Annotated in this window: 55 protein-coding genes (1 of these 55 running past the window's edge); 21 read left to right on the top strand and 34 right to left on the bottom strand. The window is 52.8% G+C overall.

Features of this window, described 5'->3' with window-relative positions:
- On the top strand, positions 1-2222 hold a 2222-nt coding region (locus CMN55_RS15830; RefSeq protein WP_293951063.1), incomplete at its 5' end, for an efflux RND transporter permease subunit.
- A 47-nt stretch (positions 2223-2269) separates the two neighbouring features.
- Here the strand turns inward: CMN55_RS15830 and CMN55_RS15835 are convergent.
- The 7 genes from CMN55_RS15835 to CMN55_RS15865 all read right to left on the bottom strand — a co-directional run bounded on the left by CMN55_RS15835 (position 2270) and on the right by CMN55_RS15865 (position 8974).
- Entirely contained in the window at positions 2270-3106 is an 837-nt protein-coding gene (locus tag CMN55_RS15835; RefSeq protein WP_293951065.1) for a CDP-alcohol phosphatidyltransferase family protein, read from the bottom strand.
- Complete coding sequence (locus tag CMN55_RS15840; RefSeq protein ID WP_366932098.1) at positions 3107-3811, bottom strand: phosphatidylserine decarboxylase; 705 nt, start codon at positions 3809-3811, stop codon at positions 3107-3109.
- Positions 3812-3913: 102 nt separating this feature from the next.
- The gene (locus tag CMN55_RS15845) at positions 3914-5746 is read right to left on the bottom strand and encodes an ABCB family ABC transporter ATP-binding protein/permease (RefSeq protein WP_293951069.1); all 1833 of its coding nucleotides are present in this window, start codon (positions 5744-5746) and stop codon (positions 3914-3916) included.
- 119 nt (positions 5747-5865) lie between these two features.
- The gene (locus CMN55_RS15850) at positions 5866-6999 is read right to left on the bottom strand and encodes an Ig-like domain-containing protein (protein ID WP_293951070.1); all 1134 of its coding nucleotides are present in this window, start codon (positions 6997-6999) and stop codon (positions 5866-5868) included.
- Positions 7000-7108: 109 nt separating this feature from the next.
- Complete coding sequence (locus CMN55_RS15855; RefSeq protein WP_293951072.1) at positions 7109-8050, bottom strand: c-type cytochrome; 942 nt, start codon at positions 8048-8050, stop codon at positions 7109-7111.
- 5 nt (positions 8051-8055) lie between these two features.
- Entirely contained in the window at positions 8056-8529 is a 474-nt protein-coding gene (locus CMN55_RS15860) for a c-type cytochrome (RefSeq protein WP_293951074.1), read from the bottom strand.
- A gap of 76 nt (positions 8530-8605) precedes the next feature.
- Positions 8606-8974, bottom strand: a complete 369-nt coding sequence (locus CMN55_RS15865) for a hypothetical protein (RefSeq protein ID WP_293951076.1) — start codon at positions 8972-8974, stop codon at positions 8606-8608.
- A gap of 30 nt (positions 8975-9004) precedes the next feature.
- Here CMN55_RS15865 and CMN55_RS15870 point away from each other — a divergent pair, with 30 nt between their 5' ends.
- Both CMN55_RS15870 and CMN55_RS15875 read left to right on the top strand, forming a co-directional pair.
- Complete coding sequence (locus CMN55_RS15870; protein ID WP_293951078.1) at positions 9005-9589, top strand: LOG family protein; 585 nt, start codon at positions 9005-9007, stop codon at positions 9587-9589.
- 102 nt (positions 9590-9691) lie between these two features.
- A complete protein-coding gene (locus CMN55_RS15875; RefSeq protein ID WP_293951080.1) occupies positions 9692-10906 on the top strand; it encodes an NADP-dependent isocitrate dehydrogenase in 1215 nt (404 codons plus the stop codon).
- A gap of 295 nt (positions 10907-11201) precedes the next feature.
- Here the strand turns inward: CMN55_RS15875 and recA are convergent, their stop codons facing one another.
- Both recA and CMN55_RS15885 read right to left on the bottom strand, forming a co-directional pair.
- Positions 11202-12287 (bottom strand): recombinase RecA, encoded by a 1086-nt coding sequence (gene recA, locus CMN55_RS15880; RefSeq protein ID WP_293951082.1) that lies wholly within the window; start codon positions 12285-12287, stop codon positions 11202-11204.
- Positions 12288-12664: 377 nt separating this feature from the next.
- Positions 12665-13210: a helix-turn-helix domain-containing protein gene (locus CMN55_RS15885; protein WP_293951084.1), complete on the bottom strand. Its 546-nt coding sequence runs from the start codon at positions 13208-13210 to the stop codon at positions 12665-12667.
- 105 nt (positions 13211-13315) lie between these two features.
- Here CMN55_RS15885 and CMN55_RS15890 point away from each other — a divergent pair, with 105 nt between their 5' ends.
- The 9 genes from CMN55_RS15890 (at position 13316) to CMN55_RS15930 (ending at position 20869) form a co-directional block, all read left to right on the top strand.
- Entirely contained in the window at positions 13316-15568 is a 2253-nt protein-coding gene (locus CMN55_RS15890; RefSeq protein ID WP_293951086.1) for a Mu transposase C-terminal domain-containing protein, read from the top strand.
- A 32-nt stretch (positions 15569-15600) separates the two neighbouring features.
- A complete protein-coding gene (locus CMN55_RS15895; RefSeq protein WP_293951088.1) occupies positions 15601-16344 on the top strand; it encodes an AAA family ATPase in 744 nt (247 codons plus the stop codon).
- Positions 16341-16709 (top strand): hypothetical protein, encoded by a 369-nt coding sequence (locus CMN55_RS15900; RefSeq protein ID WP_293951090.1) that lies wholly within the window; start codon positions 16341-16343, stop codon positions 16707-16709. Before CMN55_RS15895 ends, CMN55_RS15900 begins: the two co-directional genes overlap by 4 nt.
- Positions 16699-17118 (top strand): regulatory protein GemA, encoded by a 420-nt coding sequence (locus tag CMN55_RS15905; protein WP_293951092.1) that lies wholly within the window; start codon positions 16699-16701, stop codon positions 17116-17118. The genes CMN55_RS15900 and CMN55_RS15905 overlap by 11 nt, the downstream gene beginning before the upstream one ends.
- A gap of 259 nt (positions 17119-17377) precedes the next feature.
- Positions 17378-17572, top strand: a complete 195-nt coding sequence (locus tag CMN55_RS15910; RefSeq protein WP_293951094.1) for a hypothetical protein — start codon at positions 17378-17380, stop codon at positions 17570-17572.
- Between the two features lie 78 nt (positions 17573-17650).
- Positions 17651-18136, top strand: coding sequence for a hypothetical protein (locus tag CMN55_RS15915; RefSeq protein ID WP_293951096.1), 486 nt, complete (start codon positions 17651-17653; stop codon positions 18134-18136).
- Between the two features lie 2 nt (positions 18137-18138).
- Positions 18139-19932 carry a phage major capsid protein gene (locus CMN55_RS15920; RefSeq protein ID WP_293951098.1) on the top strand — a complete coding sequence of 598 codons (1794 nt, stop codon included), beginning with the start codon at positions 18139-18141 and terminating at the stop codon, positions 19930-19932.
- Positions 19933-19975: 43 nt separating this feature from the next.
- A complete protein-coding gene (locus CMN55_RS15925) occupies positions 19976-20350 on the top strand; it encodes a hypothetical protein (RefSeq protein WP_293951100.1) in 375 nt (124 codons plus the stop codon).
- A 75-nt stretch (positions 20351-20425) separates the two neighbouring features.
- Positions 20426-20869, top strand: a complete 444-nt coding sequence (locus CMN55_RS15930; RefSeq protein WP_293951102.1) for a trypco2 family protein — start codon at positions 20426-20428, stop codon at positions 20867-20869.
- 95 nt (positions 20870-20964) lie between these two features.
- Here CMN55_RS15930 and CMN55_RS15935 read toward each other — a convergent pair whose 3' ends face one another.
- The 5 genes from CMN55_RS15935 to ehuA all read right to left on the bottom strand — a co-directional run bounded on the left by CMN55_RS15935 (position 20965) and on the right by ehuA (position 24833).
- Positions 20965-21477: a carboxymuconolactone decarboxylase family protein gene (locus CMN55_RS15935; RefSeq protein WP_293951103.1), complete on the bottom strand. Its 513-nt coding sequence runs from the start codon at positions 21475-21477 to the stop codon at positions 20965-20967.
- A 174-nt stretch (positions 21478-21651) separates the two neighbouring features.
- Positions 21652-22308 (bottom strand): ectoine/hydroxyectoine ABC transporter permease subunit EhuD, encoded by a 657-nt coding sequence (gene ehuD, locus CMN55_RS15940; protein WP_293951105.1) that lies wholly within the window; start codon positions 22306-22308, stop codon positions 21652-21654.
- Between the two features lie 6 nt (positions 22309-22314).
- Positions 22315-22986, bottom strand: coding sequence for an ectoine/hydroxyectoine ABC transporter permease subunit EhuC (gene ehuC, locus CMN55_RS15945; protein WP_293951107.1), 672 nt, complete (start codon positions 22984-22986; stop codon positions 22315-22317).
- A gap of 96 nt (positions 22987-23082) precedes the next feature.
- A complete protein-coding gene (ehuB, locus tag CMN55_RS15950) occupies positions 23083-23961 on the bottom strand; it encodes an ectoine/hydroxyectoine ABC transporter substrate-binding protein EhuB (protein ID WP_293951109.1) in 879 nt (292 codons plus the stop codon).
- 35 nt (positions 23962-23996) lie between these two features.
- Entirely contained in the window at positions 23997-24833 is an 837-nt protein-coding gene (gene ehuA, locus CMN55_RS15955) for an ectoine/hydroxyectoine ABC transporter ATP-binding protein EhuA (RefSeq protein WP_293951111.1), read from the bottom strand.
- Positions 24834-25404: 571 nt separating this feature from the next.
- Here ehuA and CMN55_RS15960 point away from each other — a divergent pair.
- Positions 25405-26091, top strand: a complete 687-nt coding sequence (locus CMN55_RS15960) for a TetR/AcrR family transcriptional regulator (protein ID WP_293951113.1) — start codon at positions 25405-25407, stop codon at positions 26089-26091.
- Positions 26092-26282: 191 nt separating this feature from the next.
- Here the strand turns inward: CMN55_RS15960 and glxR are convergent, their stop codons facing one another.
- From glxR to glnT, 4 genes are all read right to left on the bottom strand, one after another.
- Positions 26283-27173 (bottom strand): 2-hydroxy-3-oxopropionate reductase, encoded by an 891-nt coding sequence (glxR, locus tag CMN55_RS15965; protein ID WP_293951115.1) that lies wholly within the window; start codon positions 27171-27173, stop codon positions 26283-26285.
- 52 nt (positions 27174-27225) lie between these two features.
- Positions 27226-28236, bottom strand: coding sequence for a D-2-hydroxyacid dehydrogenase (locus CMN55_RS15970; protein ID WP_293951117.1), 1011 nt, complete (start codon positions 28234-28236; stop codon positions 27226-27228).
- Positions 28237-28406: 170 nt separating this feature from the next.
- Positions 28407-29564, bottom strand: coding sequence for an aromatic ring-hydroxylating oxygenase subunit alpha (locus tag CMN55_RS15975; protein WP_293951119.1), 1158 nt, complete (start codon positions 29562-29564; stop codon positions 28407-28409).
- A gap of 80 nt (positions 29565-29644) precedes the next feature.
- Positions 29645-31072, bottom strand: a complete 1428-nt coding sequence (gene glnT / locus CMN55_RS15980; RefSeq protein WP_293951121.1) for a type III glutamate--ammonia ligase — start codon at positions 31070-31072, stop codon at positions 29645-29647.
- A 520-nt stretch (positions 31073-31592) separates the two neighbouring features.
- Between glnT and CMN55_RS15985 the strand changes: the two genes are divergently transcribed.
- From CMN55_RS15985 to CMN55_RS16000, 4 genes are all read left to right on the top strand, one after another.
- Complete coding sequence (locus tag CMN55_RS15985) at positions 31593-32777, top strand: YlbE family protein (RefSeq protein WP_293951123.1); 1185 nt, start codon at positions 31593-31595, stop codon at positions 32775-32777.
- 166 nt (positions 32778-32943) lie between these two features.
- The gene (locus CMN55_RS15990; RefSeq protein WP_366932099.1) at positions 32944-33897 is read left to right on the top strand and encodes a PDR/VanB family oxidoreductase; all 954 of its coding nucleotides are present in this window, start codon (positions 32944-32946) and stop codon (positions 33895-33897) included.
- Between the two features lie 84 nt (positions 33898-33981).
- Positions 33982-35247: a glycerate kinase type-2 family protein gene (locus tag CMN55_RS15995; RefSeq protein WP_293951275.1), complete on the top strand. Its 1266-nt coding sequence runs from the start codon at positions 33982-33984 to the stop codon at positions 35245-35247.
- A gap of 64 nt (positions 35248-35311) precedes the next feature.
- Positions 35312-36229: a glutaminase gene (locus CMN55_RS16000; protein ID WP_293951127.1), complete on the top strand. Its 918-nt coding sequence runs from the start codon at positions 35312-35314 to the stop codon at positions 36227-36229.
- A 37-nt stretch (positions 36230-36266) separates the two neighbouring features.
- Here CMN55_RS16000 and CMN55_RS16005 read toward each other — a convergent pair whose 3' ends face one another.
- From CMN55_RS16005 to CMN55_RS16015, 3 genes are read right to left on the bottom strand one after another with little or no spacing between them, the layout of a single operon-like run.
- Positions 36267-37259 (bottom strand): PhnD/SsuA/transferrin family substrate-binding protein, encoded by a 993-nt coding sequence (locus CMN55_RS16005; RefSeq protein ID WP_293951128.1) that lies wholly within the window; start codon positions 37257-37259, stop codon positions 36267-36269.
- A gap of 15 nt (positions 37260-37274) precedes the next feature.
- On the bottom strand, positions 37275-38492 hold the full coding sequence (locus tag CMN55_RS16010) for a Gfo/Idh/MocA family protein (protein WP_293951130.1): 1218 nt from the start codon (positions 38490-38492) through the stop codon (positions 37275-37277).
- Positions 38482-39435: a PDR/VanB family oxidoreductase gene (locus CMN55_RS16015; protein ID WP_293951132.1), complete on the bottom strand. Its 954-nt coding sequence runs from the start codon at positions 39433-39435 to the stop codon at positions 38482-38484. The genes CMN55_RS16010 and CMN55_RS16015 overlap by 11 nt, the downstream gene beginning before the upstream one ends.
- A gap of 129 nt (positions 39436-39564) precedes the next feature.
- Here CMN55_RS16015 and CMN55_RS16020 point away from each other — a divergent pair, with 129 nt between their 5' ends.
- Complete coding sequence (locus tag CMN55_RS16020; protein ID WP_293951134.1) at positions 39565-40869, top strand: Rieske 2Fe-2S domain-containing protein; 1305 nt, start codon at positions 39565-39567, stop codon at positions 40867-40869.
- A gap of 30 nt (positions 40870-40899) precedes the next feature.
- On the opposite strand, the gene CMN55_RS16025 is transcribed toward CMN55_RS16020, so the two are convergent.
- From CMN55_RS16025 to CMN55_RS16085, 13 genes are all read right to left on the bottom strand, one after another.
- Complete coding sequence (locus CMN55_RS16025; RefSeq protein ID WP_293951136.1) at positions 40900-41463, bottom strand: MarR family winged helix-turn-helix transcriptional regulator; 564 nt, start codon at positions 41461-41463, stop codon at positions 40900-40902.
- A gap of 186 nt (positions 41464-41649) precedes the next feature.
- Positions 41650-42990, bottom strand: coding sequence for a TRAP transporter large permease (locus CMN55_RS16030; RefSeq protein WP_293951138.1), 1341 nt, complete (start codon positions 42988-42990; stop codon positions 41650-41652).
- A 3-nt stretch (positions 42991-42993) separates the two neighbouring features.
- The gene (locus CMN55_RS16035; protein ID WP_293951140.1) at positions 42994-43551 is read right to left on the bottom strand and encodes a TRAP transporter small permease; all 558 of its coding nucleotides are present in this window, start codon (positions 43549-43551) and stop codon (positions 42994-42996) included.
- Positions 43536-44609 (bottom strand): C4-dicarboxylate TRAP transporter substrate-binding protein, encoded by a 1074-nt coding sequence (locus CMN55_RS16040; RefSeq protein ID WP_293951142.1) that lies wholly within the window; start codon positions 44607-44609, stop codon positions 43536-43538. The genes CMN55_RS16035 and CMN55_RS16040 overlap by 16 nt, the downstream gene beginning before the upstream one ends.
- A 176-nt stretch (positions 44610-44785) precedes the next feature.
- Positions 44786-45952, bottom strand: a complete 1167-nt coding sequence (locus CMN55_RS16045) for an acyl-CoA dehydrogenase family protein (RefSeq protein ID WP_366932100.1) — start codon at positions 45950-45952, stop codon at positions 44786-44788.
- 37 nt (positions 45953-45989) lie between these two features.
- A complete protein-coding gene (locus CMN55_RS16050; protein ID WP_293951146.1) occupies positions 45990-47246 on the bottom strand; it encodes a CaiB/BaiF CoA transferase family protein in 1257 nt (418 codons plus the stop codon).
- Between the two features lies 1 nt (position 47247).
- Complete coding sequence (locus tag CMN55_RS16055) at positions 47248-48021, bottom strand: enoyl-CoA hydratase/isomerase family protein (protein WP_293951148.1); 774 nt, start codon at positions 48019-48021, stop codon at positions 47248-47250.
- Positions 48022-48256: 235 nt separating this feature from the next.
- On the bottom strand, positions 48257-49042 hold the full coding sequence (locus CMN55_RS16060; RefSeq protein WP_293951150.1) for an SDR family NAD(P)-dependent oxidoreductase: 786 nt from the start codon (positions 49040-49042) through the stop codon (positions 48257-48259).
- A gap of 11 nt (positions 49043-49053) precedes the next feature.
- Complete coding sequence (locus tag CMN55_RS16065; protein WP_293951152.1) at positions 49054-50334, bottom strand: alpha/beta hydrolase; 1281 nt, start codon at positions 50332-50334, stop codon at positions 49054-49056.
- Between the two features lie 32 nt (positions 50335-50366).
- On the bottom strand, positions 50367-51710 hold the full coding sequence (locus CMN55_RS16070) for a TRAP transporter large permease (RefSeq protein WP_293951154.1): 1344 nt from the start codon (positions 51708-51710) through the stop codon (positions 50367-50369).
- A complete protein-coding gene (locus tag CMN55_RS16075; protein WP_293951156.1) occupies positions 51710-52279 on the bottom strand; it encodes a TRAP transporter small permease in 570 nt (189 codons plus the stop codon). Before CMN55_RS16075 ends, CMN55_RS16070 begins: the two co-directional genes overlap by 1 nt.
- Entirely contained in the window at positions 52264-53337 is a 1074-nt protein-coding gene (locus CMN55_RS16080) for a C4-dicarboxylate TRAP transporter substrate-binding protein (protein ID WP_293951158.1), read from the bottom strand. The genes CMN55_RS16075 and CMN55_RS16080 overlap by 16 nt, the downstream gene beginning before the upstream one ends.
- A 705-nt stretch (positions 53338-54042) precedes the next feature.
- Positions 54043-54663 (bottom strand): TetR/AcrR family transcriptional regulator, encoded by a 621-nt coding sequence (locus tag CMN55_RS16085; RefSeq protein ID WP_293951160.1) that lies wholly within the window; start codon positions 54661-54663, stop codon positions 54043-54045.
- A 278-nt stretch (positions 54664-54941) separates the two neighbouring features.
- Between CMN55_RS16085 and CMN55_RS16090 the strand changes: the two genes are divergently transcribed.
- From CMN55_RS16090 to CMN55_RS16100, 3 genes are all read left to right on the top strand, one after another.
- Entirely contained in the window at positions 54942-55967 is a 1026-nt protein-coding gene (locus CMN55_RS16090) for a TRAP transporter substrate-binding protein (protein WP_293951162.1), read from the top strand.
- Between the two features lie 96 nt (positions 55968-56063).
- Positions 56064-56585: a TRAP transporter small permease gene (locus tag CMN55_RS16095; RefSeq protein WP_293951164.1), complete on the top strand. Its 522-nt coding sequence runs from the start codon at positions 56064-56066 to the stop codon at positions 56583-56585.
- An 11-nt stretch (positions 56586-56596) separates the two neighbouring features.
- Positions 56597-57671: the 5' portion of a TRAP transporter large permease gene (locus tag CMN55_RS16100; protein ID WP_293951166.1), read on the top strand. It continues 206 nt past the right edge of the window; only the first 1075 of its 1281 coding nucleotides appear in the window; it begins with the start codon at positions 56597-56599; its stop codon lies beyond the right edge, outside the window.

Raw genomic sequence — 57671 nt, forward strand, 5'->3', positions numbered from 1 at the left:
AGGATCGGTCCGGCGATATCCGGACCATGCTCAGCGACCTGCAAAACAATATCATCAGCGCCATCATCCTTGTGATGATTGTCGTGATCAGCGCGCTTGGTATGCGGACAGCGGGGCTGGTGGGCCTCGCTATTCCGGGGTCATTCCTGATCGGCATTCTGTATATGTATCTGTTCGGGCTGACCATCAATATTGTCGTGCTATTCGGCCTCATCCTTGCTGTTGGCATGCTGGTGGACGGCGCCATTGTGGTAACCGAATTCGCGGACCGGAAACTGGCAGAGGGTCTTAACAAGAGGGATGCCTACGCTCTTGCGGCCAAACGCATGGCCTGGCCGATTATCGCGTCTACCGCGACAACGCTGGCGGTCTTCATGCCACTGATGTTCTGGCCCGGAACAGTCGGTGAATTCATGCGTTTCCTGCCCCTCACACTCATTACGACACTGACCGGCTCGCTCCTGATGGCGCTGATTTTCGTCCCCACTCTCGGCTCCGTTTTCGGCAAGGCGGGATCGACCAATTCAAAAACCCTGGCCGCGCTGGCGGCGGCGGAAGGCGGCGACATACGGCAAATCGGCGGGCTGACCGGTCGCTATGTCCGCCTTTTGGAAGTCTGCGTCAAGCATCCGGGCAAAATTGTCCTGCTGGGCCTCGCGACCCTTATCGGTGTGCAGGCCTATTACGCGACCCATGGCAACGGGATTGAGTTCTTTCCTGATGTCGAGCCGGAAATGGCGCTCGTTTATGTTCATGCCCGCGGCAATATGTCGATGGACGAAAAAGACCAGCTTGTCCGAGAGGTGGAGCATGAAATCCTCAAACTCGATGATTTCAAATCCATCTATACACGCGTCAGCGCCAATGTCCGGGGCCAGCGCGATGTTTCCGAAGACGTCATCGGGACGATCCAGATGGAATTCAGGGACTGGCAGGATCGCCGCCCCGCCGAAACCGTGTTTGAGGATATTCGCAAGCGGACAGCACATCTGGGCGGTATTTTGGTTGAAACGCGCGAGCCTGACGCCGGACCGCCAACCGGCAAGAATATCCAGATTGAATTGTCTTCCCGCAATCCGGAGCTGCTGCCCATCGAGGTAGCAAAAATCCGCAGCCATCTGGAAACGGGCGTCCAGGATTTGATTGATCTGGAGGATAGCCGCCCGATTCCCGGCATTGAATGGCAGATTACCGTCGATCGGGCTAAGGCCGGACGCTTTGGCGCCGATATCCAGACGGTCGGAAAAACGATCCAGCTCGTCACCAACGGCATCAAGGTCGATGAGTATCGCCCCAATGATGCCGATGACGAAGTTGATATTCGCCTACGCTTTCCGGATGACAAACGCAGCCTTGATCAACTCGACAATCTGCGGGTCATGACGAATATGGGCATGATCCCGATCTCGAATTTTGTAACCCGATCAGCGCAACAAAAGGTCGGCAGCATCAATCGGTCAAACTCTGAGCGCATCATGACAGTGAAGGCCAATGTTGTCCCGGGCGTGTTGGTGGATGACAAGGTGCGGGAAATTCAGGCCTGGATGGCAAATGAGGCCAATCTCGACCCGGAAGTCTCCTACCGTTTCAAGGGCGAGGATGAAGAACAGAAAAAGGCTCAGGATTTCCTTGGCAAAGCCTTTCTTGTCGCCCTCTTCATCATGGCGATTATTCTGGTGACGCAGTTCAACAGCTTTTATCACGCCTTTTTGATCCTGACGGCGGTGATCATGTCGACAATCGGCGTCTTTGTCGGGCTGATTGTGACGGGACAGCCTTTCGGCATTGTTATGACCGGTGTCGGCGTTATTGCTCTGGCCGGGATTGTCGTGAATAACAATATTGTTCTGATCGATACCTATGCGCATTTACGAAAGCAGGGAATGCCAGCATTGGAAGCCGTGCTCAGGACCGGCGCGCAGCGCTTACGGCCGGTGATGCTAACGACTGTCACAACAATCTTCGGCCTGTTGCCGATGACGCTACAGCTCAACATCAATTTTATCTCACGGGTGGTGGAATTCGGCGCCCCTTCCTCGCAATGGTGGGTGCAGCTTTCAACGGCCGTCGCCTTCGGCCTTACCTTCGCAACCCTGCTCACACTGTTGATGACACCAGCCCTTCTGATGTTGGGCGCCAATGTCAGCGCAGCATTGGAGCGACGCCGGGAACGCAAGGCGGAAAAGCAGCAGGCCGGAAGCCAGACAACCCCCGCCGAATAAGAATGATGGTCTAAGAACGAATTCCCCGGTGGGTCGGAACGGCGATATCAGTTTCTGTTATCGCCGTTTTCATTCTGTGCATCCTGCGCGTCGTCGTCATCATCGCAGTAGGCATCCTCAACGGTATGAGAGGCATCCTGCGCCATCAGACGGCGGTAGCTCATAATGGAAAAAGGGATTGTTCCCATATAGACAAGGGCTATCAGTGAAAGCAATTGCCAGGGATAGCTGAGTAAAATTGCCGCAAAAACGCCAACCAGCAGCAAGAGTGGCATGATAAAGCGCCGGGCAATGCGCAACCGTTTGATGGAAAAGGTGGGAATACGGCTCGCCATCAAAAAGGCGATAAACATCATCCAGGCCGCATTCAGGATAGGGTTGCGGAAAAAATCATTGTCCGAATAAAAGCTGATCACCATGAAAAGAAGCGAGATTGACGCGCCCGCCGGGGCCGCAATCCCGGTGAAATAGCGGCTCGCCCAGGCTGGCTGTTTGCGGTCCAGCATGGAATTAAACCGTGCGAGACGAAGCCCGCAGGAAACTGTGAATACCAGTGCAATAATCCAGCCGATCCCGCCAAGACCGCTGTCCAGCGTCCAGAGGAACAGCACCAGCCCCGGTGCCACGCCAAAGCTGACGAAATCAGAGAGGGAATCAAGTTCCGCACCGAATTTTGACGCGCTGTTGAGCAACCGCGCCATCCGCCCATCCAGCCCGTCAAGTACACCGGCGGCCAGTATCGCGACAACCGCCATCTGCCAGCGTTCATCCAGTGCAAAACGCACCGATGTCAGCCCGGCGCACAGCGCCAGTGTCGTCAGCATGTTGGGGATAAGCGAATTAAGCGAGGTAAAACGCAAACGACGACGCTGTTCGGAGCTCATCTAGCGGACCTCCACCACCATCGGCGCGTCATTTTTCGCCTGCAAATCCGCAATAATTGTCTCCCCGCCGCTCATATTTTGACCGACCCCGACAAGCGGCTCTACCCCATCAGGGAGATAGATATCCGTCCGGCTGCCGAAACGGATCAGGCCGAAGCGTTCCCCGGTGCGGATTTCCTGATTATCTGTGAGATAGCAGACAATGCGCCGCGCCACCAGGCCAGCAATCTGTACAAAAACGATATCATTGCCCGCCTTGTCCTTCAGATGGACGGCGTGGCGTTCATTTTCCTCCGATGCCTTGTCGAGGGAGGCGTTGAGGAATTTGCCGGGGCGATAAACCTGGCGGATTACTGTCCCGCCAATGGGCGCCCGGTTCACATGCACATTGAACACATTTAGGAAGATGCTGATACGAAGCCGCGCATCGGAGCCAAGACCCAGCTCTTCCGGCGGTACCGCGCGCTCAATGAGCTGAACAACACCATCGGCCGGGCTGACGATCAGTCCCTCCCGTGTCGGGACATGCCGCTCGGGATCGCGGAAAAAATATACGCACCAGAGCGTCAGAATGACCCCGATCCAGCCGAGCAAGGGCCAGGTGAACAGGAATAGCAGGAGTGTTATCCCGGCAAAGATGGCGATGAATCGATGACCTTCACGATTGATCGGCACCAGAACTGACTTCAGCATATCCATATAAATGACCTCCGGCCTGCGGAATTTTTGGAACACAGGTCATACCTTATGTGTCCTGCAAAAAGAACAAAAAGATGACGCAGATGATTCTGATGACGATTGTAACGTCTAATCCATGACCTGCTCAAGCTTCTCCTGATAGCTCGCCGCCTCTTGCTGGCGGGACCACATGGCGGCATATTGCCCCTCCATGGCCAACAGTTCCTGATGTCGGCCCCGCTCGACAATCCGGCCAGCCTCCAACACAATGATCTCATCCGCCTCCACGACTGTCGAAAGCCGATGGGCGATAATCAGCGTTGTCCGGTTGCGCGAAACCTCCGCAAGGCTTGTCTGTATCTCCTTCTCGGTTCGGGAATCAAGCGCCGAGGTCGCCTCGTCAAACAGCAGAATAAGCGGCTGTTTCAGGATGGTACGGGCAATGGCAACGCGCTGCTTCTCCCCACCGGACAACTTCAGTCCCCGCTCCCCAACCAAGGTATTATAACCCTCCGGCAGTTCACTGATAAATTTATCAATACTGGCGAGACGGGCCGCTTCCTCGATTTCCGCATCACTCGCTCCGGGTCGACCATATCCAATGTTATAGCGAATCGTATCATTGAACAGAACGGTATCCTGCGGGACTATTCCGATGGCGGCGCGCAAGGAATCCTGCGTCACTTCGTTAATCTTCTGCCCGTCGATGGTGACATAGCCCCCATCCACATCATAGAAACGGAACAGGATTCGCGAAATGGTTGACTTCCCCGCGCCCGACGGCCCGACGATGGCGGTTGTCTTCCCCGGTGGCACGGCGAAGCTCACATCATGCAGGATCTGGCGATTGCTCTCATACCCGAAATTTACATGATGGAAGACAACCTCTCCACCCTGCGGTTCAAGTGGCCGGGCACCCGGCATATCAGCGACTTCACGGCTTATCGTGAGAAGTTCAAACATTTTCTCCATATCCACAAGGCTCTGCTTAACCTCGCGATAGACGAAGCCGAGAAAATTAAGCGGCATCATCAACAGCATAATGAAGGAATGTATCGCGACAAAATCACCAACGGTATATTTTCCCTCAACAACACCATTCGCTGTGATGAGCATAACGGCCACCAGCCCCGCACTGATCACCAGACCCTGACCGATATTGAGCATGGCAAGCGTTGTATTGCTTTTGACGGCTGCGGTTTCATAAGAGGCAAGGGCGGAATCAAAACGCCTTGCCTCATGTCCTTCATTGCCGAAATATTTCACAGTTTCGAAATTGATCAGGCTGTCGATGGCTTTAGTGTTCGCCTCGCTGTCCTTCTCATTCATGGTCCGGCGAAAACGCAGTCGCCATTCCGTCACTGAAAAGGTGAAGCTGATAAAAATAATGAGAGTGCCAAGAGTAATGAGCGATAGTTGCCAGCCATATTCAACGAGCAGAATACCAGAGACGAACAGGATTTTCAAAAGCGTCGGCACGATGTTGAACAGCATAAAACGCAGCAGAAAATCAATGCTCTTCGTTCCCCGCTCGATCACCCGGTTGAGGCCGCCAGTCTGCCGTTCCAGATGAAACCGAAGGGAAAGCTGATGCAGATGGCGGAAGGTTTTCAGAGCAACCTGGCGGATGGCATTCTGTCCAACCTTGGCGAAGACCGCATCCCGCAATTCCGAAAAGGACTGGGTCAGCACACGCGCCGCGCCAAAAGCTATGATCAGTCCGACCGGCATCACAATTACCGGATTGACATCCCCCGTCATGGAATCGACGATATATTTCATAATATACGGGGAATAGACCGATGCGACCTCAGCGCAGATGATCAGCAGGGCGGCCGCAACCACCCGGACCTTTAAATCACTCCGCCCCTCCATCCAGAGATATTGCCCCAGAGTCAACAGGGTTTGCATATGACCACGCCGGTCAGACTGGTTGTGACTGTCGAATTTGGGGCTGCTCATAATCTGACTGTAGCTATTTTCAAAAGAAGAGGCTGACCCCCATAGGGGGTCCATAGTAGTAAGAATGATAATCAATGGCGGATCGGGTGATTATGACATACCGGTCCGGACGAAGAGTTTCAATTCTTTTTCGGCAGATTGAAAATCTGACCCGGAAAAATCAGGTCCGGATCGCGGATCTGATCCTGATTGGCCTGATAAATAACCGTATATTCCATGCCTTCGCCATAGACACGGCGGGCAATTCGCCACAGACTGTTGCCCGGCTGTACGATAGCGCTTAACCCATTACTGGCCTGCGCCAGCACAACATCGCTCGGTTCCGCCTTCTGAAAGGGCAGCTCGATACGGGAAATCACCTTGTTATCCTCATCAAGCTGATCAATGCGCAATGTATGGTTCCCCGGTGGCAAGGATTGATCGGGGATCAGAGTCCAGGAACCATCGGCATCGACGGTCGCTGTTCCCACCACTTTGTTGTTCATATAAACGATCACCTTGCTCCCCGGGCGGCCATGGCCGGAAAGTTCCAGCTCTCCCTTGTCATCATAATTGACAGCCCCGAGAGACAATCCCATAGCGGCCGACACGTCCCCCTTCGCTTCCGGCATTTGAAGGAGTTTTGCCGCCCCTGAACTCCCCTCTTTCCCATCCTTTGGCACCAGCATGGCAATGGCCGGTGCGCGCTGATCGAGCGGAGCCGTGCAGTCCGGGACATTCATGATAACCAGGGAGCCGGATTCCAGCTCCGTTCCGTCGGGGTTTGTGGCCATCAGATTAATCGTCTGCGATCCCGATGGCAGCGGTTTGTCCGTCGTGAAGACCCATTCGCCGGAGGCGGAGGCTGTTACCTCTCCCACACGGGTATCCCCAACCAGCAGGGCGACTACCGCGCCCGCAACGGCCCGGCCCGCCGCGACAAGGTCACAATTGGCGTCTATACGGATGATATCAAACCCGGGGCGGAGAGCGGCCAGCCGTTTGCCTTCTTCATCCGCCGGGTCATCGAGTTTCTTGTCAATTACTGCGGGCTGCGACGGCGTGGTTGCTGTTGTGCCGTTTGCCTGTGAGGACACAGGGCTGCCATTCCCGGCCTGAGTCTGACCGGCAGATCCCGCCCCTTTCTCACCGGCAGGCGCTGCCGCTCCAACCGTCGCCTGTTCCGGAGCCCCAAAAAACAGATCGCTGCGATGGTAAAGAAACACACCGGCCACCAAAAGCAGCAAGATTGCCAGAATAACAAAGACGCGCACCGGAGCCTCACTCGATTAACCATAATCCGGCGTCATTATGAACGCCCAGACCCGATCACGCAATCCTTAGTGAAATAGGGCCTTAGTGAAATACGGGGTGCCAGGCCTGCTAAGAGCCCCCAGTCGCAATCGCCGGGATAGATTTGAGATAGGCGGCAATGGCGGCCAGATCCTCGTCAGTCAGATGCGACAGACCATGTTCGATCGCCTCCGCCATACTGCCCTGCACATTGTCAAAATCCGGTTTCATCCCGTCACGGAGCAAGGTTACGATATCGCCTTCGCTCCAATCGCCAATTCCGCTCGCAGAATCGGGCGTAATATTCGGAACCCGTTCCCCATCAGGTCCGTTCGGCGTCCCGGCAAGATACCGGCCTGAATCCGGGCCCCCAAGCGCATTTCGCGGCGTATGACATTCCCCGCAATGGGTCAAGGCGTCCACAAGGTATCCACCTCGCGCGACCGCTTCGCTGGCGCCCGATGGGGGCTGATAGGGTTCTTCCTCAAAAAACAATATCCGCCAGCCCCATTGCAGCCAGCGCCAGGAGAAGGGAGCCGCAATTTCATGCGGTTTATTTTCGGCCGCAACCGGTTCAAGTGACAGCAGATAGGATTTGATGGCGAGGGCATCCTCATCCTTCATCTTCGTATAGCTGGGATAAGGAAAGGCTGGAAAGTAATAATGTCCTGAGGGGCTTATTCCCCGCTTCAATGCGCGCAGGAAGTCGTTGTCCGTCCAACTACCAATCCCGTTGATGCGGTCCGCCGTTATATTCGGCGTATAAAACGTCCCGAAAGGAGTTTCCAGCGCCCGCCCGCCCGCATAGGGCTTCCCGTCGTTTTTGATATCCGTATGACAGCCGTAGCAGCCACCGGCCGCCGTCAGATAAGCGCCCCGTTCCGTGCCTTGGTCATTATCCGTATCCGCCCGAACCTCTTGCGTCAGGCCGCCCGCCACGCAGAGGGAAAACGCCAGGAGGAAAAAGGCTCTCTCCCCTCCTGCCCGTTTCAGAATACGTCCTATAAAACCGGTCTGCCCGGAAATGCGCATATATATCAGTCCTTGGGTTTGCGGAACTGTTTGTGGCAGGCCCCACAACTGGCGCCGGTCTCTTTCAGCGCCGCGCCGATAGTCGCCGCATCTCCTCCTTCAACGGCAACGACAAGTTTATCGCTCGCGGCCTTGAACTCGGCGATATCCTTGTCAAAGGCATCTTTATATTCCGCATTCCAGATTTCCGGCTTGGCGCGGGATTCCTCAACGCCCGACCCTTCCGGGAAAAGAGTGTCCATATTTGCCGCGATTGCCGCAATCTCCTTGGCATTGCCAACAAGCGCGTCGCTATAGGCCACCTCGCCTTTTGCAAACTTGCTAATTGCGCCCATATTCGCGCCCAGCTTCTTCATTTCGGCTATCCGCAGATCCGCCTCGGCATTACCGGTACTATGGTTATCGGCCATTGCCGCCCCGGTAAAAAGCACCACCCCCATTGCGATCACGGCCAGCGACCGCGAGAACTTCTTATCCATATCAACCTCCATATAATGAATAAGTGTTACAAACATATACGGCAAAAAAATGCCGACCTTTAAAATTGTTTCCCCATCACTCCGGCAATGCCACCTCCATCTCTGCGCCGCCGTATCCATGAGCTGTGTCATGAGCGCGAATGCGTACTTTCTCCACATGTAACGGTAAGGACAGGGTCATCGAGCGGGTAAAAGGCTGTTCATTGTCATGCGGATGCATAATCGTTCTGCTGCCCAGCATATTACCCTGCATATCGAGAATATCCCAACGGTCCACATAATGCTCCCACCCCTCGTCCTTATGCTGCACGGTGACTGAGAAGCGGTAAACATCAGCATCGACTTTCACCACCTTGACGTCGATGACATCCGCCTCTCCCGCCGATAAAGGGGTTGACGTCAAGGTCAGGGAGACGCACATAAAGCAGGCTAAGAGAAGTTTCATATCTTTCCTTTTGCCAGTATAGTTTGCATCATGATCAAGACTAAATCCCTTTGCGTTTACTGCGGCTCCCGGATGCCGAGAGATCCCGCTCATGTCGACGCGGCAAAAACCCTTGGTACGGCACTCGCAACGCACGGGATTCGTCTCGTCTACGGCGGCGGGCATGTTGGCCTGATGGGTATTATCGCCGATGCGACACTGGATGCCGGAGGACAGGTTATCGGGATTATTCCCGCTCATCTACATGATATTGAAGTCGGTCACAAGAAATTGACGGAATTGCATGTGGTTGACAGCATGCATACACGCAAGGCGAAGATGTTTGAAATGTCTGATGCCTTTGCTGTTTTGCCAGGTGGTCTCGGAACACTCGATGAAACATTCGAAATGATAACATGGCGGCAGATCGGCCTGCATGACAAGCCGGTTCTGCTCGTCAATCATCACGATTACTGGCGGCCCCTCCTCGACCTGGTGGAGCATATGATCGGCGCCGGATTCGCTGAGCCGGAGGCGCGGGAGTATTTTACCGTTGTCAGCAATCTGGCGGATATCATCCCGGCCCTGACAAGAGAGCCGGAAGCTGAAATTAACCCCGATATCTCAAAATTTTAGCGGAAAAGCGCGTTTTTTTGACGGTTCGGCTTGCACTGTTGGCGGGCAATGATATTTTGCTGCCGCAGAGAATAAAATTCACAGGCTGAGAAGGACGTCGATATGCCAAAAATTCAAGTCAAAAATCCGGTTGTTGAACTGGATGGAGACGAAATGACCCGGATCATCTGGGCCTTTATCAAAGACAAGCTCATTCTTCCCTATTTGGATATCGATCTGAAATATTACGATCTCGGGATTGAAGCGCGCGATGCCACGGATGATCAGATCACCATTGATGCCGCCAATGCCATCCGGCAATATGGAGTCGGCGTGAAATGCGCCACCATTACACCGGATGAGGCCCGGGTTGAAGAATTCGGCCTGAAGAAAATGTATCGCTCCCCCAATGGAACGATCCGCAATATCCTGGGCGGCACGGTGTTCCGCGAACCTATTATCTGTTCCAATGTTCCGCGGCTCGTTCCGGGCTGGACAGATCCGATTGTCATCGGCCGTCATGCCTTCGGCGATCAGTATCGCGCCACCGACATGGTCGTGAAGGGCCCCGGCAAGCTGACCATGAAATTCGAACCCGCCGATGGCAGCCCGGCCCAGGAATTTGAAGTTTTTGACTTCCCCTCCGGCGGTGTCGCCATGAGCATGTATAACCTGGACGACTCCATTCGCGGTTTTGCCCAGGCCTGTATGAATTACGGCCTAAATCGGGGCTGGCCTGTTTATCTGTCCACCAAGAACACCATCATGAAAGCTTATGATGGCCGCTTCAAAGACTTGTTTGAAGAGGTGTTCAACACCGAATTCAAGGACAAGTTCGACAAGGCCGGGCTCACTTATGAACATCGCCTGATTGACGACATGGTCGCCTGCGCCATGAAATGGTCCGGCAAGTATGTCTGGGCCTGCAAAAACTATGATGGCGACGTGCAGTCCGACACGGTTGCGCAGGGTTTCGGTTCGCTTGGTCTCATGACATCCGTCCTGATGACACCCGATGGCGACACGGTCGAGGCAGAAGCCGCCCACGGCACGGTGACACGTCACTATCGGATGCACCAGCGCGGAGAAGAAACATCGACCAATCCGATTGCATCCATCTTCGCCTGGACGCGCGGGTTGATGCACCGCGCCAAGCTCGATAACAATCCGGAATTGCACAAATTCGCAGAATCTCTTGAAAAGGTCTGCGTTGCCACGGTTGAAGGCGGAGAGATGACGAAAGATCTCGCGTTGCTGGTCGGTCCCGATCAGCCCTGGCTGACCACCAACCAGTTCCTTGATGCGCTGGATGCCAATCTGAAAAAAGCGATGGCCTGATCGCCAGTCATACAGCAATCACTAAATGAAAAGTCGACCCTCGCGTCGGCTTTTCTTATGCCCTTTCATTGCCCGCGACCGGCAGGCAACATGCCACTACCATGGATCTCATAATGTACCTGGAGCGATGTGGCAGGACATCCATTTCCCTCTCCCGTCACGAAAAACGAACCCGGCTTTCCCGCGCCCTGCAAATTTCACTACAGACATCTCTCTTTTTCTGGTCTTTCACCCATCAGACCTCAGGGCAAGAAAGGGGATCACAAAAAAACCCCGGCTTTCGCCGGGGCATTTGTCAATCATCCGTGGTCACATCATCACGATCGCTATCTGTCTCGGGCATGCCTTGCAAAGCTTCTGAAAGAACGCCCGCATTGGCCCGAATTTTCTGTTCGATGTCGGCGGCAACCTCGGGATTTTCCTTAAGAAACAGCTTCGCCTGCTCCCGCCCCTGCCCAATCCGCTGACTGTCGTAGGAATACCAGGAGCCGGATTTTTCAATAATCTCCGCCTTCACCCCGAGATCGAGAATTTCACCTGTTTTGGAAATCCCCTCCCCATACATGATGTCAAATTCAATCACCTTGAAAGGCGGCGCTACCTTGTTCTTGACCACCTTCACCCGGGTCTGGTTGCCGATGATGTCATCTTTTGCCTTGATCTGTCCGATCCGCCGGATATCAAGCCGGACGGAGGCATAGAATTTGAGAGCATTGCCGCCCGTCGTGGTTTCCGGATTGCCGAACATCACACCGATCTTCATACGGATCTGGTTAATGAAAATTACCATGCAGTTCGAGCGGGAAATCGAGCCCGTCAGCTTACGCAGCGCCTGGCTCATCAGCCGCGCCTGCAACCCGACATGCGTATCCCCCATTTCTCCTTCCAGCTCGGCCTGCGGAACCAGCGCCGCGACGCTATCCACGACCAGCACATCAACCGCGCCGGAGCGCACCAGCGTATCGGTAATTTCCAGCGACTGCTCACCTGTATCCGGTTGCGAGATGAGCAATTCATCCACATTCACGCCGAGCTTGCGGGCATAGACGGGATCAAGCGCATGCTCCACGTCGATAAAGGCGCAGGTGCCGCCCTGTCGCTGCGCCTCCGCGAGAACATGCAGCGCCAAGGTCGTCTTGCCCGAACTTTCCGGACCATAAATTTCAATCACCCGCCCTTTTGGCAAGCCGCCAATCCCAAGGCCGATATCAAGACCAAGCGAACCGGTCGGGATCGCGGCAACATCCAGCGTCTCCCGCTGACCAAGGCGCATCACTGACCCTTTTCCAAACGCCCGATCAATCTGGCTCAGGGCCGCTTCCAATGCTTTTTTCTTGTCCATGCCACCTGCTTCAACGAGTTTCAAAGCTGAATTTACCATCGATATCCCCTTATTCCATAGGCCAGTAGCGGATGCAACTGTCTTTAATGTACATGTTTTGTTCTTATTTGCAAGAAAATTTTAAATATCTGATATTATTATGTAAATTATAGTATGTTTGGCTTTTGTTCGCAATTTAAGGGCAGAACAGAAAAAAGCCAGCAACGGCCAAGAAAGAACATCTGCTGACCCGGATTCTTTTATTTTTCCATATAGCGCTGTTGCGGATGGAGCTATTTTTCCATGAAATAGAGTTAAGTTATTGATTTTTATGAATATTGAAGGGTCCCCAATATGAAATTCATATATTTCAATGGGTTATAGCTATTTTTCCTTATTGAGGACCCTATTGAGGACCCCCGCACCCACACAATGATTTATAATTCACCCTGTAAAATTTTACCTTCCAACTCCAACTCATATTCTTCCGTTATGCCGGTCGTAAGTAAATCAATTATCAATTGGTCATCGAAATCCATCTTTTTCAGTTCTTCTAATTCTTTGCTCATTTTAGAGGCGATGAATAGAACTCTAACAATATAATTCGATAAGATTTTAAGCTGTTTACTAATGGGCAAAAGTGTCCCATTTTTTTTAAAAAATCGTTCTGTGAAAGCATCGGCTTTTTCAGTCAGTACATTCCCAACTTTTTCTACAAATATTAAATCAGCAAAAAGAACGCTATTTCCCTGAATTTCGGAAGATAAAAAGCTGCCGATCCCTACCTTTTTCTCACCAGTAAGCAACCACGTAATATCCACACCTTTTTGCGCCAGCCGTATTAAATGCTCGCTTCCAGGGCTTCTTTTTCCGCTCAGGTAATCCTGAAGGGTTCGATAGGGAATATCAACGTGCGCAGAAAATTCCTTAATACTCTTATTTTGAATGGCAATATAGCTTCTAAGTCGATTTGATATCGTCATTTTTGCATTATCATATTTACATTACACGCATTTGCGTTCATATTGTTCCTATTGAACGTAAGAATGACATAAATATGAGCAACAAGCACCAAAATCTTTACCAGCGTGATTACAACAACATTCGTGCTGGGTTTATTAAGCAAGGTAAAAGCCTGGCTCAATGGTGCCGTGAAAACAAAGTACAAAGGCAAAACGCACGAGATTGTATTTTACGAATTTGGACCGGTCCAAGAGCAGAAATTCTCTTACATAAAATTAGGAAGGCGTCGGGAGTCATACGTAATGGCTGACTCGTTTATTCCAACTTGCGATTTCGCAACTTTATGTTCAATTAGCCTTCGAAAAGCAAATGCGGCACTTTCTCATTGTTATCAAGGCAAAACATGGCGTGGTCACAGTCTTATCGTTCGCCGCGTACGCGGGCGCGGCGGAAATGGCGGCTGGTGTTATGAAGTTCGGCTGGACAGCCTTCCCGCCGAATTGCAGTTGCAATATGTTCCCTTAACGCCCTTTGAAACAGGTTTTAAAAGCCCCTCAAAAGGCTCTTCAAACTGGCGTTACGCGATCACTGAAGAAGCCTTAAAATGCCCTCCGGGAAGCCGGGAGCGCGCCGCTGCGATAAAAGCGGCCGCCGCGAAATCCCATTTCAAGCCGGACGGCTCCCGCAAGCAGTTGTCAGAGCGCACTTTACGCAGCTGGATCAAAGAATATGAAAGCAAGGGATATGAGGGGCTTAGCAGGGCGTCCAGGGCTGACAGAAACCAGCGCAAGGTTCTGATCACGCGGCAATGGGACCGGGCGATCAAGCTTCCCGACGATATCAAGGAACAGGTAGCCGGAAAGATTGAGCGATATATCCGCTCGCTATGGGCTGGATTGCAGCCGGGGAGCGGCTGGAAGGAAGTGCAGCGGGAAGCCTCTCGCAAGTTATTGCGCCTGACCCTCGATGCGAATCCGGATATGCCGGAGGGAAAAATCAGGAACCATTGCCAGATTTCCCGCCCGGCAATCGAACGCTGGCGGCAGTATTCGGCAATTGCCGTTCATGACATGGACGCAAAGGCCTATTTCGACAAGCAACCGCGTATCCAGCGCGGGATTATAACACTCCTCCCCATGCAGGTTGTGTTGGGAGACGTGCACCCGATCGACATCCTCTATCAGCGGGATGACGGCAGCGTTGCCACGGCCAAGGGCATATTCTGGATGGATGTTGCCACAGGCCGCATTACAGGAACGGTTGAGTTTTTCCCCAAAGGAAAAGGCGTCCGGCAGGAGCATGTTATTGAATCCTTTGCTCAAATGGCGCGTGATCCGCGTTGGGGTGTTCCTGGGGAATTATATCTCGATAACGGCGGGGAATATAACTGGTCTAAGGTCGTTGAGGATGCGCTGAAACTGACCAGCGTACCCATATGGTGGGCTGACAACGGCAAGTTTACGCAAGTCTCTGATCAGGCCGTGACGAAAGCCCAGCCCTACAATGCACCCGCAAAAGGACAGCTTGAAGGGGCTTTTGGCATAATCGAGCAAAAGCACTTCTCGAAAATTCCGGGCTGGATCGGCGGCGACCGAATGCGCAAGAAAACCGCGAATGTCGGCAAAGCACCTGTGCCGTTCCAGGGCAACCGCCAGGAACTGATTAAACTGATTGAGCATGCCGTGGCCGTCTATAATGATACGCCTCAAGGCGGGCGGCTAAAGGGGCTCTCCCCCAATCAGAGATTTACGGAACTGGTGAACGCGGGCTGGCAATCAACACGATTTGCAGACGGCGTCCTTGAAAGCATTTTCTGCAAGACAGAACGGCGGAAAATTCATCAGGGTAGGATCAAATACAAGGGTGAGCCTTATTATCATGATGCGCTGACCAACCCTGCACTGGGTGAGAACGTTGAAATCCGCATACCCCTGTTTGGACACCAAAAACGGATCGCCGTTTTCGACCTTCACGGGAACTTCGTTTGTATTGCACTCCCTGATCATTCCTATGATCACGGTGACAGATCGGGGGCCATCGAATCCGGCCGTCGCAAGACAGCAATGCGCAAGCAAATCCGGCAAATGCGCCGGAATATAGACAAGCTCAACACTGCGGAAATCCTGCGCGAACAGGCGGAAAGCATCGATCCCACGCCCCTGCCGGAACTTGGCGGCGTGATCAAGCTCAGCGATCAGGACGAGTACGCCGGCCGGGAGCTTGCAAAACCCTTATCAGCAATCGAACAGGAAAAGAAAGACGAAGAGGAGGAGTATTTCAGAATATACGACAGACTTATGAGCAATAAAGGGCCATCGGTTGCAGCCGATGACCCTCTTGAGCCGGAACTCCGGCAGATTTCGTTGAACCAGAAATAACACAACTTCAAAGATCAACTACGAGGAAACTTATGACAAATACCGTGGATTTGGTCAACCGAACCAGTCAACTCCAATATGTCGAGACGCCGACCGCCAAGAGAATTATGGAGCTTTTGGATTACTGCAAGGTGGAAAATGATATCGGCGTCATTGTCGGCAAACCGGGCGTTGGCAAGACAACGGCCCTGAAACGATACGCGATGACGGGGAAAGCCGTGAGATTCTGCCCGATGACCCCGGCGCTCAACTCAATGGGTGCAATGCTCAAGTTTTTAGTTGAACAGCTAACAGCTTATCGTCCAGAGACGCAACTGCATGCCAACCATGAACATCTTATGAATGTCGTCGAGCACTCAGTTATTGGCATGCTGATCATTGATGAAGCACAGCTCTTGAGCGATCCAATTATCGACGAACTGCGCTGCCTCTATGATCATAACAATTTCCCGCTGGTCTTCTGCGGTAATGCGGAATTTCGATCCCGTTTCAACAACACGAAGGCCGCCTCTTTCACACAGTTTACATCAAGAGTGGGCATCCGCTTCGACATTGATGAACCGCGCGATGGCGATATCGAAGCCATCTGTGACAGCCTGCGCATTGACCGTTCTGTCACCGCCAGAAAATACATGACCGAAATTGCAAAATCTTCGGGCGGATTGCGCATTATCGGCAAGATCGCGGGCCTTGCGGGCCGAGGGATCGGAAAAGATGAAACCATCGGGCTGGATCGATTGAAAGCCGCCGCCAAACTTTTAGGAGCGAAAGCATGACGAGCGAAAACATGAGAGAAGTGGAATTTATCCTTAGAGAAGCAAAATACACAGCGACCTTCTTATCGTCTTTTGCGTTTGGATTTTCCTGCCTTAATAACGATTATGACCTTTCCGCAGATGACTGGCAGGGCCTCTATGAACTTTTAAAAAATCACTCGAAAAACCTGAAAAAAGCAGAGGAAATGTGCGAGGCTTATAATGCTACTCTTTTCCGAAAACAAGCGATTGAGGAATATGCCGAAGCTCGCAAACAGAGGATTGAGGAAAGCGTGAAAGAAGCGCTCCTATCGGCAGAAAAAGCCATCCAGGCCGATCCAATTTCGAGAAAATCCGACATGGGAGAAACACCTTATGGCTCTTAGCAGAAAACAGGTTTCTCTTATCCACATCGCCAAAGACCAGCTCGAACTTCCTGATGCGGAATATCGCAAAATTCTCAAGATTGGCGGCTCTCATACATCGAGTGAACTGGATCAACTCGGCTTCGAGCTCGTTATGCAGATACTGATTTCCCTGGGCTTCAAGAGTGATTTTAACAAATCATTCTTCGGTCATCGCAAAGGCATGGCCAGCCCTGCCCAGCTTCACCTTATCCGAAATATGTGGGAAGAATATACGGACGGTTCAGGAACAGAAATGAGTTTGGCGAAGTGGCTGGAAGGGTCGTTTAAAATTTCATCACTGCGGTTTCTGACCATCGGCCAAGCCCGCAAGGCGATCACCGCACTCAAAAAGATGAAAAGCCGAAAGCTTGAAACTCTTGCAGGGTGACCGCAGCAATACGCCGTAAAGCCAGAATAAGACTCGCTGGCGGCCTTTGGAGATAATCAGGAGGTTGGGGACTCAAAAACAGAGGGCCGCCCCTCCTGAAACATTTGCGGGCGATTATGAGCACATTCGCATTTGTCTTTAACCGTTTTGTGCAAATCTATTGAACAGTTCTCAACCTAAACTTATATTCAGCCTTATGAAAAACTCTTCTGAAATCATGTTTAGCGCCTTAGGCACTACGGCCCTCGGGACTGCGCTGATGGTTTGGTGGCTTGATCTGGATTGGGGCGGCGGGTTACTTGTTGCCGTCATCTACTTTCCATGTTTTTATTGGCTGATAAGACGAAAGCATCAGAAAGAACGCCTCAAAAAGCTTGATAAAATCGAAAAGGCCGCTGAAATCAAAAAAAGATTAAGAAAGCTGGACCGTATCGAACGGGCGCAATCACGTTAGAGCCCTGTTAAATCTGCCTTTTCGCCCGGAAGCCTTTCCGGGCAGCTAATTTTTTTCACCCGGAGCAATCTCCGGGCTATGAAAACACCAGATTCGACCAAAACGCCTATCGCATCAACCGCAGAGATACGGGAACTTACTGATATCTGCGAACAGTATCGTGATCTCGTTCTGACCTATTTGAGCTTTTCTGCCGCTGAAATAGCCGATACCACCTCTTTCAAGGCGATGTGGAAGCTCCTGAACCGGTATGGAGATGACCGGTTTTATATCCCGCATGAAGGAAATCGCTTTGCCAAGATCATACATCTGATCGGCAAAGAACATGCCGAAGCCCTATCCCTTAAATTTGGCGGTGATTGGTTCAATCTGTCCAGTTTTAAAGGCGCTGTCAGCGCCGTGAACAGGATGAAGAGAGATATCAATATCCTTGAACTTCATCAGGCCGGATACAGCATCCGCCAAATAACCAAAGTGATTGCCGCGACCGCCCCCACTGTTCGGGCTTCTCTTAAACGCCTGAAATGCGATTGCCCCAACTGCCGTGAAAATGGAGCTCCATAATTATGGAAACGCAAAATGACTTTATTCTGGGCGAAACCAAAAGCGGCTCCCGCTGGCTGATCCGTATTATCAAATCTGGATTATCAGGAAATCACAACTACTACAGCGACGAAGTGTTGAGGAAGAGCGCGCCCCTGTTTGAAAGAGCCCGCGTCTTTGTCAAATCCGATCATGAACACCTCAAAGGTCAAGGAAAAGATGTTCGAAACATCATTGGCCAAATCAGGGAAATATCCTTCGTTCAAGGAATGTCACCTGACGAAGGTGAGCTCCAAGGCACTCTGGAACTGATTTCTCCAAACGGCGAAATTGCGAGCAAAATCAAAGAGGCATGGGATAAAAACATGAGCAATCTGTTTGGTTTTTCCATAGATGCTCAAGGAAAAACATCAACGCGGCGCATCGGCCGGCATATGGCGCGCGTATGCAATGAAATAACAACGGTCGCCTCCGTCGATCTTATCGTCGAACCCGGTGCGGGCGGTCAAATCCTGAATATTTTGGAAAGTCTGGAAGGTCAGAAAATGGAACATCTCAATGCAACTGAAATGAAGTCAATTATCTCCGCATCCTCATTACCGCAGCCAGCCAAGGATAAGCTGTATTCGGAGTTCAAACCCCTTCAAAACATCACGGGAACCGAACTTAAAGAAGCCATTTCCAGAGAAAAGGAATATCTCGCCAAAATGTCAGAAAGCGGACATGTGACGGGCTTGGGAAGCAATGATTTTGATCGGCGTTCGACAGTACGGATTATTGAAGGACAGGATGAAAAATCCGAAAAAATGCTTGATGCTTTCTTTGATCCTCAAGATCACAGCGTTGTATCTATCCGGGAGTGCTACTTGCATATGACCGGCGACCGGAATTTCACCGGCCTGAAACGGTCCTGCGATCCGGTCCGGCTTGCGGAATCCCTGAATAGCACTGATTTTCCAAGTGTTCTTGGGGATGCCATTTCCCGCCGCCTGATTAAAGAGTATCAGAATGACAGCATTTATGATGTCTGGCGGAATTTGGTGAATGTCGTTCCTGTAAATGATTTCCGGACGCAAGAGCGCACAAGATTTGGCGGCTATGGGAACCTGCCTATTGTCGCGGAAAGCGGCTCATATAATCCTCTGACATCTCCCACCGACGAAAAGGCCACCTATGCCGTGGCCAAGCGCGGCGGAACGGAGGATTTGACGCTGGAAATGATCACCAACGATGATGTTGGGGCCGTTCAGCGCATCCCGAAAAGCCTGGTCCGTGCGGCTAAGCGTACTCTGTCAAAATTCGCCTTGGATTTTCTGAAAGACAATCCAGAGATTTACGACGAAAACACCTTGTTTCATGCCTCTCACGGCAACCTTGGCGCAACTGCTTTAGGAGCCGCGTCTGTTGCCGCTGGACGCCTCGCTATGAAGTCCCAGACTGAAAAGAATAGCAATGAGAAGCTTGGGATTACGCCGCGCTTTCTGTGGGTGCCTGACGAACTGGAAGAAACAGCCGTTGACCTGTTCCGGCGCAATACGGAACAGGATCGCAATTTTGTGCAATCTCTCTCCCTTGATATCGTTCCGGTTTGGTACTGGACGGATGTCAATGATTGGTGCCTGACCGCAGATCCGATGGACCTTGCCACTGTCGAAATCGGTTTCCTGGGCGGGAAGGAGGAACCGGATTTGTTTATCCAGGACAGCCCGACAGCTGGCAGCATGTTCACCAATGACAAGGTGACATACAAAATCCGCCATATCTACGGCGGAACGGTAACGGATTATCGAGGGGCCTATAAATCCGTGGTGGCCTGATCGAACAAAGCGAAGTCTGACATCCTATAGCGAGAGAAAGCAAATGGTATTTGATGATGATGGAAATGTAAGCCCTGCCCGAATTGCAGTCCGCATTGTTGACAAGCTGGCAGGCAGAAAATTTCTGGAATGTGATGAAATACTGGACAATATGCGCCGCTTTCTCTGGCTTAAAAGATTTAGTGGCGCATCCGATGAGATGGTCTTGGAACACCTGAAAGATGCGTCAATTATCGCCGAAATAGCACAGGAAATCATGCCTTTTTCCATCTTGGACGCGGAAGAAATTATCATGGAGACCCGCTTAGCTCTATGGATGCAGAACTATGCCCGCGTTCCCGGTTCCGTATTCGGTCGACAATATCTAGCCAGCACAGGTGATCACTTAAGCGAAGTGAAACCTGTTGACCTTAACTAGCAGTAAGTTAGAGTTTCGCCATCACACTATAAAATAGTTCTTTTGGCAGAAATGTTCGTTAGAAAGGCAGCAGCAATGGACCTAAAAGAGTTTATTATTGAGACGATATCGGCAATCGCGGATGCAACAAACGAATTACAGAAAAGCTATGAAAAAGAAGGGGTTATTATTAACCCGCCAACCTCAAAGGACGCAGAAAACCTTTACCTTGAAGGCGGCTCCAAAAGTATTTACAGGCGAATTGAAAATATAAAATTTGATGTCGCACTTACGGTTGGCTCTTCGCGAGAGGCTGAGGGCAATGCGGGCGTGAAGGTGTTTTCTTTAGAAGTCGGAGGTGGAGGCGGCACATCAAAATCTCAAGAACAAGTCAGCCGAGTACAGTTCTCAATCCCACTTTCTTTGAAACCAACGACATATGAAGCAGAGAATATAAACAATGCAAAAAAACAAGCTTCTAAGGACAAAAGACGAGCAGCTTCGCGGGGCTTATCAAATAACAGGATAGCACCTCTCTGATCCCGATATATCTCATTTTATCCCTCTATATCCCGGAAGAATAGCTGTATCCGTGGAAGAATAACTAATGCAGTAACACCATCGATTTCCTGAAATTACGCCAGAATGTCCGCGTCGATCGGCGTTTCGTAGGTCTGGAGAAGATAGCCAAGCACGCTATAGAACCCGACAGTTGCAATCAGATCAAAAACCGCCTGATGACCAAGGGCGGCACTCAGCTCCCGCTCCAGCTCTGCGGACAGGCGATGGTCATCGAACAGAGCATCAACCGCGCGCGCGATTAACCCATCCTCCCCTTCCGCTGCGCCACGCATGGCCTCTATCCGCTCATCACTGATCCCAATCAGGCGAGACCGATGCACATGATGCACCCACTCATAAGAAGAGCCGATACGATAAGCGGCCCGCAGAATCACAATTTCGGAGCGTTCCGGCCCAAGCGCGCTGTCCTTCACGATATGCTGTCGCAGCGGCGCCCAGGCGCGAACAAGGGCAGGATGGTGGGCCATGGTGCGATACACATTGAGCTGCCCTGCAAAGCCGTCTTTCAGGTCGGCAAGTTCAGCCGGCCAGTCGGCATCCGAAATAGGGGGACGAGGAGATGTCATCAAAGTGCCTTTTCCAGTTATTGCGTATCTTGTGTCATGGCTGCGACATAGATGGGCAGCATGCACCCCCTCAAATGCCGATCAGGCAACGATAGGCGGCAATAAGCGACAGGTCCAGCCCCCGCGGCATTTCCGCACAACCAGCGGCATCCAGAAAGCGGTTCTTACGCTCCTCTAACGGCGGCGGCTATATTTCTTTTCCAACCTGTTGAGCAGAATGACCGTCGGAATACTGATGAGCAGAAAAAAGATACCCACAAGAGTCATGGGTTCAAAATAACGATAGTAGGAGTTGGCAACACCGCGCGCCGCGGTCATCAATTCATAAACCGTGATGGCGGAAAGCAGCGGCGTCTCCTTGAACATCATCAGCAAATAATTGGCAAGCGCCGGAATCATCGGCGGCACCGCCTGCGGAATGATCACATGTATCCAGATCTGGTGGGAACTCAGATTGCAGGCCTTCGCCGCCTCCCACTGGCCCCGCTCGATATTTTCAATCCCTGCGCGGTAGACTTCCGCTGTATAGGCACTGTAATGCACGCCGATCCCGATGACGCCCGCTGCCAGAGGCGACAGAAGAATGCCAATGTCCGGCAAAACAAAAAACAGGACGTAAAGCTGCACCAGCAGCGGCGTCCCCCGCACGAACATGGCAAGAGAAGAAACAGGGCGGGATATCCATTTATTGGATGAACGTTTCGCAATGGCGATAAACAGACCCAGAATGGCGGCCACGAGAGAACCGAGCAATGTCGCCTGCACCGTTACAATCACGCCCTGCCAAAGGGTCGGCAAAATCTGGTATATGAAATTCCAGTCCCATTGCATTGATCGCTAACTCCTTACCACGTCAAGGCCCTCGGCCATCTTGTTTTCGATCCGCCGGATGCCATAAACAATGATCAGAGACAGGATAAAATAGATCAGCAGCGCGCCGGCAAAGGGCAGCAGCGTATTGCCGGTCTGGAGCCGGATCACCTGCGACTGGAAGGTAAGATCGGCAAGAGAAATGAGGGAAACAACCGCAGAGGCCTTCATCAGCTCAATCACATTATTGCTGAATGTCGGCAGCATAACCACGATTGCCTGCGGCAAAATGATATGGCGCATTCTCTGGAATTTTGTCAGGTTCAGCGCAACCGACGCCTCCCATTGCTCTTTTGGCACTGTCAGTATGGCGCCCCGCACAACTTCAGCGCCATAAGCGCTGACATTGAGACCCAGAACCATAATCCCGGTCGCCAGCGCACTCAGCGGAAACCCAATCAGCGGGAGAACGAAATAGGCCCAAAAAAGCTGGACAAAAATGGAACTGCCGCGAAAAAACTCAATGTAAACAATGGCCAGCCACCGGAGGGGAAACCAGGGAGAAAGCTTTGCCAGACCGAGAATAAAAGCACCGAAAAAAGCGATAATACTTCCGTAAACTGTGAGCTCAACCGTGACCAGCGCCCCCTCGAGCATCAACTGTACGTAACCCAGCCAATCCGCCTCAATGACATTCATAGATCACCATCCCTGTTCACCTGACAATCAACATGTCGAAGAGCAAGCAGCCGCACCGGAACCGGCAAAAACCTCTCGGCGCGGCTGTTATCTGGATCAGGTGTTCGGGCCTCCGCAAAGCTCATCACGGGACGCTTGCTTTGTAGCTTCCTCGGTAAAGCCGAATTTGCTGAGAATTTCACCGAATTCACCTGAGTCTTTCAGCTCCGCCAGCGCCTTGTCATAGGCATCGCGGAAAGCGACATCGGTTTTACGAAACGCCGCGCCGGCACAGGCAATCGGCGTATCTTTCGCGGGAGCAAAAATCTCAACATCATCTGCACCCGTCTTATTCTGGATGTCATATAGCGCGAGCGATGTCATGGCATATGCGTCGATGCGTCCGTCCTGAACCATTTTGAGGCCCGAAGGAACATCCGGAACAACTACAATCTGCTGCGGTTTCACATTGGCCGCGGCCGCATATTTCTCCTCGATACAGCCGCCGCAGATCCCGACCTTCAAGTCTGGGTTCGCAGCGATATCAGCCTGGCCATAAATGCCATGCGGATTGCCTTTCTTCACCATCATGCCTTCACTGCCACACACATCAGGATCAGAAAAAAGGATCGCCTGACACCGCTCCGGCTTCATGAACAGGCCGGCCGCAACCAGATCAAACCGTCCGGCCTGCAACCCCGGGATCATCGCCCCATATTCAACGACAATCCCCTCAACATTCGAAATGCCAAGCTTCTTTAATACAGCCTTGGCAACCTCGGGCGCCGCCCCGGTTACAGTACTGCCCCCGACCATCTGAGAGTAGGGTGGCTCATTCCCGATACCGACACGGGCAACGCCTGCCTTTTGCAGTTTTTCGAGCGTTCCCTCCGCTGTCGCGATCGAGGCATTCGAGCCGTAAGCAAGGGCACCCACTACCGCAAACACGACAGCACTTACTATTGAAGAACAATTCCGACCTACAAAGCTTTTCATGCTAACCTCCTAGAGTTTACCGACTGCTGCAGAATTTAAATGGCGCGCCCCGCAGCAAGAATTTTCCGCAGGAAAAGCTGTGTTCTCTCTTCCTGGGGAGCGCGAAAAATCTGATCCGGGGGGCCCTGTTCGATGATGCGTCCGGCATCGAAAAACAGCACACGATCAGCAAAATCATGGGCAAAGCCCATTTCATGCGTCACCAGCAGCATCGTCATATCCGTTTCTGCTGCGAGCTTGCGCATAACGCCCAGCACTTCTTCCACGATTTCGGGATCAAGTGCGGATGTCACTTCATCAAAAAGCATAATTTTTGGTTGCAGGGCCAGCGCCCGGGCGATTGCCACCCGCTGCTTCTGACCGCCGGAAAGTTGCGCAGGCTTGGCCGTTGCCTTATCGGCAAGGCCGACCATGTCCAGCAACTCCATAGCCCGCGCCTTCGCATCGCTGCGGCTAATACCTTTCGTCAGGATGGGCGCCATGGTGATATTGTCCAGAACCGTCTTGTGAGGGAACAGGTTGAAGAGCTGGAACACCATTCCGACTTTTGTCCGCATGCGATGGAGGTGAGCTTCGTTGGCGGGGACGAGTTGGCCTTCCTTTTCCATATGCCAGAGCGGTTCGCCATCTATTCTAATGACACCCCCGTCAATCGTCTCCAATGTCATCAATATTCGGAGAATTGTTGTTTTCCCGGACCCACTCGGCCCGATAAGAGCCAGTTTTTCGCCCGGCTGCACATCGAAACTCAAATCTTTTAGAACCTGATGGGATCCGAAGCTTTTTGAAATATCCTTGACTTCGATAATTGGTGAGGGCGCCTTCGGCCGCGCCGCATTCATGCTGTCACCGGTATGGTCATGTTCTTTCATGGGATAACTATGACAGTTAAAATTTATTTAATCAATCATTTAATTAATTTTGCATGAAATTTGAACGCAGGCAGGCAAATTATGCTTTTGCAAGGATTGGGATATAATTACATTTTGGGAATACAAAACAAACATTATAAAATATATAATATTATTAAATAAACTTACTTTAAATAATATTAATATAACATTTAATATAAATATTAATTTGTATATAATATCATAATTTATATTTAAAATCTAAAAATTTAAATACTTATATTATGATATAAATTTCACTATACACAAATTATTACATGCGCAGTAAAAGTTTACCCGCAAACGTCCTTTCACAAATTCTCTTTCCCTTCCTCAACATTATTATTGACCAATCAGTTAATTAGTAAATTAGTTTGACTGCCATCAAAGAATGGAATATGAATTGGCCATGATCTGGCGCATCAGGAGAAGAACGTCCCGTTAATCCAAAACACCTGCGGTCAATTACTATTTTCGGGAGTGTTGACGCGAATCGCCAAGATCGTTAATGAAACCCCAGACTTTTATTCCCCAAACTTCAAGCTGATTTCATATGGATAAAATAGCAAAATCACAGGTGCAGAAAAAACCGGCAATCCGAGGGAAACGGCCTGCCAGAAAAACCCCCAGCATTCGCAAAGAAGAGCTGGTGACGATTGCTTTTGACCTGTTTTCGGAAAGGCATGTTGCATCTGTCACCATCAAAGATATTGCCCGCGAAACTGGTGTAAACACGGCGCTTATCTATTACTATTTCGAGAATAAGGAAGATTTGTTTGGCGCCGTTATCGAATTCGCAATTAATCGCGCATTTGAAAACTTCCGTAAACTTCATGAACAGCATCTCAGCCCTCTGGATGATCTCAACGCCTGGATCAATAATAATATCGAGGAGTTTGAATCGATCCGCAAACTGGTTCAGATCAGCCTTGATTATTCCCGTACACAAAAAAGTATCCCCGCCATCGAGCGATCAATTCGGCAGTTTTATGATGAGGAAGTCCGCATTCTTTCCAACTGCATTCGAAAAGGCATCGCCGAGAAAACTTTCAAACCCGTAGATGCAGATGAATTCTCCCGCTTTATTTCCACTTACCTTGACGGGCTGATGGTTCATTCGACCATTTTGCCGGAAACGGATCTGGACCGCTCGGTCAATCAGCTGCGGGCCGTGATCTGGACCATGCTGGGTATTGAAGGCACACCGCCGCAATCGCGACAAGGGTCGGCAACGCCCTAATTACTTTGTTCTTCCAAAAGCTGCATGGGAGCAAACCGCTCAGTTTGCCCTCTCCCGCACAGACAGGGAAGCCGCGACGGCTCACCCCGGGCTTCGGGAGCGCGTGCGCCGCGGCTTCTGTTGTGGAAAGGGCGACAGGCGGGCTTACCTCAATTTTTCCTATCGACATTTCCAAACTCATTTTGCCGGCCTTACAGCTTTTGTCCGATTTCGTGACTGGCCAGCAATTCCAGAGCTTTCACCATGGCAGAGTGATCCCAGGCGCTTCCCCCATGTGACGCGCAGGCATTAAATAGCTCCTGACAGGTCGCCGTGTTGGGAAGGGAAATCCCCATCTGCCGCGCATTCGACAACGCAAGGTTAAGATCTTTCTGATGCAGCTCGATCCGGAAACCCGGATCGAAAGTGCGGTTGACCATGCGTTCCCCGTGCAGCTCGAGAATACGCGAGCTCGCAAACCCGCCCATCAATGCCTGACGGACCTTGGACGGATCCGCGCCGGCACGGGATGCGAAGAGTAATGCCTCCCCCACCGCCTCGATTGTCAGCGCGACGATAATCTGGTTGGCAACCTTGGTTGTCTGGCCATCCCCATTGCCGCCAACAAGAGTGACATTTTTCCCCATGATGCGAAAGACGGGTTCCACCCTGCTGAAGGCTTTCTCAGGGCCGCCAACCATAATCGTGAGAGTAGCCTCCCGCGCCCCGACTTCACCACCAGAGACCGGGGCATCGAGATAGTCGCAGCCCCGATCATTAATGCGGCGCGCGAAATCTTTCGTCGCCATAGGAGATATGGAACTCATATCAACGACAATTTTGTCTGCCGAAAGGCCGTCCGCCACACCATCTGAACTAAACAGAACTGCTTCCACATGCGGTGTATCGGGCACCATAATGATAATGATATCGCTGTTCTCCGCCACCTCGCGGCCAGTGGCACAGCTCATTGCTCCCCCCTCGATCAGGCTTTGCGGAATTTGCGCCCGGTCGTTCAGGTAAAGCTGATACCCGGCTTTCTGAAGATTACCCGCCATGGGCAGCCCCATAATCCCGAGCCCGATAAATCCGATTTTCGCCATTATCTATTCCTCACTGTTCTTTCTGGATTATCCTGCCTACCTCTGCCCTGCCCTAATAATCGAGATCGGCCTCCACCTTGTTGACCACCGGCTCGCCTGCGAAAATCCGGCGAATGTTGGAAAACATCAGATCCAGCGTGTCCGGCATATAAGACTCCGGATCATCCGATGAACAATGTGGTGTAATGATGAGATTGGGCGTATTCCAGAGGGGGGAATCCGAGGGGAGCGGTTCCTGATCGAAAACATCCAGAACGGCAGAAAGCTCTCTCTTTTCCAATCGCTTCACCAACGCCGCATAGTCAACCAGCTTCGACCGGCTGTAATTGACAAGGCCCGCGCCCATTTTCATCGCGTTGATCTCCGCCTCCCCCATAAGATGGCGGGTTGCCTGTGTGGCGGGAGCCGTGACGAGAATATAATCCGCCTGTGGTACCAGCTTCAGCAAATGATCGGGCGTATACATTTCATCCACGCCATCATGGGGCGCATCAGAGCGCCGTACACCAATCACCCGCATGCCATATTTCCGGGCCCAGCGGGCAGCCCCGCCGCCGACACTGCCGACCCCGACAACCAGCAGGGTTTTGCCCATGATCGAGGTGTTGTAAAGCTGCTGCCAGACGGCCGAGCGCTGGTTCGTCATCATCTCCGGCAGACGGTTATTCAGCATCAGCACCGCCATGAAGCAATATTCCGCCGCCCGATCGCCGTGAACCCCGCGATTGTTAATAAAAGTCACGCCATCGGGCAGCCAATTTTTAAGCGGGGCAAAAAATTCGATGCCTGCCCCGGTGGCATGAATCCAGCGCAGATTGGGGGCGCGTTTCGCGATGTCTTTCACATCGAATTTCCACACCAGCAACGCATCCGCCGTTGCAATATGGCTATCGAATTTTTCACTGTCATAATCGACGGTGACATGCAGACGCTCGGCAACATCGGGAAAGCGTTCCATGGCCGCCTTGAGCCGTTCCGCCGTCACTTCGAAGACTTCGCCAAGACTTCTGTCGTTATCAATATGCAGATGAAATTTGCGGTCTTTTGTGAAACTTTCTGTCATCGGCCTTTAACACTCCCGTTGATTATATGTTCGATTTAGCGGCATGTGACGAGCCGAAAGCCGCCGCATTTGCGATGCCCTCATTTGCCCGAGGACATAAATATGCCCGCGACGCGCCGGGACGACATATTGCCGCCGCGCGCCTTTTTGGTCGCGAACACGGGAACCTTTCAGCTGTGATCCACTTCCTGCGGGAGGATGCGATCCAACCACCACTGCGCCAACTGCGGCACCAACGGCTCCAGATGCGACAGCCTGCCGGACGGCGCGAAGGGCGAACACAGACCTTTATGCTGAATTTCCGCAATGTCATTATCCTCGCCAAGCGAGGTATCCCAGCGTTTGTAGTAATATTTAACTTTCTCATCAAAATCGGGGCGGGCGATTGTCTCCTCGGGGAAGCAGGCGCCAGCAATCACCGTCGTGTGGTGTGGTCCGCGCGGCATAAGCTGGATATACCAGACGCAATCAAGGGTCATACCAAGCATGGTTGAGGGGTTGAGTGCCACATAGTTAGTGCCCCCGGCCGCCGCCCCCTGAAGATCCGGAATTTGTGGGAGGGCGTGCTCCAGATCTCCAGGGAGCAGGGCCCTGGTGTTATCATCATGATTTTCATGAATATAGAACCAATTGCCGATTGTCGGCAGGGCCGAATGCTCCATCTCCTTCGGGTCCAGCGTTTCCTTGTGAACCGTCGGCAGATGATATTCCTCCATGGCGTTTTCAAAATGCGCCTTCCAGTTACACTTGACCTCATCAACTGTCTTGCGAACCAAACGCAAATTTTCCATTTTGTAAGAGCCCATCTGCTCCGGAAAATCGCCAAGGTAAGCTGAGAGTGGTTCCGGATCCGCGCTGAAATTGATGAAAATGAAACAGCCAAAAATTTCGAGATTAAGGGGAATAAGCCCGTTTTTCTCCTTGTCGAAGCCTTCCGTCCGCTCCATCCCCGGGCAACCGCGGAGCTTTCCCGTCAGATCATAGGTCCATGAATGATAGGGGCAGGAAAAGACCATCTTGTTACCTTCCCCGAAAGCAACCGGTGCTCCGCGATGACGGCAATTATTGGCGAAAGCCCGAACCTGCTGATCCCGCCCCCGCACGATGATGATGGGTACTCCGACATAATCGACAGTGATAAAATCACCCGGCTTTTTCACCTGATCCACATGGCCGAAGAAATTCCATGTTTTCATGAAAAGATTTTCGATTTCCGCCTTGTGAAACTCTTCGGATGTATAGCACCAGGCAGGCAGCGTTTCCGCCTCTTCCACTGGTTTGTACACATTCTGATAATGGGATCTGTCGAAAATATTCAAAGGTTTCATCGTGCCTCGCCTTTTCTATGATTGTGCTCAAATCAATCGGTTACCTTTCGGAATACGGCCTCACCATCCGATCCTGCCTGTTAGAATTTTGTCAGATAATGCTGAATTTCCCACTCTGAAATCGTGTTGTGATAACTCCACCATTCCGATGTCTTGAGCTGAATGTAAGAATTATACAGATCCTCGCCCATGATCTCCCGGCTGATCGGGTCGGCCGCAAATGCCTCAATCGAATGCAGCAGCGTCCCCGGCAGGGTGCGCACCCCTTTCTCCTTCAACTCGGCCTGACTGAGTTCATACATATTGAGATTGATCGGATCACCCGGATCAAGATCCTTTTCGATCCCCTCAAGTCCCGCGCCCAGCATCATCGCCGCACCGAGATAGGGGTTGACCGTGGTATCGACTGCGCGACATTCCCAACGGGCGGCAGACAGATACGGCCCCTTGTGCTTGCTCGGATCCCCCTCGATCTGCGGCCGCAGGGTCGGCACCCGCATCATATGGGTCCGGTTATTCCCGCCGTAGGAAACAAAAACCGGCGCCCAGGTATAACCGGTTACCGACCCGGACTTGATCAGACGTTTGTAAGAATTGACCGTCGGACAGGTGACCGCAACAATGGCTTCGGCATGTTTCAACGTGCCTGCAAGAAATTGATAGGCAAGCTTTGACAATCCGCAGCCACGCGGGTCGCCTGCATCCCCAGAGATATTCTTGCCTGTTTTGATATCCGCCAGCGACATGTTGAAATGCGCGCCACTGCCCGTCTTGTTAGCATAGGGCTTGGGCATAAAGGTGGTTTCCCAGCCATATTTGCGGGCAATTTCCTTCATCATCATCCGCCAGAGAACAAACCGATCCGCCGTCGTCATGACATCCGCATAGTTGAAATCAAATTCGAACTGGCCGTTCGCATCCTCATGATCGAAAGAGTAAACCCCCCAGCCCATCTTGTTCATGTTGCTCACGCATTCATGCAGGAAATCGTAATTTTCAAGGGTCAACTGAACGTCGTAGGCGGCCTTGGCAATGTCATCCACCACATTGTTCGGCGATATTTCATTGCCATTGCGATTGACGACATAACACTCGCATTCGATACCCAGATTAAACTGAAGGCCAAGCGCCGCCGCCCGGTCGATCTGCCGCTGCAAAACATTACGCGAACACATGGGCCATGGATCGCCTTTGTATTTCATATAGCCCGGCGCCCAGGCAATTTCAGGTCGCCAGGGAAGCTGGACAATAGCGCCCGGATCCGGGTAAACCGCCAATTCATCGTCATTCGGCCCCTGCCCCAGCCCTTCAATCGCGGCACCGGTATAAAGCTCTGACCCCCGCATCATGCGATCAAAATGGTCAATCGGCACGGCCTTGCCTTTTATGACGCCACTCACATCGACAAAAGATGAAAAGCAGTATTTTACACCCTGCGCCGCCAGCTGTTCCTGCGTAATACCCCCACGCTCCGGATCGACTGTCATATTTTGCTGTGCAGAAGACATTGAGGTTACCTTTCCCGCAATCCTGTTCAAAAAAACACAAATAATGCTGGCGCCCTACCGCGCTGAGCAGGCTTTTACGATAGATAATTTAACTAATTAGTCAATATAATAAATTTGAAAAGCCACATCAACCATCAGGCAGTCTGGATTTTCTCCTGCCACGGACCGGCTACCGCCCTACATTGAACGCTCATGAGAAGTGTAAGGTGAGAATACAGCCAATTCTCACCATAGGGTATTTATTATTTATATTCATATAGTTATAGTATTAACCTGATAGCACCTACTGTCGAAAATTCACCATAACTGCGACAAATCAACATTTTCCAGGATAGCCATAACCAATCCGAAGAGTGTGCAAGAAAGCAATCAAAGCTGCCCACTTGCAAAAAAAGCATCTTTCGCATAAATTAATTAACTGAATAATTAAAATAGGAAATTAAGAATGGCGACTAGCAGCATAAAAAGAGATTCTGCAAATCTTGAAGCCTGGCAGCAAATTTGCCGTGCGGAACCAGTTTTGAAAGACATTCGGAATGCTATCGATGTGCTGCCCGGAATGACACCCGATCTGATCCTGACATCCGGCCCGCCGATGAAATGGGAAGACTATGCAGGGGGTCAGCGCGAAGCTATTATCGGCGGCGCCCAATTTGAAGGTCTAGCCCAGAATCGTGAGACGGCCATCGCCGGACTGGATGCCGGAGACATACGGATTGACGGATGCCATGATCATGGCTGTGTCGGCTCGCTGGCCGGAATTTATACAGCGTCTATGCCGGTTCTATTGATTGAGAATGAAACTGCTGGAAATCTCGGTTTTTGCAATATGTATGAGGGCACAAACCCTCGACGCCTGAATTACGGGGTCTATGATCAGGGCGTCCATGATCGGTTGACTTACGTCAACACGCGGGTGTCACCAGTGATTGCCGAGGCTGTCCGCCTTTCAGGCGGTATCCCCCTCAAGCCGATCATCCGCCGGGCGTTACATATGGGAGATGAGCTGCATAGCCGCAGCACGGCCGCCGCACTCATCTTCACACGCGAATTGTTTCCTTATCTGATCGAGATTGCAGAAAAGGATAAACAGGCCGTGCATGAAGCCGTCACCGCGCTGACCGAGGATCATTATTTCTTTCTGCGCCTGTCCATGGCTGCGGCAAAGGCAACGGCGGATGCGGCGCACCATGTGGAAGGCTCAAGCATGGTGACGGCGATGGCCTTCAACTGCCGGGGTTTTGCCATCCGGGTAAGCGGACTGGGTGATCAATGGTTTACGGGACCCCACGCCACCGTGGAGGCGCAACTTTTTGACGGCCATACGCAAGAGGAGATCACCTGGATGGGAGGTGAAAGCACCATTACCGAAACCATCGGCCTTGGCGGCTTTGCACAGGCGGCAGCCTTCCCGCTCCAGCGTTATCAGGGCGGGTCGGCACAGGCAATGATCGACCGAAATATGGAGCTTTACAACATTACGCTCGGCGAGAACCCAGACTATCAGATTCCGGCTCTCGACTATCGCGGTTCCCCGACCGGGATTGACATTTTCAAGGTAATTGATACGAAAGTTCTTCCCGCCATGGATATCGGCATCCCCGGCCGGGATGGCGGGCAGATCGGCGCCGGGATCGTCCGTGCGCCCATGGAATGCTTCACAAAGGCAAGGGAAGCCTATATTCAGAGATATGGAGCCTTCTGATCCTATCAAACAACCATTGCACTCTTGACCCCATGCAACATAACACGCTGTTACATCAAGTTTCTGATTGGAAATCCCTTTCTTTCGTGGGTGGGAAAATGAGACCCGGCAGCATTACAATCCTTATAAGTCCAAGCCGAACAGCAGGAATTTCACCGTGACAAATTTGATAAAGGTCGTCATCCGCCATAAGAAACGCGAAAGCGATACGATCATGAGTTACGAACTGCGGGATGCGGACGAGCGGCCACTACCCGCTTTTACCGCCGGGTCGCATATCGATGTTCATTTGGGGAAAGATCTCATCCGCCAGTATTCCTTGCTGAACAATCCGGCGGAGACGCACAGATATGTTCTTGGCGTCCTTCGGGAAGAAACCGGCCGAGGCGGATCAAAACATCTGCATGATCATCTTCAGGAGGGGGATATTTTAACCATCAGTTCCCCGCGCAATGCCTTTTCCCTTGACGAAACGGCCTCAAAAACATTGCTGCTGGCGGGAGGGATCGGAGTTACCCCCCTGCTCTCCATGGCGGAGCGACTCACTCATATCGGGGCGCAATTTGAAATGCACTACTGCGCCCGCACACGGTCTAATACTGCTTTTCTCGAAATGATGGCCTCAGCCCCCTATGCGCAAACGGTCAATACCCATTTCGATGACGAAGCGACGGAGCAGCTTCTCAATATTCCGGGGCTTCTCGAGCATTTTGAACCGGGCATGCATCTGTATGTCTGCGGTCCGCAAGGCTTTATGGATGCGGTGATCGAAGAAGCGCAAAAAAACTGGCCGGAAGAAGCGATTCACCGCGAATATTTTACCCCCACTCCCCATCAGGTCAGTGACGGGGACCGGGCTTTTCAGGTAAAAATCGCCAGTACGGGCGAGATTATTGAAGTAGCCGCCGATGAAAGCATTGCCGCCGCCCTCAAACGCCAGGGCATCCATCTTCCCCTATCCTGCGAACAGGGCATTTGCGGCACCTGCATTACGGCGGTGCTCGGCGGCATTCCCGATCACCGTGATGATATCCTGAGTGATGAGGAACGGGCTGCAAACGACCTGATCACGCCCTGCTGTTCTCGCTCGAAAAGCGATCTGTTGATACTTGATCTTTAAGCGGAAAGATGCATCCGGATTATCCTAGCCCCTCTCCCGCTCCGCTCGACCTTCTCGCTCATAACAGAAAGGCTGAAGGAAATGATGGACATAGACCCCCTACAAATCCTGAAAGAATTGTTCGATACAGCGGTGCGGTCGGCGGATCCTATGACACTCATTCCTCCCCTGCTCGGCCCCAAACCGGCAGGACGGCTGTTGGTGATCGGTGCGGGCAAAGCATCGGCCCGTATGGCAGAGGCAGTGGAAAGCGTCTGGGGCGCCTGTGAAGGTCTTGTCATCACCCGTTATGGTTACGCGCGCCCCTGCCGCGGCATCGAGATTATCGAAGCCGGCCATCCCATTCCAGATGAAACCGGCGTAACTGCAACACGCCGCCTTCTTGAACTGCTTGAAAGATGCGGGCCGGAGGATCATGTCCTCACCCTGATATCGGGAGGCGGCTCGGCTCTGCTAGTCTGTCCGGCAGGGGAGATCACTCTCGCTGAAAAACAGCAGATCACCAATCAGCTGCTTGCCTCTGGTGTTGCCATCGACAAGATCAATATCGTTCGCAAACATCTGTCCAAGGTCAAAGGCGGGCAGCTCGCCGCGGCGGCATATCCCGCCCATATGAGAACGCTGATGATTTCCGACGTGCCGGGCGACAATCCCGCCCACATCGCCTCCGGCCCGACCGTCGGCGATAACAGTACGGCGGCGGAGGCCCGCGCGATCCTGGACGGGATCAAGGCGAAAATTCCGCCCTCCATCGAGGCTGCCCTTGCCGGATCCTCAGGAGTTCTGGCGCCGGGCGCCGAGGCCCTTTCCCACACGGAGAACCGAGTCATTGCCTCCCCCGCCCAGTCGTTGGCGGCAGCCATGAAACGCGCGCAAGACTATGGCGTTCAAGTCCGTATCCTTGGGGATGCTATCGAAGGCGAAGCGCGCGATATCGGAGAGCAGCAGGCGAAACTCGCCCTTGATCTGCAACACAAAATGAAACCGGGGGATGCGCCGCTCCTGCTGCTTTCCGGTGGGGAATGCACCGTTACGCGGCGCGGCGATGGCGTTGGCGGACCCAATGCGGAATTTCTGTTGTCCGCCTTCATCACCCTGGCAGGCGCTGAAGGAATCTATGGCCTCGCCTGCGATACGGACGGCGTCGATGGGGCGGCAGAAGTCGCAGGGGCGTTGATCGCTCCTGTCGCATGGCGGCGGGCGGCGGCAAGGGGATTAGATGTCCACGCCTTCCTTGAGAATAATGACAGCCACAGCTTTTTTGAAAAACTGGAGATGCAGATTATTACCGGTCCCACACTGACCAATGTCAATGATTTCAGGGCCTTTCTGATTTATCCTGTTGCTTGAAATACAAACCTTAATCATCTGAAATATCTGCGTTTACATCTTTACTTAATCGGTGGAGCGAAGCATGAATATCAAACGCCTGCTCGAAAACATCAGCGATATGGCGCGGCAGCATAAGGATCGCGGAAAAGTTGCCGATTATATCCCTGAACTTGCCCGAATTGACCCTGCACAGTTCGGAATCAGCGTCTGTCTCGCCAATGGGGAGCAGCATTCGGCCGGGGATGCCGCAACGCCCTTCTCCATTCAGAGCATTTCGAAGGTATTTTCGCTGGCCCTAGCGCTCGGCCGACTTGGTGACAGCCTGTGGAACCATGTCGGGCGGGAGCCGTCAGGCTATGCGTTCGATTCCATCGTTCAGCTTGAGTATGAAAAAGGCATTCCGCGAAATCCCTTCATCAATGCCGGAGCCATTGTTGTGACGGACGCAATTCTAGCAGGCAGCACCCCGGCGGAAACCCTTGGCGAGTTGCTGCGCTTTATCCGCGTTGCCGCCGATGATGAAGACATTCATATCAATGACCGCGTCGCGCTTTCGGAAAAGGCGACGGGCGCACGCAATACCGCCCTCGCTCATTTCATGCGATCTTTTGGCAATCTGCGGAACGAAATTGACCTCACGCTTGGCACGTATTTCCATCAATGCGCCATCGAAATGAACTGCGCACAGCTCGCAAGATCCGGCCGCTTCCTCATGAATGCGGAAGGAAGCATTATTCCTCGGCTGATTTCAAGCGCCCGCATCCGCCGCATCAATGCGTTGATGCTGACCTGTGGGCATTATAACGGATCAGGCGATTTTGCCTTCCGGGTTGGGCTCCCCGGAAAAAGCGGCGTCGGCGGCGGCATTCTGGTAATTGCGCCCATGCGTGCCTCCATCGCGGTCTGGTCGCCGGGCCTTAACAGCTATGGCAATTCCAAACTCGGCACGGAAGCAATGGAAATCTTCGCGCAAAAAACCGGCTGGTCCGTCTTCGGATAGAAGGAGTAGCGAGCACTCCCTTCGCATCATCCGCAGGTTACAGGCTATAGCTTTCAAGGGCATTTTTTGGAAACAGTTCTTCCATCGTCACACGCCGCTCTGACAGGCCTTGCCGATGATGGTGATCAAGAAAAGCCTCAATCGTTGTTTCATTGCCTGCAATGCCATAGGACCAGAAATTGTTGCCCATAAGCGCCCGCGCCTCGCGCAGATGATCTTCGACAAACGGCATCGTCACCTTGGTTGCGGAAGTATCTGAAAGAAGCTCCTCCGCCATCGCCTTGGAGGCCGAAAATGCCTTCATCAAAGCGCCCGCAAGGAAGGGATGCGCCTCCAGCAGACTGCGGCGAACCCCCAGGAGATGCATGATCGGGAATATCCCGGTCTTTTTCCAGTAAGCACTCGCGGTCTTTACCGTATTGCCAAACAGCCGGTCGATATCTGGATGATGATCGTCATAGCATTTCGGGCTGCGCGGGCCGATAAACCCATCAATCTCCCCACTGATCAATAGATCATTGAGAGATTTGCCTTCCGGCGCCGGAGTAATCATCACATCGCTCGGCAGGTTGAACGCCAGTTTTTCAGGCCGCCCGGCAGAATTCATCCCTCCGCGCACCCAGTTTATATCAGACGGCTTTACGCCATATTCATCTTCCAGCAGCGCACGCGCCCAGACATTGGCGCTGAGTTGATATTCTGCGATGCCAATCTTTTTCCCTTTCAGTTTTTCCGGAGAGGTGATTCCCTTATCGGTGCGGATATAGATGGCGCTGTGCCGGAAAGCACGGGAAAGGAAAATCGGCAACGCCTGATATTGCGAACGGTTTTGCGCGATACTGAGGACCTGACTGGCGAAGGAAACCTCCGATATGTCGAAATCCTGATGACGAAAAGCGCGAAAGAACATCTCCTCCGGCGACAAAGCCATAAAAACCGGATCAACGCCGTCTATCTGTAGACGCCCATCGATCAGAGGCCGGTTCCTGTCATAGTCACCGACCGCAATTGAAAGTCGTAATTTGCTCATTCCCTTCTCCCGCCTTTACTTATTTTCTATAGGGTAACCCGGCACGGCGACCTGTTCTTTCAGTGGTTGCCAATTTCCGCCTTGCGCACTTTTCAGAATTGCGTGGCAGACCTCCAACGTCGCATGGCCCCAGCGGGCATTCTGGACGGGGAGATGGTTTTCCCGCACCATCTGCCAAATCGCGTCCATGACATGTCTGCGACCGGCAGCGAGCGGCTCAACGGGAAGTGTTGTCACGGCCTCATCCCCATATATCCGGATTTTTTCAGGGCCGATGCGAATGTCCGCATGATCAAGACTGAGCATAAGCTCGCCAAAATGCTCATTTCCATCGGGATCGCGTGGCAGTTCGCCAAGGCCAAAGCCCCGCATGGCTTTCAGGGCGGTCTCTTCCTCCGGATTTTTCACCGTTCGCAGTTTTCGCCGGGCTGCACCATACTCCGACGGATCCTTGCGCTGCCCCAACTCGCCCATCCAGCCCGCGCTCTCATCCCCATCATAATGCGCATAGCCGGAATAAGTCAGGTTCGCGGTGACGCCATTTTCAAATTCCAGCAGCGCCATATAGGCCCCTTCTGACGGACGGGCCTTATCCCAGTTACCCGTCAGCGCCGTAACCCGCCGCGTCTTTCCCCCCGCAAGCAGACGGACAATGTCGATATGATGGACGGCCTGACTGAAAATAACGCCGCCACCGGTTTTCGTCGTCAACTCCTCCGCCCGCCGGGGACGATACATGAAATCGGTGTCATAGTTCGCCCGGATCATACGCAGAGCGCCATATTTTCCGGACTTGATAATCTCCAGCGCCATGGCGATTTGCGGATCGAAACTATGGCTAGGCCCGACGGCGACATGGCGATTGTTATGGTCCGCCGCATTGATGATTGCGCGGCTGTCATCAAGCGAGAGTGCTACCGGTTTTTCGATGAGCACATGCCGCCCGGCCGCAAGGGCCGCAAGGGCATGCTCCCTATGTAATTGATGCGGACTTGCGACATACACCAACTCAACCGCCGAATTGTTCAGCATTTCGGAGAGAGTTTCATAAGCCGGTGCAGAAAACCGGGATGCGAATTCTTCCCGCGCCTCAACGCGCGGATCCACCGCTCCCGCCAACCGGATCCGTTTATCGGCAAGAATTGAGGGAAGGGTCAACATAAAGGCTCGACCAAGGCCAACGACACCAAGGCCAAGCGCGGCGATCGCATTCGTCGACATCTCAGAGGTCAATCGTGATCTCCTCGTCTGCCGCGCGTGAGACACAAATCATAATGAACCTGTCCCTCTCCTTGTCACTCAACACCAGATCCCGATGCTCCACATCCCCGTCTAGCAGGACCGTTTTACAGGCGCCGCAGGTGCCGCTCTCACAGGAGGAGCGTAAATCATACCCCCGTTCACGCAGAGTTTCGAGAATGGTCTGGTTTTTCGGAACCGTGATCCGCGCACCGGATTTTTTTAACAAGACGGTGAACTCCCTGTCATCGGCCTGGCTCACCTCGACCGGCTTGAAATCCTCGAAATGAATCTGCTGCTCCGGCCAATGCCCGGACATGTCCCGGACATCTTCCATCATCATCTTCGGGCCACAACAATAGACATGCGCCGCCGTCGGCTGCTCAAGATGCGGCCAGAGATCATAAAGATGCGCGGGATCGCCCCCATCATGGTGCAGGATGACATTGGCGGCAAAATCGGCGGTCTCCAACTCGTCAGCGAAAACCGTATTTTCCCGCGACTGGGTGCAGTAGATGACCCGGAAATTCTGATGCCCGTCTGCGGCCAGCTTGTGACACATGGACAGGATCGGCGTAATGCCAATACCTCCGGCAATGAAGAGATATTCATTGGCAGGGACCAGTTCGAAATTATTTTCAGGCGGCAGGATTTTCAAAATATCGCCCGCCTGAGTTTTCTCCACCATGCTCCGCGATGCGCCCCGCCCCACCCTGTCCGCACGAACGGCGATGAGATAGCGATCCCTCTCCAACGGGCTGTTGGCAAGAGAATATTGCCGCATACTACCCTCAGGTGTCCTTACACCGATGTGCGAACCTGCGGAAAAGGTCGGCAACTCACTTCCATCAACGGGCTTCAATTCCAGAATACCATGATCAGGCCCGACAAGCCGTTTGTCCGTAATGACAACTTTTATAAATTCACTTTCCATCATATTTCCGGATACTCAGTGCTTTTAAAAATTATATTAGATATCTAATTTTATTTTTGCAAGGGCTAGACAAACCCGCAGTTTCGATTCTACATTGTTTTCTTAGATGTCTAAATTATTTTGGAGGCTCCAATGCTGACGCCAGAAGAGAATGATCTCTTGTGCCGTGTGGAAGGAAATGCGCCCATGGGGCAATTGATGCGCCGTCACTGGATACCGGCGTTGATGTCAGAGGAGCTCGTTACCGACGGCAAGCCTGTCCGCGTTAAATTGCTGGGCGAGGAGCTTGTCGCCTTTCGTAATTCCGAAGGTAAAGTCGGGCTGCTGGATGAATTCTGTCCGCATCGCGGCCCTTCTCTCGCTTACGGCCGCAATGAACAATGCGGGCTTCGCTGCCTTTATCATGGCTGGAAATTCGATATTGAAGGAAATGTGGTCGAAATGCCGTCCGAGCCGGTCGGCACGCCGATGAAAGAAAAGACAAAGATCAAATCCTATCCGACAGCGGAGGCAGGTGGCTTTGTTTGGGCTTATATGGGGCCGGCGGCGGAAAAGATAGCATTTCAGCGCCCTCCCTTTTCCCCCAATGACAGCACGCAAGTCTCCATTACCAAGGTAAAGGTTCCTTGCAACTGGGCGCAAATACAGGAAGGGCAGATCGACTCTGCCCATTCCTCCAGCCTGCATTCATCCGATATGGTACCGGCCCGCGTTGAATCGGCGGGCGCGACATCGACCAACTGGACACGCCCCTCCACAGACAAAGCCCCGCGCATGATCTCGCAGGTGACGCCATATGGTTTTCGCTATGTTGCGTTACGCAGGCCAATCAAGAATGCGCAAACCCATGATTATGCCCGCATTACCGTTTACGTCGCGCCGTTCATCTCCCTGATACCGCCGAATTCCTCCTATAATGTGGCGAGTGTGGTCGTCCCGGCCGATGATACTTCCACCTGGTTCTATTTCATCTCCTGGGGTGGTACGGATACAGTCGGCACGGACGAATGGCGTGCCTTCAACCATCTGGTGAAGGGCGTCGATATTGACGAGCATTACAATTCCCGTCGCACCATGGACAATGATTTCGGACAAGATCGCGATGCGATGGCCAGCGGGAACTTCACCGGCATCAAGGGCATCCCCAATCAGGATATCGCCATGTGGGTCAGCATGGGAAAAATAGCGGACCGCAGCCGTGATACTTTGGGGGCCAGCGATATTGCCGTCGTCGAATTCCGTCGTCTCATGGTGGAGGCGGTGAAGCAGTTCCGTGATGGCGCCGATGCCGCCATCGGGACAGCAGAACCGCGGGTGCCGCAAATCGAGATTGCCTCCTATCAGGGGATTGTCTCCAAGGGAACGGACTGGCTCACCCTTGGCACGCAGGCAACCGAACAGGCCATCCTAAACAATATGGCAAAGGCAGCTTCCTGAGTTCTCTTGCGGGAAATATCTCTTGTCGCCCTAAAGATTCCCGGCTCCCAAACTCCTTGTTGAGGGGATTTTCTTTCCCTCGGCAAGGGCGTTGGCTTCATCAAGCGCAAGATTTCTCACCATTTTCAGTAACGCGCTACGCACCACCTTCTGCGTTTCCTCATCAATGCCCGCCAGTGCAACCTGGTTCACCTCCTGCGCCAGCGGAACCAGCTTGCTTTCCAGCGCCTTCCCTGCCTTGGTCAGGAAGATATATTGCTTCTTCAGATTACCTTCGCGGCGACGGCGGGTCACATAGCCAAGTTCAACCATCTTGGTGATCGCCGTATGGGCTGTCGGCTCCGTCAGGCCGACCTGTATAGCCAGATCACGCTGGGTAACACCATCGCGATGCCACATGGCGCGCAGAAAAATCCAGTGACCGAAGGAAACGCCGTAATCGGCAAGCCGGGTCTGCAATGAACGGTTGAATCCACGCGCCAGATCCCGAACCAGATGGGCAATACGATCATCCGGATTTATCTGATCCCAATGCGCCAGAATTGCACGGGTTGTCGCATCCGCCTCGATCCGTTCTTTTTCCGATTTGTTCATGTTCGCCCATTTCCGTGGATCACAACTCTACGCACAAGAGGCTTTTTCCTTTGCCCGTAAATACTGCACTGCAATACAGTTTACCCCTTTCTTAGAGGAAGGGAAACCATTGCGTTACAAATATTAACCATAACAGGCGCGTTGTCTTATCGGCCGGATAACCTCATGTTTCAGATGCTGAAAGATTTACATACTATTCGGCAGCAGCAGGGATATAGCCGGAATAAACAGCAGCAACAAAAGGATAGCGCCTTCCGCAATCAGAAATCTGGATATACCCGCGAAAATTGAACTCAACTCCACATCTCGCCCGACAACCGCCTTGATGACAAAGGCGTTGAGACCCACAGGCGGTGTAATCAGGCCAATTTCCAGCAGCTTGACGACGATGACACCAAACCAGATCAGATCCATCCCCATATTCTCTATCAGAGGTACAGAAACGGGCAAAGTGAGCAGCAGGATGCCAATCGGGTCCAGAAACATGCCCAGCACTAGAAACATCAGGCAGATCACCCCGATGACAACCCAGTCGGAGACATTGGCCGCCTCGATATGATGGATGATCCAGGGGGATACTTCCGTAAGGGAAATGAAAGAGACGAAAATCTTCGCGCCGAAAACAATCATGAAGATCATGGCCGTCTGATAGGCCGTTTCTTTCAATGACTCAAAAAAACTCGACCAGGTCAGCCGCCGGAGGATAAAGCCGAGGAGCACCGCAACGCCCGCGCTGATGGCCGCCGCCTCTGTTGTTGTGAAAAAGCCGCCATAGATACCAACCACGATGATCAGAAACAGCAGAATTGCGGGCCACGCCTGAGCGGCTGCCCGCCGCCGGGCGCCCGGGACCCGCTCTTCCCCGAAAGTGGGCGCTTCCGCCGGATTTATTTTCACCCAGAGCATGACAACGATAATAAACCCGGCAATGGATACGAGACCTGGCAGAATGCCCGCCAGAAACAGCTTGCTGATGGAGGTTTCCGTGAAAATGCCATAAAGAATGAAAGGCACACTCGGCGGTATAAGGGATCCCAGTGTGCCGCCAACCGCCACCGAAGAGGTTGCAAGCCGAGGACCATACCCCGCCTTCAGCATTTCCGGCGTGCAGATCCGTCCCATTGCGGCCGCGCAGGCAACACTGGAACCTGTAATTGCTGAAAACCCGCCACAGCCAAGAATGGATGCAATAGCGAGTCCGCCTGGTAGCCTCGCCAACCAGACCCGCGCCGCATTATAGATGTCTGTCGTAATGCGGGCATGAAACGCCACCTGACTTAGCAGAATAAACAAAGGCACCATTGTCAGTTCAAATGAATGCACGAAGGCATAGCTGTTTGCCGTGACAATCGTCGCCGCACTACGCCAACCGGCGTCCATATTGAACTCACCACCTTCAGGCCAGGCATAGAAAAGGAAGGTGCAGCCAACCGCCACCGCCCCTAAAGCAAAGGCAATGGGAACCCGCAGAACCAACAGCAGCACGACCAGCAGAAAGCCGCAAATTCCGAGCATAAACGGATCCATCTGCTATTCCTTTACTTTCGGTTCATCATAATCATAGAGGCGTAACAGGTCCGTGATCAGAACCAGCAGCATACGGACAAGCATCAGCGCAAAGCCGATAAAGAACATAGTCCGGCCCGGCCATTCCGGCAGATACAGGTCACCATCAAAATAGCTGCCATACTCAATCGCCGTCACAAGATCCATCCATGTGGCATATGTCAGCGGCACAACCATCACCAGACCGACAAAGGCTGCGAACATATCCAGCAGGATACGCGCCCGGCCCGTCGCCCAGTTGGTAAACAGCTCCACCGCGATATGGCCGCGATCAGCGGTCACAAAGGCCCAAGGCAGAGCCACCAGTGTCACCATCAATTCCCCCGCGATAATCAGATCATCTGGAATGATCGAGCCCACGAAATACCGGGCAACCACGGTGACAATAATCATGGAACCGAGAACAGCTATGCCCGCACAGGAAATCCACAGCCCCAGCTTTTCGAGCCAGACAAGGATTGCCGGATCAAGCCGACGCAGATCCGACAGATCCTCTTTCGGGAGGCCTATTTCCTGTTCCACGGATAGCCCTGCTCATCACGAATTTTTTCATATTTTGCGATCAGCGCCATATAGCTGTCGTAAATGTCCTGTGCCGGGAGGCCTTCGGAATTCATCCGCTCGATCCAGCCGGGAACCTTGTCATAGCCCATCTGTTCGAGTTTTTCCTTGTCCGCAGGATCCATCGCCGCGACTTCAACCGGATCATCACCGCTGGTCATACGTTCCAGAGCTTTCACATTAGCTTCGGTCAGCTGCTGTGCAAACCGGTCAATGAAATCCGATGTGATTTGGCGAATAATCTCCTGATTTTCTTTGGAAATCTCGTTAAAGGCATCTTTATTCATCACAATGCCATAGGACAGATGCTGCCCCCAATTCAGCTCCGTCAGCTTCTTGGCCACTTCATTCTGCTTGAACACCTCGATGGCATAGAGATAATTCTGGTTACATTCGACCACCCCTGAATCAAGGGCAGTATAGACCTTGCCCTGGCTCATCCGGACCACATCTGCCCCGAGATCTTTCAGCACGTCGCCATAGGAGCCCGCCGCGCGAATCTTGGTTCCCTTTATATCATCCAGCGTCGTGATGAACTTGTCTTTGCAGAGAATCTGGATCGCGCTGGTCGACAGGTTTGTGAGATAGACAAGGTTGAGCTCATCGAACATCTTCTGCAATGCCGGATGGGTCAGAGACAGCTCATAGATAGCCCGCATCCCAACCCAGACATCGGCATTGGCAATCGGCACATCACCCACGCTGTAGGCCGCCAGTTCTTTCGGCGTATAGGCGGATATGATCGCAGCAATATCCGCCGCGCGGTTCCCAACCCCCTTCAGGCCGGAGCGTGAATCAAGCAACGCGCCGCCCCAGTGAATATCCGCCGTTACCTCGCCGTTGGTCCGCTTGCCGATTTCATCGGCCATCCATTGCAGGTTATTGGCCTGTACGCCCCGGTTCGGCTGCCCTTCAGACCAGCGTAGCTTCGTTTGCGCCAGCGCTGTTGTCGAAAGTGCAACAGCAGCCGAGAGCGTTACGGCGGCCACAGCCCTTGTCCAGTTTCTTGTCAGTCTCATTTGGTAGGTCTCCCGCGTTGATTTTTCCATATGGAGTAAAACCCGCTCTCCCGCTCCTAGCCGGAATTATCGGTTTCCACCCCTTCCCCGTCGTCTTATTTTTATTTCTTATTTCACAAATTTATTAGATATCTAATTATTGTCAAGGAGCAATGGTGCCCCACTCAAGCCCGCTGTCAATATGACTTTGGCAGCCCCAGAACATGCTCCCCAATATAATTCAGGATCATTTCACGGCTAACGGGGGCGAGCCGCGCCAGAAAGATTTCCCGGAAATATCGTTCGACATGAAATTCCTTCGCATAGCCCATGCCACCATGGGTCATCACGGCCCGTTCAACCGCCGTAAACCCCGCTTCTGCCGCCAGATATTTCGCGGCATTCGCCTCCGCCCCACATGGCTTTCCGGCGTCATAGAGCTTCGCGGCCTGGAAACACATCAGGTTGGCCGCTTCAAGCTGCGCCCAAGCATCGGCGAGTGGGTGCTGGATGCCCTGGTTCATTCCGATGGGGCGACCGAACACCACGCGTTCCTTCGCATATTCCACGGCCCGGTGCAGTCCAGCCCGGCCATAACCGACAGTTTCCGCGCCGATCAGGATGCGCTCCGCATTAATGCCATGCAGAATATATTTGAATCCCTTGCCCTCTTCTCCGATCAGATCATCTTTGGAAACCGGCAGACCATCAATAAACACGGCGTTTGAATCGACTGCCTTGCGGCCCATTTTGTCAATTCTCTGCACATCCACATATTTGCGGTCGAGATCTGTATAAAAAAGCGACATGCCACCGGTCGGTTTGCTGCATTTATCGCGCGGCGTTGTGCGGACCAGCAGCAAGATCTTATTGGCCCGCTGGGCAGTGGAGGTCCACATCTTGCGGCCATTGATAATGTATTTAGTGCCGTCCCATTCGGCCCTAGTCTCGATTGCCGAGGTATCGAGGCCCGCATTGGGTTCCGTCACACCGAAACAGCAGCGGTCTTCCCCGCGGATGAGCGGCGGCAACATCCGCTGTTTCTGCTCCTCCGTCCCGTAGGCAACGATGGGGCTCGGCCCGAAGATATTGATATGAACCCCGCCTCCGCCCGTATATCCCGCCCCGGATTCCGTGATGGCCTGCATCATGATGCAGGCCTCCGTAACGCCAAGACCTGCCCCGCCATATGCTTCCGGCATGGCAATGCCGAGCCAGCCATCCGCCGCAATATCCTCTACGAATTCTTCTGGAAACTGACCATCGGTATCCCGCTCCAGCCAATAGTTAGCGCTGTATTTCTGGCATTTCCTGTCGATGGCATCACGAATTGCCATCTGTTCCTCGGTCCATCCCAAATCGATCATTACTCCCTCCAATTTTTCCTGACGGGATCTGTCGCTAAGCCTGCTTGCTGCAGGTCTCGACAATTCCGGCCGCCATCAATTTTTCGATATCCTTCTCCGAAAAGCCAATTTCCTCGAGCAGCTGAATGCTATGCTCACCAAGCTCCGGGGCGCGACACGCGGGACGCTTCGTAACGCCGTCAATCCAGAGTGGGCTGTTGACAGTACGATCTGCCTTTCCTTCGAGACCATAAAGTGGCGTTAAAGCGCCGCTGGCATTTGCCTGAATATCCTCCGGGATATCCCGCAGCCGGTGAACGGCGCCAAAGGGAATGTTTTTCGCATCCAGCCGTTGTTGCCAATACGCCATATCGCGGGAGAGAAAGATCGCATCGAGAATTTCGATCAATTCGCCCGCATGGGCGTGCCGTGCCGCCATAGTTGCAAAACGGATGTCCTGTTGCAGTTCCTCCCGCTCAATCACGGTCAGCAGATCAGGCCAACGCTTCTGTTCCGGCAGCAAGACAAGGTGAAACCAGCGATCATCCGATGTGCGATAGAGATTATGAAGGGCATTATCCGCCGTCTCCCGCGCCGGACGATAATCATACTCCGCCCCGGCCAGCATTGCCTGCACCTGCACCGAATTGCACCACAGACCATTGGCCATCAGGTTCGATTTGACGGACGCGCCCTCGCCCGTTACCTCCCGGCGATACAACGCCGTCATGATCGAGGCAAAAAGGGTGATCGCGGAGATATGATCTCCCATCCCAAGGGCAACGCGGGAAGGCGGCGCATCCGGCGCCGGGCGAATAGTGTCCATCAGCCCGGTTCGCGCCCAGAGCGCCGTGTGATCGAAGCCGGACCTTTCCGCTTCGGGTCCCTCCTCCCCATAGGCGGAGAAGGATGCGTAGATAAGCCGCGGGTTCAACGCTTTCAGATCATCATAGGCAAGGCCCAGCTTTTTCCGGCTTTTGAGCGGGGTATTCAGGATCAGCACATCCGCGTCACGCAGCAGCCGGTGAAAAACGGCCATCCCCTCCGGCGCCGCAAGGTCCAGGGCAAGGCTGCGCTTGTTGCGGTTATCCATCTGCCAACTATAGGCGATCTCGCATGGCGGGTTGCCCGCTGACAGATGCACCTGGCGATAAGGATCCCCTGTTCCGGGCGGCTCCACCTTGATCACATCCGCTCCGAAATCCGCAAGGATTGCCGCTGCCGCCGGTCCGGCGATATAGCTGGACGCATCCAGCACACGGAGACGGGAAAAGAGGGTATTCGATGCCGATGCGGGAGAGTTCTCAGCCATATCAGCGGCCCTTCCAGACCGGGGCGCGCTTTTCGGCGAAGGCGCGCGGGCCTTCCTTGCCATCTTCACTTTCCCAATCGACCTGAATGCGCTTCTCATGCATATGGTCATAGAGCGGCCGCCAAGCATACCGCAGATCAAAAGCCCGCTGGAAGGTTTCCTTCTGGGTCTGCACGGCAAGCGGTGCCTGCTTGGCAATGATTTTTGCAATTTCCAGCGCGCGTTCCACCAGCCGTTCCGCCGGGACGATTTCCGTGACGATGCCAAGCTCATAGGCACGCTGTACGGGCATACGCTCCGCCGTTCCCATATAGGCCATGCGGCGGATCGGCCCCTGCGGTACGCGCAGCGCCATGCCCAGCATTTCCCGGAGTGGCACCCAGCCGACGCTGACATGCGGTTCAAGGAAGCTGGCACTTTCCGACGCGATGGCAAAATCCGCCTGCCACATGAAATGCCAGCCACCCCCGGCGACAACGCCATTCACTGCGCAGATGACAGGCTTGAAGAAGTCTTCGGGCACATCGCCCCAGGCATCGAACCCCGTATCACCCGCCTCGGAAGCGAGCTTCATATCGGCGCCGGTGCAGAAATGGCGTGTTCCTGCACCCGTCAGAACCACCGCCCGCACCGCGTCACTTTCCGCAAGTTCCGGCCATAGCGCAATCAGCGCATGGGCCATGGCGGCATCGCTGGCATTTCCGGCTTCCGGCCGGTTGAGGGTTACCAGCGCAACGCCTTCATCAATCTCGCAAAGAACCGGTTGATATCCCATTATAAACACTCCCTGTCTGGCGCTTTTGCGCAGTTTTTATATAACGGAATGTTTAATTAGATATCCAAACCAGTCAAGTTAGATATCTAAGAAAAAGGCGTAAATACTACAGAATGAATAGCTCTCGACATAATTATTATAACGCCGGATGCCCTTATCACGATCAAATAAAAAAGCTCCCGGAAGAAGATAATCTCCCGGGAGCGGTATACACACAACCCATCAAAGCGGAGATCTAACGGGCGGCATAGCCGCCATCAAGCGCGAGTTCGGTTCCGGTCATGAAAGAGGATTCGTCACTGGCAAGGAATAGCGCGCCATAGGCAATCTCGACCGGTTCCGCCCGGCGACCGAGCAGATTACGCCGTTTCACCAGTTCGGCGAACTTCTCCTGCGAGATATTGCGCGTGGCGAGCGATCCGTCGAACATCGGCGTGACTGTCCCTCCGGGATGCAGGGAATTGCACCGGATATGATAGCCAAACTCTGCCACCTCGACCGCAACCGCCTTTGAAAAAAGACGGACACCGCCCTTTGACATGGTATAAATGCCGGCTCGTGCTGTCCCGACAAATCCGGCGGTCGAGGAAACATTAATGATGGACCCCATCTGTAGATCCCTCCCCCGATGCTTCATATGCCGGATGGCGTATTTGCAGCCGAGAAACACCCCCTTCAGATTAACATCACAAACTTTGTTATAAATCTCGACAGTCGTGTCCTCAATCGGTGTCTGGTCGCCGACACCGGCGCAGTTCATGAGCACATCAACCCGGCCATACTGATCCGCCGCCTTTGTGAAGGCCGTCTGCCAGTCCGCCTCGGATGTTACATCCATCGGCATAGCAAGGGCGGAGCCGGCCGCATCTGTGATACTTTTAGCAGCTTTGCCGCACGCCTCTTTATTGAGGTCGCAAATGACGACATTTGCCCCCTCCTCCGCAAAAAGGGTTGCGGTGGCGAGGCCTATGCCGCTGCCCGCGCCGGTGATGATAGCAGTTTTCCCCGCAAGTCGCGCCATTTCTCCCTCCATCAGATCGGAAACCGTTCGCGCGTCCAGGCGACGAGGCGGTCCAACATACGGTTCAGCGTCTCGTTGCCGTTATCCCCTTCATCCGGTTCGAAGTAATGCAGCGCTTCCGGAATATCCCAATATTCCTTGTCCTCTGACTGGATGGTGTTGAAGGTCACCTGGGAATGGGTGGCCGGGAAAACCTCCAGGTCCTTGCCCGCATGGATAACCACCGCGGGTTCAGTTATGGACGGCCCGCTATGCAGAATGCTCGCGTTTGAAGACAAACCCGACCATGTGGAAAGCCAGCCATGCGGCGTCATAACCCGGGCAAAACCGAACCGCTGAAAATTCATCAGATCCGGACGCGGACTCATGATCGATCCATAACCGCGCGGCGAAGGGTCCAGCGTCTTATCGGCATAATGCAAATTCGCCATTGTCCGGTAGATCACCATGACCGGTTCGAAATACTGCTGCTGCATCACCCGGCGCTGTACATCGGCGGGAAGGTCTTCAAAATATTCGCTGCCATGTATCCGCGCAGCATCCTCCGCTTCCTTGATCCATTCACGGGCAATACTGTCGAGCCGCTGGACACGGGCAAGCTGACCGTCGCGGAATTTTTTAACAAACTCCGGAGAATATTCCACCCACTCTGGTGCTGGTTTGAAACCGTTCGCCGGATCATACATATCAAATTCCGGATTGGTTTTAAGCGGGTCATGCTCATCCGCAACGGACGGATCGATGACCTCGTTGATGATCAGGCCTTCGCCTGTATGCGCCGCCATATAGATATGGGCATCGCCGGGAATGAGTTCCGCCTTTTCAAGCCCGGTTGGGCGACCCCCGGGGGTAAATTTGATACGGTCTTCTGGCTTCGCGACCGCCTGTGACTGATAAAAGGAGAACAGCGATCCCCCACCGGAATTGCCAAGCAGGATGATCTTTTCAGCCCCGTTTTCCTTGAGCCATTTCATATAGGCGGCGATATCGAGAACCAGCTTTTCATGCAGGCAGTCGGAATCATTGTTAAGGCTGCGCATATTCGCGCCCATGCAGCCATAACCCGCCTTCAGAAATCCGGGAAAGGCATGATGTTCGGAAAAATCCCCGCGCGGATGGGCCGCAATGACAACCACCTTCGGATTTGGATTGTTATCGGGCCGCCAGAAGGTGCCGCGCACCCGTGTCTTGTCCGCCGCATCGAGCGTCACGGCAATGCCGGTTACCCCTTCAACCGGATCACGGAAACGGATCTGCGTTCCATGCCAGTATGTTTTGGAAAGTAGTCTCATAGCCCCAGGGTCCTCCACGTAATTTTATTATATCAAAGCATTGTATTTGGCAGGATGAGTGACAGTATCGGGAATGCCAGCAGCAACCCGAGAACAATTATTTCCGCGATCAGGAAACGGCTAATTCCGGCGAAAATGGTATGCACGGGAATATCCCTTCCCACCACCGATTTGACGACGAAAGCATTCAGACCAACCGGCGGAGTGATCAGGCCGATTTCCAACAGCTTGACAACAATAACCCCGAACCAGATCAGGTTATATCCCATGCCCTCAATTAACGGCACGGTGATCGGCAGGGTGAGCAGCAGAATGCCGATCGGATCAAGAAACATGCCGAGCAGAATAAACGCGAGAGTGATCAAGCCGATAATCATCCAGTTGGCAAGATTGGCATCCTGAAGTTCGGCAATCAGCCAGGGCGCAACCCCGGTGAGCGAAATAAAGGAAACAAAAATCTTGGCGCCAAAGGCAATCAGGAAAATCATCGCCGTCTGATAGGCGGTTTCACGCAGTGAATTGATGAAGCTTGCGAGATCAAGCCGCTTGAGCAGCACACCGATGATGGTTGCCACAACAACGCTGATTGCCGCCGCCTCGGTTGTCGTGAAAAAGCCACCAAAAATTCCGAAAATGATAATGCCGAACAGGGTAACCGCCGGCCAGGTGCGAAGCGCCGCCCGGCGCCTGTCTCCCCGCTTGAGTTCCATCTCCACCACCGGCGCCTCTGCCGGGTTGAATTTAACCCAGATCAGGACAACGATGATAAAAGCAACGAGAGAGATCAGCCCCGGAAGCAAGCCCGCCATAAACAGCTTGCTCACCGACTGTTCCGTGAAAATGCCATAGAGAATGAAAGGAACGCTCGGCGGAATGAGGGAGCCAAGCGTCCCACCAACCGCGACAGATGACGTTGCAAGCCGCCGCCCATATCCATAGCGCAGCATCTCCGGCGTACAAATACGGCCCATCGCAGCGGCGCAGGCGACGCTGGAACCGGTGATGGCGGAAAAGCCGCCGCACCCCATGATCGAGGCAATGGCAAGCCCGCCCGGCACCCGGGCCAGCCAGACCCGCATCGCATAATATATATCCGTCGTTATACCCGTGTGAAAGGCAAGATGGCTGAGCGCGATAAACAGCGGCAGCATGATCAACTCGAACGAATGTACGAAATCATAGGTGTTCGATGTCAGAACCGGCGCTGCCGCCCTCCAGCCGCGAATCAGGTCAATTTCGCCGCCGACTGGCCAGGAGTAGTAAGCAATGGTGCAGACTACGGCGACGGATCCCAGCGAAAAGGCAATGGGAACACGCGCGATCAGCAAAATCAAAACAGCGAAAAAGCCGCCAAGTCCAAGGAGAAGGGGATCCATCAGAGTAAATCTTTATCTGTAGTGACGCTTTCGCGGCGATAATTGTATAATCGACACGCATCATCCCTGAGTAAGAAAGCAAAGCGCGCCAGCATCAGGGCATAGCCAAGAAAAAACATCAACCGCCCGGGCCATTGCGGTAGATACAGATCCCCATCGAAATAGCTGCCATAATCAATTGAGGTCATCAGCGCACTGCCCACGGCCAGCGTAAGGGGAACCATCATAACGAGGGCGGCAAAAGTGGACAGAATATCCAGCCAGATATTACCCCTGCCCTTTACCCGCGTCGTAAAAACCTCGACCGCGATATGACCGCGATCCGCCGTTACAATGGCCCAGGGCAAAGCGACCAGCGCAACCATAAGCTCGCCCGCAATAATAATATCGTCCGATATGGCCGAGCCGAGAATAAGGCGCCCCGCAATGGACAGAGTCACCAGCAGCGCCAGAACAACAATCGCAATGACGGACAGATCAAGACCGGCTTTCTCAATCACCGAGAGGAAGCGCGGACCGGGCAGATTTTCCCGGTCCAGCCCCGCGCCAGATTCTACTTCGGCGCCCATGGATACCCCTTCGTATCCCGAATTTCCTCATATTTCGCAACCAGCTTCAGATAGGTATCGAAAATATCCTGCCCGGGAAGACCGGCATCATTCGCCCGTTCCACCCAGCTATCAAAATATTTCATCCCCTGGGCTTCCAGCTTCGCCTGCGCCTCTGGCGTCATCTTGGCAACCTCAACGGCATCGGCCCCTTCGGTTATTGCCTTGAAGCTTTTGTCATAGGCTTCGATCGAGGCCTTCGCGTGCACATCAATGAACTCGGAAGAAAGATCCCGAACGAGTTTCTGCTGCTCGGGTGTCAGGTTATTAAAGCTGTTTTTGTTCATAACCACGCCAAAAGCAAGATTCTGCCCCCAGTCAAGCCGGGTCAGCTTTTTGGCAACTTCATTCTGTTTGAGTGCGTCGATGGCCGTCATATAATTCATGTTGCAATCAACAACCCCGGAATCGAGAGCGCTGTATACCTTCGGTTGCTCCATGCGCACCACATTGGCGCCGAAATCGCTGAAAGCCTGACCATAAGGGCCAACAGCGCGTATTTTCAATCCTTTAAGATCATCCGTTGTCTCAACATGTGTGTTCTTACACAGAAGCTGCACCGCACCGGTTGTCACATTGGTCAGATAGACGAGATTCAGATCGTCCCACATTTTTTGCAGGGCCGGATGAGTCGTCGCAAGTTCATAGATTGCCCGCATGCCAACCCAGATGTCGGAATTGGCCAGCGGCAAATCGCCAATACTATAGCCAGTCAGTTCTTTCGGATTATAAGCAGCCACAATCGTACCAACATCCGCCGAGCCACTACCGACGCCAACCGTCGTTGCACTCCATTTCAGCAGTGCCCCTGCCCAGTGAAAATCGACTTTGACTTCACCATTGCTCTGTTTGGCAAGCTCATCTGCAAACCATTCATAGGTTTCGGCGCGCGCGCCCCGGTTCGGGTTGCCATCAACCCAGCTCAAGGCCGTCTGGGCAGATGCGCCGCCCGGCCCGAACGCCATCACCGACAGCAAACTGCCGCCGAGGAGCGCCATAGTTTTAAGGTGACGTTTCATTTTCACTCCCTATCAAATTTATTTTCCCTGACGTCCGCTCACACAGATATTCATCTTGTTTCGCCGATATTATCGGCCCTTGAGGGGATCGCAATTACGCTGTCTGTTTTTTAAGCTGACAGCCTGTTTCCTTGCCTCCCAGGAAACTTGCCGCCACTAATACTTAGATGACTAAGTTTAATGAGTTTGGCCAGCGCCGAATATAATGTCAAGTTCAAAAGTCATAACAATTCTAAACAAGAAAAAGATGCTTATATGCAGAAAAATTGAACTGTCGATTAGACATAATCAGGATATTAAAATAATATTTTTATCATTATAATACATATAGTTAACAATTTTTTATGATCTGAAATATAAATTATGATCGACCTCCAGATTTGCGGATTCGGTCTTTCCAAAAGGTCCTATCGCAATTGGTTTTTGCTATAGAATAGCCGGTTTTTTACACCTCTCGAAATGATGCCATCCATCAATCTGACAGGCCATTACAGCAAAAAACCAGCCGCAGCGAATAGAACAAAAGGGACAAGGTCGGCCGCTCATAAGAAATGGTCCGCTGACCCCACGCACGGCAGGTTCGGGCATACCGGTAGATTATTCTAGCGGAGGGATTTAACAGATCGCGCAATCATATATGCGCGATAATCTGCTGGAACCCACTCGCCTCTCGGAAAGGCAAAACGGGATCAAAGTCACATAATATCAGTCTGGCGTTGACTTTCGGGCGGACAATCTATCATTCAGCATGGCAATCCACATATTGATCACATCACCTTCATGTCCGTTTGCCTCCTCCAGGCTGCCCTGCATGGACAGCCCACGAAACAGGCAAACGGTCATCTGCATGATGATATCACGATCCTGCTCCGCGCCCGTTCCTTCAAATATCTGGCGCCACAATGCCTGGCGCAGGGCCGACAGCTCATTAAGAGATTCCACTAGTCCCTGATGCAGCTGCTCATCACCACGAGCCGCCAACATCAACTCCAGCGCAGCCACATATTGCGGATGGCCGAAAATTTCCTTCCACAGAAACCGGATATAACTTTCAACGGTAATCTGCACGGCCGCATCCCCGACCACCGCAGCACGCTTATATTCCCAATCCTGAAGCAGATATTTAAACGACGTAATGACAAGATCATATTTAGTTGGGAAATGATGTGTCTGGGCGCCGCGGGAAACACCGGCTCGCTCCGCAATCATTGTTGTCGTCGTCTTTTCATAACCAACATCGGTAATGACTTCCAGTGTCGCCCGGCAAAGCCGGTCTCTCATCTCCTGCGTCCGTTCCGCCTGGGATCGATGCGCTGTCTTCTTCATGGAAAATTCTCAACCCACTATTAATAAAATTAACTTCATTTCCTGCAAAATTCCGGCGGATATCGCCTGCGGCCCCTCAATAAACCATTGCATGGACAGAGTCACCGCAAGAAATAGAATAGCCGCCTATTGACAAACAAACAAACATGTTTGTATTTTTAAATCACTGGAGACCCTTCTTATATGGCACGCATCATAGAAATGGGTTTTCAAGACGTCAAACAGGAATACAAAATGATGTATCCTGACAGATGAGCCTCAACAGGGAGATTCAACAAATGGGAAAGTTTAAAAAGACGGCTGTGTCCGTCCTTGCACTGGGCGCGCTGCTTCTCGCTCCCGTCATTACATCGAAGAGCAGCCTCGCCGCCGACACGAAATGGATCAGCGGAGGTCTTGGCACCGAAAGCTCCGATGAAGGCAAGGCTGCCAAGAAATTCCGCGAACTGGTCGCCGAACGTTCCGGCGGGCGAATCCAGATCAATCATCACGACGGCGGACAACTTGGCAATGGCCAGGAGCAGATGGAAGCGGTGTCAATCGGCACGCAGCAGATGTTCATTTCCGCCGGATCGCAGGCCTCCCGCCTCGTCAAGGCTTTCGGCGTCATCGATGCGGCTTTCCTGTTCAAGGATTTTGCGCATATGGATCGCTTCATGAAATCCGATATGGGGCAAGAGCTGAACCAGCAGCTAATTGACGAATTTGGCGTGCGTGTCGTCGCCTCCAATTGGTATTCGCTGCCACGTTGGCTCATGCATAAAAGCAAATTCATTGAATCCGTCGATGATGTGAAAGGCGTTCGGACCCGCACCGCCACCGTACCCATGTATGTGCAGAATTATGAGAATATGGGCGCAATCGGGGTGCAAATCGCATATGGCGAACAGTATCTGGCGCTCAGCCAGGGTGTTGTGGAGATGACCGAATCTGCCGCCAACCGCATTCTGCCAACCAAACTTTATGAGGTTGCCCCCTATATTACCGAGGCGGATATGATGTTTCCGCAGGTCAGTGTTTTTGTAAATGAAAAAGCCTGGGCAGCGCTTAGCCCGGAAGATCAGAAGCTGATCACCGACGCGGCAGAGGAAGCGGGCGATTATCAGACCAAGCTGGCTCAGGATGGATTCGCCAAGCAGCGTGAGGAAATCATCGCCAAAGGCGGAAAGTTCCAGCGTATGGATGAAAAAGTACGTCAGCAGTTTGTCGAGAATACCAGCAAGAATATCGACATCATGGTTGAAAAGGGCCTAATGCCCGCTGGCTGGTTTGAAAAAATCACGGCGCTCCGGGAAGTCAACTGACGTTCCAGCCCTTCGGACAATCCGGCAGGCCCCTTTCCAGTTTCAATCCGGTCGGGGCCTGCCGCAATATCCATATCTTCGGGGATACAAACAATCATGCGCCGTCTATTCGAAACATTCTGCATCGGGCTGGAGAAAATTACCGGGATCATATGCGTCCTGTTGATGTTTACCATTGTCATCGCTATGGCCTGTCAGATTTTCTTCCGCTATTTCTTTAATTTACCCCTCCCCTATACGGATGAAATCAGCCTGATTTCACTGACCTGGATGACCTTTCTCGGTGCCGGATGGATTTATCGGCGACGGGCGCATATTACTGTCGAGCTTCTCTCGGAAACCGGATCCCAAACGCCTTTTCTGCGTATCACCGATTTTATCGGTCAGATCAGCGTTATCGCCATTCTGCTACTGCTGGCGTCACAGGCGCTTGAGCTCACGCCGCAGGCCATGCGCCTTGAAATGGGAACATTGGAGTTGTCGCGCTTCTTCATGCATTACCTGCCTTTGCTGATCAGCTGTACGGTTATTGTGATATTCGCCATCGAACATGCCTTTAATGCCTTCTTCGCGCAGGCAGAAAAAGAAATGCATGTCGTCACGTCGGCTTCGGAATAAGGGGACGCACCATGTTGTTTGCAATCATACTGGCGCTGTTCCTGATCCTGATATTGATCCGGGTGCCAATCGCCTTCGCGATGCTTATTACTGCCGCTGTCTATCTTCTAGCAGCAGATATCTCGCTTGTCCTGCTCGCCCAGAAGGTGGCGGGCGGCGTTGATTCCTTCTCCCTGCTCGCGGTGCCGCTGTTCCTGCTGGCGGGATTCCTTATGAATACGATGGGCATTACCGAACGGATCTTTGCTTTCGCCGGGGCGCTTGTCCGCCATATTCCGGGCGGGCTCGGGCATGTCAATGTTCTCGCATCCGTTATCTTTGCAGGGATGTCCGGCTCTATCATTGCGGATGCTGGCGGGCTTGGCGCGGTGGAGATCAAGGCCATGCGTGAGGCGGGCTATCGTGATCGGTTCAGCGCTGCCATTACGGCCGCGTCGGCATTGATCGGCCCGATCATTCCACCCTCCATTATCATGGTGATCTATGCCTTTGTGACCGAGGTCTCGGTCGGGCGGCTGTTTCTTGCCGGTGTCATTCCGGGCCTGCTGATGGCGGGCTCCATGATGATACTGATCTATTTCCTCGCCAAAACCGGACGCGAGGTATGTCCCGTTCTGCCCCGCGCTGATTTCAAGGAGGTACTCAGCACTTTTCATGGAGCCATCCTTCCCATTCTCGCGCCGCTTATCCTGATCGGCGGCATTATGAGTGGCATTTTCACCCCGACAGAGGCAGGCGTGGTCGCGGTGGTTTATGTACTTATCGTCGGACTGTTTCTGTTGAAATTCAGTTGGCGTCATATTGTTCATGCCACGGCGGAAGCGGCGACGGCGACGGCGGCAACCCTCTTTATCATTGCCTGCGCCGCCATTTTCACCTGGATTGTCTCCACCGCCAATATCCCACAGATATTCAGCGAGTTTGTCAGCGGCTGGGTAACGACACAGGCCGGTGTTTTCATGGTCATCATCATTTCTGTTTTGCTGCTCGGCACGGTAATGGAGGGGCTACCGATCCTCATCGTCTTTGGTCCGTTATTCCTCGCCATTGCCACCAATGTCGGGATTGATCCCATCCATCTCGGTA

It is taken from the genome of Sneathiella sp. (genome assembly GCF_002694385.1).
GTDB lineage: Bacteria > Pseudomonadota > Alphaproteobacteria > Sneathiellales > Sneathiellaceae > Sneathiella.

Bases quoted from the DNA above. Each gene is read 5' to 3' on its own strand.
- CMN55_RS15835 (WP_293951065.1), bottom strand. From the start codon at position 3,106: ATGAGCTCCGAACAGCGTCGTCGTTTGCGTTTTACCTCGCTTAATTCG.
- CMN55_RS15845 (WP_293951069.1), bottom strand. From the start codon at position 5,746: ATGAGCAGCCCCAAATTCGACAGTCACAACCAGTCTGACCGGCGTGGT.
- CMN55_RS15855 (WP_293951072.1), bottom strand. From the start codon at position 8,050: ATGCGCATTTCCGGGCAGACCGGTTTTATAGGACGTATTCTGAAACGG.
- CMN55_RS15860 (WP_293951074.1), bottom strand. From the start codon at position 8,529: ATGGATAAGAAGTTCTCGCGGTCGCTGGCCGTGATCGCAATGGGGGTG.
- CMN55_RS15865 (WP_293951076.1), bottom strand. From the start codon at position 8,974: ATGAAACTTCTCTTAGCCTGCTTTATGTGCGTCTCCCTGACCTTGACG.
- CMN55_RS15870 (WP_293951078.1), top strand. From the start codon at position 9,005: ATGATCAAGACTAAATCCCTTTGCGTTTACTGCGGCTCCCGGATGCCG.
- CMN55_RS15875 (WP_293951080.1), top strand. From the start codon at position 9,692: ATGCCAAAAATTCAAGTCAAAAATCCGGTTGTTGAACTGGATGGAGAC.
- recA (WP_293951082.1), bottom strand. From the start codon at position 12,287: ATGGTAAATTCAGCTTTGAAACTCGTTGAAGCAGGTGGCATGGACAAG.
- CMN55_RS15885 (WP_293951084.1), bottom strand. From the start codon at position 13,210: ATGACGATATCAAATCGACTTAGAAGCTATATTGCCATTCAAAATAAG.
- CMN55_RS15895 (WP_293951088.1), top strand. From the start codon at position 15,601: ATGACAAATACCGTGGATTTGGTCAACCGAACCAGTCAACTCCAATAT.
- CMN55_RS15900 (WP_293951090.1), top strand. From the start codon at position 16,341: ATGACGAGCGAAAACATGAGAGAAGTGGAATTTATCCTTAGAGAAGCA.
- CMN55_RS15905 (WP_293951092.1), top strand. From the start codon at position 16,699: ATGGCTCTTAGCAGAAAACAGGTTTCTCTTATCCACATCGCCAAAGAC.
- CMN55_RS15910 (WP_293951094.1), top strand. From the start codon at position 17,378: ATGGTTTGGTGGCTTGATCTGGATTGGGGCGGCGGGTTACTTGTTGCC.
- CMN55_RS15915 (WP_293951096.1), top strand. From the start codon at position 17,651: ATGAAAACACCAGATTCGACCAAAACGCCTATCGCATCAACCGCAGAG.
- CMN55_RS15920 (WP_293951098.1), top strand. From the start codon at position 18,139: ATGGAAACGCAAAATGACTTTATTCTGGGCGAAACCAAAAGCGGCTCC.
- CMN55_RS15925 (WP_293951100.1), top strand. From the start codon at position 19,976: ATGGTATTTGATGATGATGGAAATGTAAGCCCTGCCCGAATTGCAGTC.
- CMN55_RS15930 (WP_293951102.1), top strand. From the start codon at position 20,426: ATGGACCTAAAAGAGTTTATTATTGAGACGATATCGGCAATCGCGGAT.
- CMN55_RS15935 (WP_293951103.1), bottom strand. From the start codon at position 21,477: ATGACATCTCCTCGTCCCCCTATTTCGGATGCCGACTGGCCGGCTGAA.
- ehuD (WP_293951105.1), bottom strand. From the start codon at position 22,308: ATGCAATGGGACTGGAATTTCATATACCAGATTTTGCCGACCCTTTGG.
- ehuC (WP_293951107.1), bottom strand. From the start codon at position 22,986: ATGAATGTCATTGAGGCGGATTGGCTGGGTTACGTACAGTTGATGCTC.
- ehuB (WP_293951109.1), bottom strand. From the start codon at position 23,961: ATGAAAAGCTTTGTAGGTCGGAATTGTTCTTCAATAGTAAGTGCTGTC.
- ehuA (WP_293951111.1), bottom strand. From the start codon at position 24,833: ATGAAAGAACATGACCATACCGGTGACAGCATGAATGCGGCGCGGCCG.
- CMN55_RS15960 (WP_293951113.1), top strand. From the start codon at position 25,405: ATGGATAAAATAGCAAAATCACAGGTGCAGAAAAAACCGGCAATCCGA.
- glxR (WP_293951115.1), bottom strand. From the start codon at position 27,173: ATGGCGAAAATCGGATTTATCGGGCTCGGGATTATGGGGCTGCCCATG.
- CMN55_RS15970 (WP_293951117.1), bottom strand. From the start codon at position 28,236: ATGACAGAAAGTTTCACAAAAGACCGCAAATTTCATCTGCATATTGAT.
- CMN55_RS15975 (WP_293951119.1), bottom strand. From the start codon at position 29,564: ATGAAACCTTTGAATATTTTCGACAGATCCCATTATCAGAATGTGTAC.
- glnT (WP_293951121.1), bottom strand. From the start codon at position 31,072: ATGTCTTCTGCACAGCAAAATATGACAGTCGATCCGGAGCGTGGGGGT.
- CMN55_RS15995 (WP_293951275.1), top strand. From the start codon at position 33,982: ATGGACATAGACCCCCTACAAATCCTGAAAGAATTGTTCGATACAGCG.
- CMN55_RS16000 (WP_293951127.1), top strand. From the start codon at position 35,312: ATGAATATCAAACGCCTGCTCGAAAACATCAGCGATATGGCGCGGCAG.
- CMN55_RS16005 (WP_293951128.1), bottom strand. From the start codon at position 37,259: ATGAGCAAATTACGACTTTCAATTGCGGTCGGTGACTATGACAGGAAC.
- CMN55_RS16015 (WP_293951132.1), bottom strand. From the start codon at position 39,435: ATGATGGAAAGTGAATTTATAAAAGTTGTCATTACGGACAAACGGCTT.
- CMN55_RS16020 (WP_293951134.1), top strand. From the start codon at position 39,565: ATGCTGACGCCAGAAGAGAATGATCTCTTGTGCCGTGTGGAAGGAAAT.
- CMN55_RS16025 (WP_293951136.1), bottom strand. From the start codon at position 41,463: ATGAACAAATCGGAAAAAGAACGGATCGAGGCGGATGCGACAACCCGT.
- CMN55_RS16030 (WP_293951138.1), bottom strand. From the start codon at position 42,990: ATGGATCCGTTTATGCTCGGAATTTGCGGCTTTCTGCTGGTCGTGCTG.
- CMN55_RS16040 (WP_293951142.1), bottom strand. From the start codon at position 44,609: ATGAGACTGACAAGAAACTGGACAAGGGCTGTGGCCGCCGTAACGCTC.
- CMN55_RS16050 (WP_293951146.1), bottom strand. From the start codon at position 47,246: ATGGCTGAGAACTCTCCCGCATCGGCATCGAATACCCTCTTTTCCCGT.
- CMN55_RS16055 (WP_293951148.1), bottom strand. From the start codon at position 48,021: ATGGGATATCAACCGGTTCTTTGCGAGATTGATGAAGGCGTTGCGCTG.
- CMN55_RS16060 (WP_293951150.1), bottom strand. From the start codon at position 49,042: ATGGCGCGACTTGCGGGGAAAACTGCTATCATCACCGGCGCGGGCAGC.
- CMN55_RS16065 (WP_293951152.1), bottom strand. From the start codon at position 50,334: ATGAGACTACTTTCCAAAACATACTGGCATGGAACGCAGATCCGTTTC.
- CMN55_RS16070 (WP_293951154.1), bottom strand. From the start codon at position 51,710: ATGGATCCCCTTCTCCTTGGACTTGGCGGCTTTTTCGCTGTTTTGATT.
- CMN55_RS16075 (WP_293951156.1), bottom strand. From the start codon at position 52,279: ATGGGCGCCGAAGTAGAATCTGGCGCGGGGCTGGACCGGGAAAATCTG.
- CMN55_RS16080 (WP_293951158.1), bottom strand. From the start codon at position 53,337: ATGAAACGTCACCTTAAAACTATGGCGCTCCTCGGCGGCAGTTTGCTG.
- CMN55_RS16085 (WP_293951160.1), bottom strand. From the start codon at position 54,663: ATGAAGAAGACAGCGCATCGATCCCAGGCGGAACGGACGCAGGAGATG.
- CMN55_RS16090 (WP_293951162.1), top strand. From the start codon at position 54,942: ATGGGAAAGTTTAAAAAGACGGCTGTGTCCGTCCTTGCACTGGGCGCG.
- CMN55_RS16095 (WP_293951164.1), top strand. From the start codon at position 56,064: ATGCGCCGTCTATTCGAAACATTCTGCATCGGGCTGGAGAAAATTACC.